The 56,991-nt window shown below is 54.6% G+C and carries 55 protein-coding genes and 1 tRNA gene; 17 read left to right on the forward strand and 39 right to left on the reverse strand.

What is annotated here, in order from left to right; translation table 11 throughout:
* Positions 1-261: hypothetical protein (locus Q1A91_RS00005; RefSeq protein ID WP_299870990.1), on the reverse strand; the 261-nt coding region annotated here is incomplete at its 3' end.
* Between the two features lie 97 nt (positions 262-358).
* Between Q1A91_RS00005 and Q1A91_RS00010 the strand changes: the two genes are divergently transcribed.
* Positions 359-1,057: a hypothetical protein gene (locus tag Q1A91_RS00010; RefSeq protein ID WP_299870994.1), complete on the forward strand. Its 699-nt coding sequence runs from the start codon at positions 359-361 to the stop codon at positions 1,055-1,057.
* Positions 1,058-1,505: 448 nt separating this feature from the next.
* On the opposite strand, the gene Q1A91_RS00015 is transcribed toward Q1A91_RS00010, so the two are convergent.
* Together Q1A91_RS00015 and Q1A91_RS00020 are read right to left on the reverse strand one after the other, a co-directional pair.
* Positions 1,506-5,363: an HD domain-containing protein gene (locus Q1A91_RS00015; RefSeq protein ID WP_299870997.1), complete on the reverse strand. Its 3,858-nt coding sequence runs from the start codon at positions 5,361-5,363 to the stop codon at positions 1,506-1,508.
* Positions 5,356-6,363: a Gfo/Idh/MocA family oxidoreductase gene (locus Q1A91_RS00020; RefSeq protein ID WP_299871000.1), complete on the reverse strand. Its 1,008-nt coding sequence runs from the start codon at positions 6,361-6,363 to the stop codon at positions 5,356-5,358. Before Q1A91_RS00020 ends, Q1A91_RS00015 begins: the two co-directional genes overlap by 8 nt.
* A gap of 391 nt (positions 6,364-6,754) precedes the next feature.
* On the opposite strand from Q1A91_RS00020, the gene Q1A91_RS00025 reads away from it, so the two are divergent.
* On the forward strand, positions 6,755-7,324 hold the full coding sequence (locus Q1A91_RS00025; RefSeq protein ID WP_299871012.1) for a site-specific integrase: 570 nt from the start codon (positions 6,755-6,757) through the stop codon (positions 7,322-7,324).
* 673 nt (positions 7,325-7,997) lie between these two features.
* The gene (locus Q1A91_RS00030) at positions 7,998-9,128 is read left to right on the forward strand and encodes a glycosyltransferase (protein ID WP_299871013.1); all 1,131 of its coding nucleotides are present in this window, start codon (positions 7,998-8,000) and stop codon (positions 9,126-9,128) included.
* Here Q1A91_RS00030 and Q1A91_RS00035 read toward each other — a convergent pair.
* From Q1A91_RS00035 to Q1A91_RS00055, 5 genes are all read right to left on the reverse strand, one after another.
* Positions 9,085-10,842: a hypothetical protein gene (locus Q1A91_RS00035; RefSeq protein WP_299871014.1), complete on the reverse strand. Its 1,758-nt coding sequence runs from the start codon at positions 10,840-10,842 to the stop codon at positions 9,085-9,087. The two genes, Q1A91_RS00030 and Q1A91_RS00035, sit on opposite strands and share 44 nt — an antisense overlap.
* 3 nt (positions 10,843-10,845) lie before the next feature.
* A complete protein-coding gene (locus tag Q1A91_RS00040; RefSeq protein WP_299871016.1) occupies positions 10,846-12,366 on the reverse strand; it encodes a hypothetical protein in 1,521 nt (506 codons plus the stop codon).
* Positions 12,347-13,399: a hypothetical protein gene (locus Q1A91_RS00045; RefSeq protein ID WP_299871018.1), complete on the reverse strand. Its 1,053-nt coding sequence runs from the start codon at positions 13,397-13,399 to the stop codon at positions 12,347-12,349. Before Q1A91_RS00045 ends, Q1A91_RS00040 begins: the two co-directional genes overlap by 20 nt.
* Before the next feature lie 2 nt (positions 13,400-13,401).
* On the reverse strand, positions 13,402-13,893 hold the full coding sequence (locus Q1A91_RS00050) for a hypothetical protein (protein ID WP_299871020.1): 492 nt from the start codon (positions 13,891-13,893) through the stop codon (positions 13,402-13,404).
* Positions 13,894-14,124: 231 nt separating this feature from the next.
* Positions 14,125-15,696 carry an MASE1 domain-containing protein gene (locus Q1A91_RS00055; RefSeq protein ID WP_299871023.1) on the reverse strand — a complete coding sequence of 524 codons (1,572 nt, stop codon included), beginning with the start codon at positions 15,694-15,696 and terminating at the stop codon, positions 14,125-14,127.
* Between Q1A91_RS00055 and Q1A91_RS00060 the strand changes: the two genes are divergently transcribed.
* Positions 15,662-16,357 carry a response regulator transcription factor gene (locus Q1A91_RS00060; RefSeq protein ID WP_299871025.1) on the forward strand — a complete coding sequence of 232 codons (696 nt, stop codon included), beginning with the start codon at positions 15,662-15,664 and terminating at the stop codon, positions 16,355-16,357. The two genes, Q1A91_RS00055 and Q1A91_RS00060, sit on opposite strands and share 35 nt — an antisense overlap.
* Before the next feature lie 21 nt (positions 16,358-16,378).
* On the opposite strand, the gene Q1A91_RS00065 is transcribed toward Q1A91_RS00060, so the two are convergent.
* A complete protein-coding gene (locus tag Q1A91_RS00065; protein ID WP_299871027.1) occupies positions 16,379-16,708 on the reverse strand; it encodes a DUF2322 family protein in 330 nt (109 codons plus the stop codon).
* A 275-nt stretch (positions 16,709-16,983) separates the two neighbouring features.
* On the opposite strand from Q1A91_RS00065, the gene Q1A91_RS00070 reads away from it, so the two are divergent.
* Complete coding sequence (locus Q1A91_RS00070; RefSeq protein WP_299871029.1) at positions 16,984-19,311, forward strand: hypothetical protein; 2,328 nt, start codon at positions 16,984-16,986, stop codon at positions 19,309-19,311.
* Between the two features lie 14 nt (positions 19,312-19,325).
* Here the strand turns inward: Q1A91_RS00070 and Q1A91_RS00075 are convergent, their stop codons facing one another.
* The 3 genes from Q1A91_RS00075 to Q1A91_RS00085 form a co-directional block, all read right to left on the reverse strand.
* The gene (locus Q1A91_RS00075) at positions 19,326-19,997 is read right to left on the reverse strand and encodes a hypothetical protein (RefSeq protein WP_299871031.1); all 672 of its coding nucleotides are present in this window, start codon (positions 19,995-19,997) and stop codon (positions 19,326-19,328) included.
* A 12-nt stretch (positions 19,998-20,009) separates the two neighbouring features.
* Entirely contained in the window at positions 20,010-21,878 is a 1,869-nt protein-coding gene (locus tag Q1A91_RS00080; RefSeq protein WP_299871033.1) for an ATP-binding protein, read from the reverse strand.
* A gap of 217 nt (positions 21,879-22,095) precedes the next feature.
* The gene (locus tag Q1A91_RS00085; RefSeq protein ID WP_299871035.1) at positions 22,096-23,460 is read right to left on the reverse strand and encodes a tyrosine-type recombinase/integrase; all 1,365 of its coding nucleotides are present in this window, start codon (positions 23,458-23,460) and stop codon (positions 22,096-22,098) included.
* A gap of 137 nt (positions 23,461-23,597) precedes the next feature.
* Between Q1A91_RS00085 and Q1A91_RS00090 the strand changes: the two genes are divergently transcribed.
* A complete protein-coding gene (locus Q1A91_RS00090; RefSeq protein ID WP_299871038.1) occupies positions 23,598-23,951 on the forward strand; it encodes a hypothetical protein in 354 nt (117 codons plus the stop codon).
* A gap of 58 nt (positions 23,952-24,009) precedes the next feature.
* On the opposite strand, the gene Q1A91_RS00095 is transcribed toward Q1A91_RS00090, so the two are convergent.
* The 6 genes from Q1A91_RS00095 to Q1A91_RS00120 all read right to left on the reverse strand — a co-directional run bounded on the left by Q1A91_RS00095 (position 24,010) and on the right by Q1A91_RS00120 (position 27,987).
* A complete protein-coding gene (locus tag Q1A91_RS00095) occupies positions 24,010-24,429 on the reverse strand; it encodes a DUF6641 family protein (RefSeq protein WP_299871041.1) in 420 nt (139 codons plus the stop codon).
* A 98-nt stretch (positions 24,430-24,527) separates the two neighbouring features.
* Positions 24,528-24,887: a DUF6626 family protein gene (locus Q1A91_RS23665; RefSeq protein ID WP_367278617.1), complete on the reverse strand. Its 360-nt coding sequence runs from the start codon at positions 24,885-24,887 to the stop codon at positions 24,528-24,530.
* A gap of 897 nt (positions 24,888-25,784) precedes the next feature.
* Entirely contained in the window at positions 25,785-26,333 is a 549-nt protein-coding gene (locus Q1A91_RS00105) for a YaeQ family protein (RefSeq protein ID WP_299871047.1), read from the reverse strand.
* 154 nt (positions 26,334-26,487) lie between these two features.
* On the reverse strand, positions 26,488-27,318 hold the full coding sequence (locus tag Q1A91_RS00110; RefSeq protein WP_299871050.1) for a heparin lyase I family protein: 831 nt from the start codon (positions 27,316-27,318) through the stop codon (positions 26,488-26,490).
* A 63-nt stretch (positions 27,319-27,381) separates the two neighbouring features.
* Positions 27,382-27,834 carry a hypothetical protein gene (locus Q1A91_RS00115; RefSeq protein WP_299871053.1) on the reverse strand — a complete coding sequence of 151 codons (453 nt, stop codon included), beginning with the start codon at positions 27,832-27,834 and terminating at the stop codon, positions 27,382-27,384.
* A complete protein-coding gene (locus Q1A91_RS00120) occupies positions 27,835-27,987 on the reverse strand; it encodes a hypothetical protein (RefSeq protein ID WP_299871056.1) in 153 nt (50 codons plus the stop codon).
* Positions 27,988-28,113: 126 nt separating this feature from the next.
* Between Q1A91_RS00120 and Q1A91_RS00125 the strand changes: the two genes are divergently transcribed.
* Positions 28,114-28,458: a helix-turn-helix domain-containing protein gene (locus Q1A91_RS00125; RefSeq protein ID WP_299871058.1), complete on the forward strand. Its 345-nt coding sequence runs from the start codon at positions 28,114-28,116 to the stop codon at positions 28,456-28,458.
* A gap of 85 nt (positions 28,459-28,543) precedes the next feature.
* On the opposite strand, the gene Q1A91_RS00130 is transcribed toward Q1A91_RS00125, so the two are convergent.
* Together Q1A91_RS00130 and Q1A91_RS00135 are read right to left on the reverse strand one after the other, a co-directional pair.
* Positions 28,544-28,726: a hypothetical protein gene (locus tag Q1A91_RS00130; protein WP_299871061.1), complete on the reverse strand. Its 183-nt coding sequence runs from the start codon at positions 28,724-28,726 to the stop codon at positions 28,544-28,546.
* Positions 28,726-28,998, reverse strand: coding sequence for a DUF3768 domain-containing protein (locus Q1A91_RS00135; RefSeq protein ID WP_299871064.1), 273 nt, complete (start codon positions 28,996-28,998; stop codon positions 28,726-28,728). The genes Q1A91_RS00130 and Q1A91_RS00135 overlap by 1 nt, the downstream gene beginning before the upstream one ends.
* 241 nt (positions 28,999-29,239) lie before the next feature.
* On the opposite strand from Q1A91_RS00135, the gene Q1A91_RS00140 reads away from it, so the two are divergent.
* Positions 29,240-32,923: an RNA-directed DNA polymerase gene (locus Q1A91_RS00140; protein WP_299871067.1), complete on the forward strand. Its 3,684-nt coding sequence runs from the start codon at positions 29,240-29,242 to the stop codon at positions 32,921-32,923.
* 311 nt (positions 32,924-33,234) lie between these two features.
* On the opposite strand, the gene Q1A91_RS00145 is transcribed toward Q1A91_RS00140, so the two are convergent.
* The 6 genes from Q1A91_RS00145 to Q1A91_RS00170 form a co-directional block, all read right to left on the reverse strand.
* Positions 33,235-33,309 (reverse strand) — tRNA-Phe (locus tag Q1A91_RS00145).
* Positions 33,310-33,400: 91 nt separating this feature from the next.
* On the reverse strand, positions 33,401-33,592 hold the full coding sequence (locus Q1A91_RS00150; protein WP_299871069.1) for a DNA gyrase inhibitor YacG: 192 nt from the start codon (positions 33,590-33,592) through the stop codon (positions 33,401-33,403).
* Entirely contained in the window at positions 33,589-34,611 is a 1,023-nt protein-coding gene (locus Q1A91_RS00155) for a ribonuclease E/G (protein WP_299871072.1), read from the reverse strand. The genes Q1A91_RS00150 and Q1A91_RS00155 overlap by 4 nt, the downstream gene beginning before the upstream one ends.
* A complete protein-coding gene (locus Q1A91_RS00160; RefSeq protein WP_299871075.1) occupies positions 34,608-35,201 on the reverse strand; it encodes a nucleoside triphosphate pyrophosphatase in 594 nt (197 codons plus the stop codon). The genes Q1A91_RS00155 and Q1A91_RS00160 overlap by 4 nt, the downstream gene beginning before the upstream one ends.
* An 85-nt stretch (positions 35,202-35,286) precedes the next feature.
* Entirely contained in the window at positions 35,287-35,505 is a 219-nt protein-coding gene (infA, locus tag Q1A91_RS00165; RefSeq protein WP_005978431.1) for a translation initiation factor IF-1, read from the reverse strand.
* Positions 35,506-35,583: 78 nt separating this feature from the next.
* On the reverse strand, positions 35,584-36,459 hold the full coding sequence (locus Q1A91_RS00170; RefSeq protein WP_299871078.1) for a carbon-nitrogen hydrolase family protein: 876 nt from the start codon (positions 36,457-36,459) through the stop codon (positions 35,584-35,586).
* A 157-nt stretch (positions 36,460-36,616) separates the two neighbouring features.
* Between Q1A91_RS00170 and Q1A91_RS00175 the strand changes: the two genes are divergently transcribed.
* Positions 36,617-37,594: a LysR family transcriptional regulator gene (locus Q1A91_RS00175; RefSeq protein WP_299871081.1), complete on the forward strand. Its 978-nt coding sequence runs from the start codon at positions 36,617-36,619 to the stop codon at positions 37,592-37,594.
* Complete coding sequence (locus Q1A91_RS00180) at positions 37,587-38,294, forward strand: NAD-dependent deacylase (protein ID WP_299871084.1); 708 nt, start codon at positions 37,587-37,589, stop codon at positions 38,292-38,294. The genes Q1A91_RS00175 and Q1A91_RS00180 overlap by 8 nt, the downstream gene beginning before the upstream one ends.
* A 20-nt stretch (positions 38,295-38,314) precedes the next feature.
* Here the strand turns inward: Q1A91_RS00180 and Q1A91_RS00185 are convergent, their stop codons facing one another.
* The 3 genes from Q1A91_RS00185 to Q1A91_RS00195 all read right to left on the reverse strand — a co-directional run bounded on the left by Q1A91_RS00185 (position 38,315) and on the right by Q1A91_RS00195 (position 40,644).
* Positions 38,315-39,007, reverse strand: coding sequence for a CDP-alcohol phosphatidyltransferase family protein (locus tag Q1A91_RS00185; RefSeq protein WP_299871087.1), 693 nt, complete (start codon positions 39,005-39,007; stop codon positions 38,315-38,317).
* 71 nt (positions 39,008-39,078) lie between these two features.
* Positions 39,079-40,146, reverse strand: a complete 1,068-nt coding sequence (locus Q1A91_RS00190) for an acyltransferase (RefSeq protein ID WP_299871089.1) — start codon at positions 40,144-40,146, stop codon at positions 39,079-39,081.
* 120 nt (positions 40,147-40,266) lie between these two features.
* Positions 40,267-40,644, reverse strand: a complete 378-nt coding sequence (locus Q1A91_RS00195; protein WP_299871091.1) for a VOC family protein — start codon at positions 40,642-40,644, stop codon at positions 40,267-40,269.
* Between the two features lie 39 nt (positions 40,645-40,683).
* Here Q1A91_RS00195 and Q1A91_RS00200 point away from each other — a divergent pair, with 39 nt between their 5' ends.
* The 4 genes from Q1A91_RS00200 to Q1A91_RS00215 all read left to right on the forward strand — a co-directional run bounded on the left by Q1A91_RS00200 (position 40,684) and on the right by Q1A91_RS00215 (position 42,682).
* The gene (locus Q1A91_RS00200; RefSeq protein WP_299871094.1) at positions 40,684-41,289 is read left to right on the forward strand and encodes a winged helix-turn-helix transcriptional regulator; all 606 of its coding nucleotides are present in this window, start codon (positions 40,684-40,686) and stop codon (positions 41,287-41,289) included.
* A gap of 115 nt (positions 41,290-41,404) precedes the next feature.
* Positions 41,405-41,704: a 50S ribosomal protein L28 gene (gene rpmB, locus Q1A91_RS00205; RefSeq protein WP_299871096.1), complete on the forward strand. Its 300-nt coding sequence runs from the start codon at positions 41,405-41,407 to the stop codon at positions 41,702-41,704.
* 106 nt (positions 41,705-41,810) lie between these two features.
* Positions 41,811-42,152, forward strand: coding sequence for a hypothetical protein (locus Q1A91_RS00210; protein WP_299871099.1), 342 nt, complete (start codon positions 41,811-41,813; stop codon positions 42,150-42,152).
* A gap of 38 nt (positions 42,153-42,190) precedes the next feature.
* Positions 42,191-42,682, forward strand: coding sequence for a copper chaperone PCu(A)C (locus tag Q1A91_RS00215; RefSeq protein ID WP_299871101.1), 492 nt, complete (start codon positions 42,191-42,193; stop codon positions 42,680-42,682).
* A gap of 152 nt (positions 42,683-42,834) precedes the next feature.
* Here the strand turns inward: Q1A91_RS00215 and Q1A91_RS00220 are convergent, their stop codons facing one another.
* The 6 genes from Q1A91_RS00220 to Q1A91_RS00245 form a co-directional block, all read right to left on the reverse strand.
* The gene (locus Q1A91_RS00220; protein ID WP_299871104.1) at positions 42,835-43,290 is read right to left on the reverse strand and encodes a methylated-DNA--[protein]-cysteine S-methyltransferase; all 456 of its coding nucleotides are present in this window, start codon (positions 43,288-43,290) and stop codon (positions 42,835-42,837) included.
* 50 nt (positions 43,291-43,340) lie between these two features.
* Positions 43,341-43,586: a DUF3253 domain-containing protein gene (locus Q1A91_RS00225; protein WP_299871107.1), complete on the reverse strand. Its 246-nt coding sequence runs from the start codon at positions 43,584-43,586 to the stop codon at positions 43,341-43,343.
* Positions 43,567-46,476, reverse strand: coding sequence for an isoleucine--tRNA ligase (gene ileS / locus Q1A91_RS00230; RefSeq protein WP_299871110.1), 2,910 nt, complete (start codon positions 46,474-46,476; stop codon positions 43,567-43,569). Before ileS ends, Q1A91_RS00225 begins: the two co-directional genes overlap by 20 nt.
* Positions 46,477-46,788: 312 nt before the next feature.
* Entirely contained in the window at positions 46,789-47,787 is a 999-nt protein-coding gene (locus Q1A91_RS00235) for a YcjF family protein (RefSeq protein WP_299871113.1), read from the reverse strand.
* The gene (locus Q1A91_RS00240) at positions 47,787-48,224 is read right to left on the reverse strand and encodes a GNAT family N-acetyltransferase (RefSeq protein WP_299871116.1); all 438 of its coding nucleotides are present in this window, start codon (positions 48,222-48,224) and stop codon (positions 47,787-47,789) included. Before Q1A91_RS00240 ends, Q1A91_RS00235 begins: the two co-directional genes overlap by 1 nt.
* Positions 48,221-49,636 (reverse strand): YcjX family protein, encoded by a 1,416-nt coding sequence (locus Q1A91_RS00245; RefSeq protein ID WP_299871119.1) that lies wholly within the window; start codon positions 49,634-49,636, stop codon positions 48,221-48,223. The genes Q1A91_RS00240 and Q1A91_RS00245 overlap by 4 nt, the downstream gene beginning before the upstream one ends.
* A gap of 86 nt (positions 49,637-49,722) precedes the next feature.
* Here Q1A91_RS00245 and truA point away from each other — a divergent pair, with 86 nt between their 5' ends.
* Both truA and Q1A91_RS00255 read left to right on the forward strand, forming a co-directional pair.
* Complete coding sequence (gene truA, locus Q1A91_RS00250; protein WP_299871122.1) at positions 49,723-50,499, forward strand: tRNA pseudouridine(38-40) synthase TruA; 777 nt, start codon at positions 49,723-49,725, stop codon at positions 50,497-50,499.
* A gap of 91 nt (positions 50,500-50,590) precedes the next feature.
* Entirely contained in the window at positions 50,591-51,040 is a 450-nt protein-coding gene (locus Q1A91_RS00255; RefSeq protein ID WP_299871123.1) for an NUDIX hydrolase, read from the forward strand.
* Between the two features lie 9 nt (positions 51,041-51,049).
* Here the strand turns inward: Q1A91_RS00255 and Q1A91_RS00260 are convergent, their stop codons facing one another.
* From Q1A91_RS00260 to Q1A91_RS00270, 3 genes are all read right to left on the reverse strand, one after another.
* On the reverse strand, positions 51,050-52,087 hold the full coding sequence (locus tag Q1A91_RS00260) for a 2-dehydropantoate 2-reductase N-terminal domain-containing protein (protein ID WP_299871127.1): 1,038 nt from the start codon (positions 52,085-52,087) through the stop codon (positions 51,050-51,052).
* A gap of 49 nt (positions 52,088-52,136) precedes the next feature.
* On the reverse strand, positions 52,137-53,042 hold the full coding sequence (gene argF / locus Q1A91_RS00265) for an ornithine carbamoyltransferase (RefSeq protein ID WP_299871130.1): 906 nt from the start codon (positions 53,040-53,042) through the stop codon (positions 52,137-52,139).
* Between the two features lie 81 nt (positions 53,043-53,123).
* Positions 53,124-54,299: an aspartate aminotransferase family protein gene (locus Q1A91_RS00270; RefSeq protein ID WP_299871132.1), complete on the reverse strand. Its 1,176-nt coding sequence runs from the start codon at positions 54,297-54,299 to the stop codon at positions 53,124-53,126.
* A gap of 549 nt (positions 54,300-54,848) precedes the next feature.
* Here Q1A91_RS00270 and Q1A91_RS00275 point away from each other — a divergent pair.
* Positions 54,849-55,415, forward strand: coding sequence for a GcrA family cell cycle regulator (locus Q1A91_RS00275; RefSeq protein ID WP_299871135.1), 567 nt, complete (start codon positions 54,849-54,851; stop codon positions 55,413-55,415).
* Positions 55,416-55,509: 94 nt separating this feature from the next.
* Here Q1A91_RS00275 and Q1A91_RS00280 read toward each other — a convergent pair whose 3' ends face one another.
* Complete coding sequence (locus tag Q1A91_RS00280; RefSeq protein ID WP_299871138.1) at positions 55,510-56,673, reverse strand: CAP domain-containing protein; 1,164 nt, start codon at positions 56,671-56,673, stop codon at positions 55,510-55,512.
* Positions 56,674-56,991 lie beyond the last annotated feature (318 nt).

Consider the following 56,991-nt stretch of genomic DNA (forward strand, 5'->3'; position numbering starts at 1 on the left):
AACATTCTTCTCGTCATTTAGATTCTCCAGTTTCATAAACACCTTATCTCGGTGTCCACGAAACCGGCAGCAGGCCATTTGGAGCCAGCCCATGACAGAGTTGGCACCGATCATCGGTGTATCAACCACCTTGATCGCCGCTGCATGCCAAGAACACCATGTGCCAACTCCACCGCGCGGATACTGGTCAAAGGTCCGTGCCGGAAAACCAAAATCAATAATCCCATTGCCAACTCGCCCACCAGGAATGTCAAATTGCATCCGCAGCGGTAGGCCAAGGAGTGATCAAGATCTATCCCGACCTAAATCCGAGATGTCGAGTGATGACCTGCGCGTTCAGGTCTTTTCGGCTGTTCGGATGAGCCAGCACGTTCCGAAGCACCAGGAAATCCCTACAAGCCGCATCAAGGGCATTTGGCACACTCTGTCCAACGCACTTGCTGATTTTGGCGGTGTAGTCATTCGCAAATTAGATAAACCCACGTCGGCGATCGTCCAAATTTACCACCAGAGCGTGTTCTTGGACTTAGAGGTTTGTGGCGAGTCAGGGGACGAACAAAGAAGCGAAACAACCCCATCATTGCTTATGTTGAACATGAGCAAGCAGGTTGGAACCAAAGAGCCCGCCAAAATCTGGAAAGACGCCCAAGACGCCGCCTTGGAGACAAAGCTACACGAGATCATAACCGAAATTGTTGTCCTGGCAGAGATCAAAGAGCGTGATGCTCAAGCTGCCAGATATGCATGGCAAGTTGCGCAGCTAAAACATGAGCAGACCAACCAGGTTGAATGCGATGCTCAGCGCCAAGAGGCAGTGGAAACACAGTCTGCTGCGCGCATTTCATCTCTTCTGGAGATTGCTAAACGGCATGAACAAGCCAATACACTGCGTTGCCTGTTGGCCCAGGTAGACGCCATACACCCCTCAGGCTCTGACCTAGAAATCCAAAGGTGGCGCAGCATGGTTGCTTCCGAAATCAAACGCTTGGACCCACTCGTCGATAAACGTTTCTTGACCGTCTTCGAAGCAAACGCCTGTGCTTCCAAAGCAGCATAGTCCCTTTTCACGGATTTAAGTGCATCCGGCATCAAATGGCGAGCTGGCGAAAAACTTCGAGAAAATTTCGTGAGGAAAGTTTCTTGAAGATATTTCCCCGGAAAGAACGGCTAGTGCGCCGAGCACGCTGGCAAATTTAGCACAACGGTGGAGCAGTGGACGTTATCCGCGTGTGCGACGATAAGTTGTGCTTGGGTTTACATGACACACTTTTGAGACAAATTCCTCAAATTTTCAATGTACGTCATGGTGGGTTAAGCCGCTGATATTGTTGAGGCGATTTCCAACTTTGCTAAGCCTGCGCTAGGTTTTGACCATGGACACGCGGACCTTTGAAGCAAAAACGTCAATTTCAACTGAATGGAAAGTACCTCTTAAACATAGCAATCAATGGTCTGCCTAATCGCCACATCCAGACACTAGCAAGCCAATTCCTATTAGCAAAAAATCACCGAGCAACACGCGCAAAATGGTCTAAGATATCATGTCCAACCTTAGTCTTCACACTATCAAGAAGACCTTGGGCAAACGCTTCATAGTCTTCAATTTCATTGTCAGATTCAACAGAGTGATAAACTTGTAGCTGGCAGAAACACTCAATCTTATCGAGGTCGTTTGCGATTCGTGCGTTAATTGATTGAGCATCACAAAATTCTGCGTAACTCTCCTGGATAGAAGCTGAATAAGGGGCTAATCGACCGCCTTGGTTTAGACGTGAAAGAAGCGAAATTTTTCTGACGTAGTTAAACTCAGCTAGCCGATCAGCGTCTGTCTTTTTGAAGCTCGGGATATCTCCGGTACCGTACTCGCCAAGGTCATGTACGGCTAACAGGCGGATTATTGATTCTTTCGAGTAGCCTTCATAATCGCTGTGAAGTCTGCCCCTTCGCGCAAGCTCGATAACATCATGTGTTTCAGGGAGATAGGCCACGGCAAGGTATATTAGGCTTCCCACATGGCTGAAAACCGTCTCAGCGCTCTCGACTTTGCGACCGGCTGCCAAGTCGTTCCAACCTGCTCTTGGAACTCTCTTCAGATTTGAAACTTGCGAAAAAGCGAATACATGTGGGCTAGTGTCTGAAGAAAGATAAGTCACGCAGTTCTCTACGAATGTGCGTACATCTTCAAATAGGTCTTCTCTGACAAGTATTTTTTCTGACGCAAATATGCATAGTTCTGCTAGAAACTCTCTGGGCACTGCCTCGGATGCCTCAAGGCGAGAAAAAGCAAGAGAGAATAGCGTATAAATACTGAGGTTCGCCAGGTCAGCGTTTGACCCCTCCATCGACAAATTCGACATTAAGCTTGACATCGTGCGCGGAAATGCTGAGTTGAACCGATCGATAGATAGCATGTCGGTATCGGAAAAATAATCAATATCGCCGTAGTAGGCCAAATGAAATCCACGATTGACTTCATCCCGAATGTCAGAAGACAGAAGAGACTTGATGTATTCAACCGCCGACTCACCCAGATAGATCAGGCTAATATTGATTGAACGATCAAAAATGAGCTCCTCTTGTTCTGGTGTTATGGACAGTGAATATTGGCGCTGTACTCTGTAAAGTAAATCTATTGAACGCTGGATAGTTTCCTCACCCTTCAGACGACCTAAAAGATAGGTTATGAAAGATTTGAGGCGTAAGCTCGCGTTGACGCTTACCATTAAGTCACGCAACGTTTCATAGGCCTGTGCTTGGTCTCGGCGTTGAAGCAGATCTTTCGAATACTTGTTTATTAGATGTGGGAAAACGCGGTCTAGATCATAAGAAACCTCGTCAAAAATGAGCCCGTCCAAATGTACCGCTGCAAGATAGCACAGCATCTCCGTACTTTGCGTAGAAATGCGTTTTATTAGAATGTCTTCCGCGCCTTCCACTGCAAACGGAATCCCCTCAACTACAAACTTGTATCCCCTCTCAGACGCCCTTCGTTTCAGAGGACCAATGTCAGCGACATTCGCATTGTCTTTCAAATAATTCGACAGAAAGCTTGAAAAAAAATCGGATGCTGAGCTGACTCGGGTTTGTGTTTTGACTTCTTCATCGTGAACTAAGTTCATCAGGCGGAGGTTAGCGGAGAACTCAGGCCATGTTTGAATTCTTGACGCCACTTCTTGGAAATCAGAGATGTCATTTCTTGCAACTAAGTGAGCAACTTCTGAAAGCCTTTCTGTGGGTAGAGAAACGCGACCTGATTCTTCAGAAACTGGACCAATCTGGAACCGTGTCATAGGGCCAAGATCCATACCCAAAACACGCTCACGATTTCCAAATTCCTTGATTGAACTTCTGTATATTCTTGTAAAATATATGCAAGTGCAGAGCTTCCGTTCGGGAGATACTCGTTGAGTTTCCATCGCCTTCTTGAAAGAAGCCGCAAACGGCGACATTGGATCAAGACCGTCGAAAATTATGACTTTCGATCCGGTTTTTTGGAGCTCCTCATCAAGTTCGGAAAGAAGCCTCGATACGACCTCATCGACCTTCGACCCTTCGGTAATGACCTCTTTTTCGTAACTCAACAGATCAAGGTAGTAAGGAGGAAACGGCGCGCGATTTAGCTCATAGGCGAAATTAATATAGTTATAGGTGCTTTCGGCAACCACAGATTTACCGACCCCCGGCTCTCCACAGACCAAAACATTTGCACCAGTTGCAAGGCCGTCCAGGGATTCAAGGTAAGATACGTCCCCACCATCGATTTCCATTAGTCGGAGTACTTTTTGAGCAACTTCGAACTCAGCCTCAGTTGTGGATTGTTGCGCGGTGCTCAGACCATATTTCCTGAAAATGCCAAACTTTTCTGGGTCATGTGCGGGGATACTCAGAGGTGATTGATCATGAGATGCCCCATTGATCCCGACGTGCATTGCAATCTTGGACGCCGCAATCCCCCAAAAATCTTGCTTTGCCGACAGATCCAGATGATCACCATCCAGCCCGACTTCATGAGCAGCGGCGTCCAAGTTGAGGCGGGAGACAACCAAATCGGTTATAAAGTGTATGCACGTCAAGCAGACATGGGAATTGTCAGTCTTCTTGTGATAGTCCGCGATCTCTTCTGCGATGTAAGAGATTTCGTTGTCTATGGTGGATGGGTTGTATGCCCCGTATGTCTGGTACTGCTTGAAATCTTCTCCAATCACGGTAGGAACCGAGATGTGATTATTCGATCTATTTTTTGAATACTGCTCTTCGGTAAATAGGTTTGCCAAGGAACTCTGACCTTCAGGCAGACTTATCGTACGCACCTCCCCTTCGGGTTTAGACGCATCTCCTTCCCATATATGATATTGCTTACCAATCAAGCTCAAGTAATGCTTGTTACTTACATCATCCGGGTTATGAGGGCCAGTACGAGTACCAGCTTTGGCTACATAAACAATTTCCTTTGCACCCATTTCAATGCAAGAGCGCGCGATCTTCGCCGCAGTTCTGCCCCAGAAGGAGTGGCGAAATCCCAGGAGAACGATGCGTTTCTTATCGTTACGTGAAAGAAGTACTGTGATTCCATAGAGATTCTTCGGACCGAACGGAATAAAATCATCGTTGCCGGATAAGTCGGAAAACCCGTGCTGGGTCTTGAGTGCTTCTTTGATTTGGTCAACATAGCCTATTACAACTATGTCATTGCTGTGAATTGCATCTGATGAAAGTAATACTTCGTCTAGACCAGACCAGTCTGAGAATTGCGTCATGACTTCAGGATAGTGAAACTGCCACAACCTATTGTTTGCAATATAGTGATCATATATTTGCGCTGCCTCCTCAACCGAAAAGTTGAATGCGGCGGCGACTGTCGTCTCAGTTTCTTGACCGCGATGGAAAGTAATCTCTCTACGACCTTCAATGATCATTTGTAGATTAAGTTTGATAAATGCGTAGAGCAGTTCAGCGTATTGCGAAGTATACTCTTGCGACGGAAAGGTGACTAGTATTGCGATATGGCCACCAGAATCGTTCTGAGTATTTACAAAAAAGGGTCTTTCTACATTAAATTGCTTTCGTTCCTTGTTCTTGTGATGCCTCGATAGCCGATACGGTCCGCTCGGAAACGGAACCTGCTTTAACTCGTGCGTCCGCAGACAAGCACCAACATGGTCCTCAAAGACCCCATGAACTTGAATATCGGTTCGGCTCGATAAGCAAGTTTGAATAAAATCCACCTGCGCCTCATCAAACTTCGTTGCGACATAAGAAACCAACTTCTCCCCCATGGTGTGCCAGTTTTCTTTCTTGACGTCTTCAAGGTGCATGAGGTCGGGACAGGGGCGAATTGGTTCACGCTGATAGACGCTATACATTTGCAGAGTGCCTTTCTTTGGCGAGGTCAATTATGCTGTGTGCTTTGAGCGAGGAAACCAGATCTTCATAGTTTGGCAGGCCTAATCTGACCAATGCGACAAAGTCATGTGTTTGCGCCTCGTATCCCTGTCCATATCGGTCTCTGGAGAGAGAGCGTCGCTGAACTGTTAGGTCAATTGCTTTCTCTTTTGATTTTACGCCGTCTACGATGTTGCTGTTGGGTGCTGGCAAAAACTTGATACGATGCGGTTGGCCTAGGTCCGCAGCAGCCACGTCACCACTTGCATACACCGCACGAAAGCTCACCTCCAGCGCCTGCGAATTATTTCCAGCTGCGACCCTCATAGACCCAAACTCACTTTTGGCGTTCAGATAATACTTGAACCGCTTATTTGCCAAACTCACAAAATCGCACTCGGCTTGATAGTTGGGTCCACATATTTCGGAAATCATCTCAATAGGGTGGATGGCGACAGCTAGAAGAAACGACTCCTCTACACTATCCGCGTTCCATATGAGGTTAGTTGGTTTGTTGGAGTTAAATTCTACGTCGAGATGTCTGATTCTTCCCAGATCGTCTTGAAGAGACATTAAGTTCTCGAATACAGTGGATCGGCGAAAGTTATATCCAATTTGTACAATTGCCCCTTGAGTTTGCGCGGCGTCTAACAAGCTCAATACTTCTTCGGTACTTGAGGCGCATGGTTTCTCAGAGAAAACAGGGACATGAGCTTCTATACAGTGCCTCACGACCTGAAAATTGAGTAAAGGTGGACCAGCTACAAAAACTGCGTCAGGCTCACTTTCAAAAATAGCCTCTTTCCAAGATGCATAGGCAGTTACTCCGTATCGATTTCCCAGCGCCAGTCTTTTTTGGGAATCGCGGCTGGCAATTGCGTGAACACCAATACCTTCGACCTGCATAAGACTGGGAATTAGGTGTTCCATCATGTGTTCGGACACGCCGACGCAGCAAGCCTTCAAGTTTTTCTCATACATGGGAGCTACGCTAGTTAAACTTGGGGTTCAGGCAAGTAGAAAGTTACCGCACAGCCGATGTGGTTTGAGGTCTTTTTTCCAAGCCAACATTCGTTGAAGGAGCCGAATCCATCGTAGACTTGCCTTCCGCTTCAGTCTTTATGGCGGTAAAGCGTCTTAGCGCGGGAAATTTTCGCTGTCCAAATTGGGGACATGTTTGGGAGCGTAACGGTCTTTGAGGCAGAGTCCACCGCTTAGAATATAACTAAATTCAAATTTCCTGCTGTCCTACCCTAACCAGCTGAGATCATTGAACGCCAGAAAACGGTCGTCCTCCCCGTCAGGTGGCAACATAACGTAACAAGCTCGTTGGGCAAAAAACGTTATGTTGCAGCGGATTTGAGGTAGATGGATGAAACAGGCAAAGGTGCTTACAGATGCAGAGCTCAAGCGTGTACTGGCCCTGTGCGTCACCATGCAGAACGGCAAGCGCAACAGGTTGATGCTCATGCTGTCCCACTACGCTGGGATGCGCGTGGGCGAGATCGCCTCGCTCAAATGGGCAGATGTGCTGGATCGTGACCACAAGCCCAAAGCGATGTTCTACCTCAAGGCGGAGAACACCAAGGCCAAGGAAGCGCGGCAGGTGCATCTGAACGCTAAGCTGCAACGGGAGCTCACAACCTATTGGGCACAGCTGGATCGGTTGAAGAAACTGGAGCGTCCAGTGATCGAGTCCCAAAAGGGTGGCCCCTTCACCCCAAACAGCATGGTCCAAGCTTTTACCCGTGTGTTTGATGCAGCTGGGATTGATGATGCGTCCTCGCATAGTGGGCGGCGTTGGTTCATCACGCGCATGGCTCATGCTGGCATTTCGCCCAAAGTGATCATGGAGCTTGCCGGACACAAACAACTGACCACCACGCAACGCTACATTGATGTGTCGGATGAGCAAAAGCGCAGCGCGGTGGAAGTGCTATGACTTCAGCTGGACCGACCGTGTTTGAGGCGTACCGCGACAAAGCCCCGTTTCAAGGCTTCACGGATTTGAGCCTTTGAGTGCCTGTGGAAACAGAACTCGATGTTCTCCAGATTGGGTTGGCCAATCATGTTCCAATCTACATGCAGGTTGCCAATGTACTTTGTGTTTCTAGGTACAGAACCAGCGCATCTGTCATACCAATGCATGTGCCAACGTCTCACCCAGTGCCGGGGACGTCGAATGTCCTTAGGGGGTTCGCCACAACATTCGAAATACAAGTTTCCACCAAACTTGAAACCAGTGTGGTTTGATGACTGCCCGGCCAGCCACGCAAAGACCCAGTCGCCTTCTATTCCCAGCCAATTTTGAAAGCGTCTTAACCGATAGGTTGTGAAGAATTGGCTTTGGCCAAAGCCTGTTAAATCTACTTCTCGCATTGAAATTTCTCCTTGTTCAATTGTCTTGAATCTGACGCCTTTCCAAAATTCAGTCATTATTCATGTGACTGTTTTAATAAAATATTTGCGACGTCGGCCTGCGAGGAAAACTTGATTTAATCAAGTTTTCCTTGAGCTCGAGTCTTACGCCCTCCAAGATCAAGACCCCGGCGAAGATTGGCGTGCCTCCAAGCAAATATTGTTTCGACGAGCATTTGTGTTGCTACGCTTTCTGCATGACACAGCATCACATCTATTTTCTCATCTCGAACCAACACTTCGTTCCAACTGGCGGGATCGGTTCATTTTTTCGAGGCTTCCAGCGGATGGCGAGCCACTTTGGTTGGCGCGTCACTGTGATCATGGATAACCAGCCATATGCCTCAGCAAACGCAATGAAAGAGGCCGCTCAACAACTTGGTGGTTTCATCATGCCAAGTCAGCCGGTCAGCCATACGGGCCATAACCCTGACAAAAGCCAATATGCCAAGGAAGTACCCAATCATTTGCGCGTGCAGAACTTCAAGAGTGCGCTGCGCCTGGCACTGGAAGTCGAGCCTCCCACACATCTTTTGATCAACACTCCTGAAGCCGCATTGGCAGTGTTGGAAATGGGGCTGCATGGTAAAATCCCGGCCACCTTTTACACCCACCACGAAAACCTAGTGCTGAACCCAATCCCGAAGAGTAGCAAATTCGGCCCAAGTTATATGGAAATGCTGTATAGGATCATTGGAACGGCTGGCGTCATTACGGCAACACAAAGCGATTACAACGTTGAGCGGATGCATCATTTGGAATTTTCTGCCGCGCCCGTCGTGCTGCCGATGCCAATCCCTGATACACAACTGCTGCAGCCATACGAAGGCGAACGAAGTGGTGTCCTGTTTATCGGCAGGCATGAACCGCGCAAGCAGCCGGCGGTGTTTGCTCAAAAGGTCGCCCAAGCTGGACTGTCAGCCAAAGTGCTTACACGGGCATCTGGTGAAAAGAAGTTTGAAGCAACCTTCAGAAAGTACGGCGTTACCGATCATAATATCCGATCCGAGATCACTGGTCAGGAAAAGGCCGATTTCATTCGATCCGCTCGGATTGCATTTCATCCCGCAAAGCTGGAATCCTACGGGTTTTCAGCGATGGAAACGCTGGCAGCTGGCCTGCCAACGTTGCTGGTCCACGAGTATGATTGGTGGCAAGCCTTCATCGATGACGGCGTCCACATCACGCCAATTCGTGATGCTCACAATGAGCTGCTGAAACTATATGAACGTCCTTTGCAAGCTGCTCCCAACTATGTCGCGCACCGGGAGCAGCAGACTTTTGCTATTTGGGAACAGTATCTGGATGCTGATCATCGTCCTGGCTAGGCGCTGGCAGCGCCGCTGGAGGCACGAACATGTCCGTGTTTTCGACGAACCCACCAGCGAGGCCCACAACCAAAGGTAAGGTCATTTTGCAAGGGCCGGTTGGTAGCTCGCAGTTCAGCTCGATCCCAAAGGGCGCGCCCGCCATGGAGAGAAGTTTGCCTTCAAAAGTCATACCGTAGTCGAAGCCGAGGCTGATCACGCTTTCTAACTGCCGGGTATGCACAAGCCAGTCCGACCCAAGTGGCATTGTGCTTTGCTGCGTCCAACTGATCTTTCCAAGCTTCTGTTTTTCACTGGGGTTGTCAGGGAAATGAACGTACAGATACTCGTTTTCCTCGGTGACATTGAGCAGTGTCGGGAACCGTCGATTTGAGTTGCGCGGCAATGACTTTTTGAACGTTTCGCGCCAACCTTGCAGCTCGTTCAGGACGCCTTTCGTCAAACTGAATTCATACTCAGGCTCCGCACCAGTTTTAAGCAAGCGAAATCCTTCCCTGCCGGGGGCTACACTGGGAAAGGCATATTTCAGTGTGCCGCCGTCGGAACACGTAAGGTGTGATAACTGTGATGTGTGCTCGTCCTCCCATTCAAGTTGGCGCAAAAAATCAGATGCGAAGTTACGGACGTCATCTGCTGCCATGCGCAAAATCCGCGCTTTCTGCCGGAACGTCTCCCATGGAATTTGTGCTTCCAGCCCAATCATTGAGGGCAGCACGGTCCCGTTTTCCACGATTGTCGCCGCATTTCCATCTTGCTTGGTGAGCCAGAGAACCTGCTTTGCCTTTTCGATGTTTTTGATAGTAACCTTGGAGCCCTTCTTGGCTTTTGCCTGGCCTTGTTGTCGATCCCTTAGAACCTGGACCACTTCGTCTTTGCTTTCGTTGCCTGTTACTTCCAGCGTGGATCGCATGGCACTCATTGCTTCAAGTTGAGCAATCACGTTCTCTCGGTCAGGCTGAATGCGTTTGAAAACATCGCAGATAACAAAAAATGCATAGAGCCGCTTTTTTGTCAAACGCCGTTCTGTGCGATCCGTGATGGAAGGAACCAAGCTGATCAACGCACGTTTAAATGTGGCTTGAGGCCCAGTTGGAAGGAAGCCAACAATTTCAGCCCCATTGGTCGTTTGCCGAACAACAGCATGGGCATAGCCGTGAACTGTGTGCGGTTTCATAGCGTTCCTTTGAAGGCCTGTTACGGAACCCAGGGATTGCGCGTCCAATACTTGTTTGGCCTGCTCAAACTTTTCTGACGCATCAACTTCGGTCCGGGAATCGCCAGAGGTCTTTTCGGATTCTAGTGCGCGAGCATACAGAGTTTTGAGTGTCTCCCCGCTTAAAAAAGCCTGGCGAAACTGCTGAACGCTCCAGTCCTCTTCTTGTGCATACTTTAGAATCTTCCGGTACTGAGATTTGCTGTCGTCGCGAGTAGTGGGGAACGCGATGCCAACCAGCTCATGGAAATCATTGGTCTTTTGCTTCGCACTGATCGACTTGACCTTCCGACCAATGAACAGCGTGAGCATCTCCAACTCTTGCAGCTCAAGGCACAGTTTATAGGTGGCCACCAAAGCTTGATGGACGCGGGTATGGTGACCTTTGAGAGCTTTTTCAGCTTTGGCTGATAGCTTTTGGATTACCTCAAGTTCAGGTTCGAACTCAGCAAGTTTCTTGCTGGAGTTTGATCCAACGACGACAAGTGCGTTTTCTGTCATGACTTATACCTTTGCCAACGCCAGAGCGTTCAGCTCTCGCTCGGCATCTTGAATGAATTGCATTGGGGTTTCGGAGGTGAATACACCGTCCAGAAGTGCCGGAAGGCTCACGAGTTCCTTAGGGCGCTCTAAGCTGTTGTGATCAGCGAGTGTCCGGTAAGCATGCCGGAACCCTTCAAAATATGCCTGGGTATTGTGGTGGATCAGCAGAACCTGTTGGAGCTTGTGTGATTGTTCTTTTGTGAAACCCGCGAAGGTCTTCTTAGAAAAATCATCGATGGTAAGATGTGCGCTCAACGTCGTGAGGGTTTGCTTGAACATCCTCCCACGGCTCTGTTTCTCAACCAGCTGGCTAATGGGCCGCATGTCCCCGACTTGGTTGTCCAAGTGTGTTTTGGCATCCCGAAAGCGCCACGAGTTTGGATCAAGATCAACACCGGTAACAGCATGATACCCGTTTTTCATCGTATCAACGGGGCTGCCTGAGTCAAAGGACAGCTGAATGTCACTTGCTCCCGTATGCTTACGCAGAGCACGTTGCAGCATGCTCAAACCCACACCTACCCGCAGGGTGGACACGCCCAGAAAATGTAGCCACTGGCCTTGCCGCAAATACCCCAGATCGCGCATTTCAATGAGCCGTCGGCACGTCATCGCCAGCTCAGAATGATGCTTTCCTGCAAAGGTCCAGCCATCAAATCGGAACTGTTGCATCCGCTGAAACCAGAATTTGCTTTCCCTTTCGTTGCGACCTTGGATTATGTTCAGGACTTTGGTTTTTCGTGGAACTCGGTTCTTCCAATAGTATCGATTGTTCCGAGTCGTCTGAAACAGACAGGCAAGAAAACCGGTGTCAAATCCCAGTTGTTTGGAGAGTTTCTCCATTTCAATGCCTTCTGAGATCAGTCGTTGAACATGAATGTCCACGCCACCAGAAGCGATTGTGGCTAGAGGAAAATCCATAACCATTGAATGCGTAGCGACATCTTCAAGCCACCGCAGCATACGTTCCACGGTTGGCATGCCGTTGAAATTGATCGTGCCTTGCTGGATTTGAAAGCCGCCACTATCACCGATCAACGTGACACGCGGATCATGATTGCCGCCTGTTAGCCAATTTCGCTGTTTCGCCAACTTTGCTGTCTTCGCGGCTTGACCTGCGCTGTAGAGCACCCAGGGGTAAAAGCAGAGCTTTGAGCTGGGGTTGGTGAACTTCAAATCCTCGGGTGTAAAACGAAAGTGATGAGGAAGCCTTAAGCCGGGCAAGGCATCAACGTATGTGCTGCTGAGTGCGGGCAAATAAACAGCGGCATTGGCAAAAGCTTTGGCTTCTGAATAGTCCCGCCCTTGGTTCAGGTTCAGCTGTTCACTTTGCAATCTTGGAACCAGATTCTCAACGTCTTGATCAAACGCTGGGTCTTCTTGACTTGACCGTTCTTCATTACTCAAAACCCCAAAGTAAGGGGGTTCAGATGCGTCTTTCAAAGCAGCAGCTGGTAACTTCTTATCGTAGGACGCTGGCATACAGCTCACTCCCATTGAAAAATTTGGATGCCCATTGCGCACGTCCCGCAAGTGAATGAGCTGTGTAATCCGAAATCTGCCTGTGGATGAAATCGATCAAATTGGCAGCGTTGGCCCCTGCAGCCGCTAGTGAAGTGGTCCAATCAGACGGGTACCCTAGAGTTGGATAAACCTCAGGGTATGAAAGGCGATGCGGTACAATCGGAACCGCGCCGTTCAGCAAGCCTTCATAGACACCGATGCCCAACGTTTCCTGTTGGTTCGCCGAAAACACCGCAACTGATCGCGCAAGTTCTTCATGATACTGCTGCTTTGTCAGCGATTTCTCCTGCGCGAAACACACCCGATATTCTGGCAACATCGGCTCCAGCAGCTGCATGATCTCTGGCTGCTTTTCTGGTGAAATACGGTGCGGGAACAGGATGGTGTCCTTAGTCGTGCCTTCGCGGCGCCCTTGGAAAAATGAACCCAGATATTCCATTGGCCATCCAACGATTTGTGCCTTTTGGGGCTCTGCCGCACCAACTGCATCTAGGAACATATCGCGGTGAAAAGACGTGGCGAAGTAGTTGCGATCAGCTGCACAATAGACAGCGACCTCAAATGCACGGCTCCAAGTTTGGTCGGTGATCTTGCGAGCCAATATGTCCCAAGGATCATATGATCCAGCGTGCCACATCACATCGATACTCAAGTCAATGTCGAGCAAATCAGCCATGTAACGGCATTGGATAACACCTAGGTGCCATGCGTCAGTGAACAATAAACGATCACCATCAGTGACACCGCCAGCCTGAACAATAGCTGAGAACTTAGCAATCTGCGCGGCCTTATAGGTGGTGCTTTCCGCAAAGTTCAGGAAGGCACCTGGTGTCGTATTTCCAGTGGTTTGGATACCTGAAATGATCTGGAGATCCCATGAGCTAGCGGAAGCCGACATTGCCTTGCGCAGCTGTGGGGGTAGGTGCTTCTGCCACTCTGATGTGTAGCGTTGTTCGTGTGGTTCGATGTCAAAGAGCCAAAGTGTCGGCATGATTACACCGCCATTTCAGCGTTTGGGCGATTTCGCAGAAAGGACCAGAACAACACCGCGCCAAGCATTTTGGCAGCACTGATTAGGACAACAGCAGTCCAGTCGAAGAAGCCAACCATGTGGAGGAAGACAACAGTATCAACGGGCACAGCCACGGCGGACGAAAACAAAATTCGTTGGGACAGTGGCTTACGTGTGAACGTATAGACCGCCCAATCGATAGCTTCGGAAATTAGGAAAGCTGTGACACTAGCCAACGCAACGACAGGTGCCGACATAAAGTAGCTGATGCCACCTGCTGCCAGCATTGCGATGACCACCCAGTGTCCAATCTCCCGTTGCGCGAAGTCCCGGAACACAAAAACAAAGCCAACGACAAGCATCACGGGCGGGAACATCGTGCCCAGTATCGGCACCATCGGCACCACCACAAAAAGCCAATTGATCGCTACCACAGCAGCGATATAGGCGGTTGTCCAAAACCCTTTGGGCATAAGTTCCTCCACAGAAAATTGTTTGTGGGGTGAACCTGTCAGAGTTGATCTGTTTGATGTTGTGCACATCTGACCCAAAGGGTTGCAAAAATTGCCCAAATTGGATGCTATGATGGCGGCGGAAAGCAAAAAACTTGATTTGATCAAGTTTTCCCGCGCATTCAGTCAATGATTTCATAAGCCTAGTTGTGCCCCGAACCGACTTGGCAGCATGGGCAGTAAGTTGGATTTTTAGGCCGATGCAAATTCAATGGCTGCCAAATTCGGCTTCAAAGTGAACTTCGCGTCTAGCATCCGTGCAATCTGGCGCACGATCTCTAGCCCAAAGCCCGCCTGACCATTTGGATCTTCAACACAATTGATTTCATCAACCACATGAACCGCGATGCGGGTTTCATCAACTTCCGCTCGAACCGTTACACTCAATCCATCTTCGCTCATGCGGACGGCATTTTGAACCAAGTTGGAAACGGCTTCCCAAACCAAATTAGCATCAGATGTCATTTGGTGGTTGGTGGGTATCACGTTCAAAATAACGCCACGCTGATTGGCTTCCGGCTCAAAGGTCTGCAGCACTTGGTCGAACACACGCTGAAGCGCGAACTCTTCGCAAATGATGTCAATCCGGCCTGCCTCTCGCTTCGCGTAAGCGAGCACCTTGTCGATAAATCCAGATGCGGTTTGTCCAATAGCACGAGCCTGCTCCAGTGGTGCACCCGCTGGGGTGTCTTTGTGTTCGATCACCAGCCCATCCAACATCATGTTCACAGTATGCATGGGTTGGCGCAGATCATGGCCTATCGAGCGTATCAGATGCTGCTGGAACTCAAAGGCATCGCGCAGGTCTTTGGTTTGGTTGGCGACTTCTTCTTCAAGGTCAGCTTCATGCTGTTTGATGGCATCAAAAGCAACTTCACGATCTGAAACAGCCCCGCCAATCATCAAGGTTGAGATCGCCGTCAGCAGCAAAAGCACTTGCAGGGAGATACGCTCCCCCTCAAATCCAAACCAGTTGGCGGCAGGAGGCGTTAACAGCGCAGTTAACACAATTGCCGTTGCGGCAGATGGGAGACCGCCTCGTACTGCAAAAATCACAGGTGGCAGCAAGATCAGATAGAACAGCGAGTCCAAATAGGTGCCTTTGGATGGAGCCCAAAACGCAATGAACATCGCCAACAGGATCGTCACCAACTGAAACGCTATGACGCGCCACTCGGGTAGAACTGCCTGTACTCCACGGCCAAAGAACCACAGCAGGAACGGAACCAGTATTGGCAGTGGGATCAACGTCCCAATGGCATCGCCTACGGCCCATGGTAGCAGTATTTCCCAGGCAACGGGCCACGGGAAGTTGCCCACAGCAGCATGAAGCGACACCCCGCTAAGAGCCCCCAATAGTGCTGCAGCCAAAGCAATCGCAATTAAATGAAGTTGGTTCTTCAAGTCACGGATCGGTAAGCTCACCCCAATCAAGTGACGTGCGACCAAACCCGCTCCAGTGTAAATCACGTAGAGGCGAAACCCGTGCAAGATCGGATCCCTATAGTTGGTGAACTCAACGCCAAGCACTCCGCAAATAGCTGGGATCGCCAGCAGCAGGTTTGCCACCAACGGGGCCAAGAGGAACTTTCGAGGAGCCGTCAATGCGACAGCCAACGTGACGCCTGCAGGCAAGAACCAAAGACTCGCGTAGGTTTCAAAGAAGTCAAAAACACCAGCAGAAACATATGCCGCGAGCCACAACAGAACGATTGCTGCAAATCGCAGCATGTCTCTGATCACCAAATCAAACTTCTTTTCCATATCCGATTTCTGCGTGAAACTGCTCCTCACAATCAATAAGAGAAATTTACTGATGAAACGCCTGCTCATTGCCGATGATCATCTTATGATTGGATCAGCGATGGTCTACCTGTTGAAGCAGCTGGACCCGTCGATCCACACGGTGTCAGTGGGTTCTGCAAAGGCTGCTCTCGAGACAGTGGCTGAAGGCAAGCCATTCGATCTGGTGCTGCTGGATTACGACATGCCAGGAACCAATGGGATCAAAGGCATGGGCCTGATCCACAAAGATCACCCAGAACAGACTGTGGGTATCATTTCGGGCAGAACAGATCCCCAATTGGTAAAGGCCGCCATTGCTGCGGGTGCTGTCGGTTGGCTCCCAAAATCAATGTCTGATGAACCGCTGCTCCACGCGTTGCGCATGATGGCGGCAGGTGGACAATTTGTACCATCCGACGTGCTGGCTGAGCTCAAATCCAGCGATGACCGTTGGGACCTGTTCAGTGAGGCAGAGCAGCGCGTGGCAAAACAGTTGGCACAGGGGTTGTCGGACAAGGAGATTGCACTCGGCTTGGGGTTAGAACCCAAAACAGTGCGCAATCATGTACGAAACATCCTTCGTAAAGCTGGTGCCGAGAGCAGAACCAAGTTTGCTCTGGCCTTTCACGAAAACCGCTAACCCCAACCTAACGTCACAGGTTTAGGCTCGTACAACCTCAACATCCAACGACTTGCCCGTATCAATGACATCCAACAGACGATCAATATTGGGGTGCGCTCCAGGTCGGTTCTTTGCATCAACCGTATGCTCCGCAAAAACTTCCAACCCATGTGCTGCAGCCTTTGCGTCAATGCTGCCGAAGATTTCTGCAAGATATTGATAAACGACCAGTGAACCCTGTTTCCCAGGCTTGTTCTCAATGGTGTCTACAGTCGCTCCAGCAGCATCCTTGAGGTCGATATGGCTAATTCCATCAACAGACGCCAGCAGTTGCAAGTTGTCTTTGAATGAAGCTGTTGGCGTGATCATCTTTGTTTCCTATTCAGGTATCTGCGAACGCTCTTAACAGGATCGGCGTCACGCACCAAGGTGCGAAGAATAGGGTACGGCTCTGTCCGGCCATTGGCCATAATTTGCGAGTGCTGCAGTCGCAGCCGGCATTGCCGCCATTCGCGGCAACCGCGAAATTTGGTCTGGCTCAAACCTACTGATCGCGGAAGAATCCACTGTTGCCAGTTTGTGATACTGCATCTGCTTTGGTAACGATAAGCAATTAGTAAGCCCATGTACTTGGAGAGCGGCATTTGGGAAATTATGATTTTGAAGGGCTTTCTCCGCTCGATTTTGAAGAGCTAAGCAACGATCTCGTCGGGGCAGAACTTTCGGTGCGTGTTGAGAGCTTCACCCCTGGACCAGATGGCGGCATGGATGGGCGCTTTGATTGGCTAAGTGGCAAAGGGATTGTGCAGTCGAAACATACGAAAAGGAGCAGCTTTTCAAAGCTAAAGCGCAGCATACTGGAGGCAAAAACGCAAATCGATCAGCTAAAGCCGACACGGTACTTTCTGAGTACATCTCTGGGACTAACACCTGACCACAAGACAGCACTAAAGTCAGTCCTCGAACCACACATTCAATCAACTGAAGACATTTTGGATAAGGGAGCTATCAACACTCTTTTGCGGAAATTTCCACATGTGGAGAAGAGCCACCATAAGCTTTGGCTGCACAGTTCCGGTGTTCTTAGCCGAATGCTTAACAATGCGACGGCAAACCGAACATCGCTAGTTGTGGAAGAGATCGAGCGTGCCAACGAAGTTTTTGTCTCTCATCAAGGATACCTAGATGCCCAAAAGGTAATAGATGCCCAGAAGGTTCTGATTGTGGCAGGTCCGCCAGGGGTCGGCAAAACTACTTTGTCTCTCGTTATCGCGTCCAGATTTCTCGAGGATGATTGGGGTATCGTAGCGGTGTCAAGCATCACTGAAGCATTGAAAAACTTTGAAAAGACGACGAAACAAGTTTTTTTCTTTGACGATTTTCTGGGTGCTATTCGCTTAGATCAGTACTCGCTTTCGCACTCAGAGAATGACTTCAAGCGCTTCATCGCGATGATCCGAAAAAACCCGGCAACAAAACGCTTCATCTTGACCACTCGAAAGTACATCCTCGCTGAAGCGCGGATCGCCTCTGAAGCTTTGGCGGACGATGTTGTGCGTCTATCTGATGTTGTAATAGACCTTAAGACATACAGTGACCAGATCAAGGCTAAGGTCCTCTACAATCACCTGTATTTTTCAAACCTTGATCAAGAACACATCAACGCATTGGTGAAGTCGGAAAGACTCTTGGACATAATCCAACACAAAAACTACATGCCGAGACTGATCGAGTGGCTAACGGATACAGATCGTTTGATCGGTTGTGCACCAAACCAATATGTTGATCACTTTTTGCGAACATTGGCGCAACCGGATAAAATTTGGGAGCATGCTGTGACTCGCCATCTAGACAGCCGGTCTCAGTTACTTCTCTTTTGTCTATTTTTGGAACCATATTCCAATTTTGCGGCGGTACACAAACGTTGGTTCGACAGCGCAAACTTCGCTTTGTCGCAGGCGCAGAATTATCAAGTATCGACAACCGACTACTCTGACGCCCTAAAGGTTCTAGAGGGGTCGTTTGTATTGCTTGGAGGGTGGCGTGTTGAATTCATCAACCCTTCTTTGCAGGATTTTCTGAGTAGACAATTGCGGGCTTCTCCAATGCTGACGGCCTTAGCAAGTAGTATTGCAACCCAAGATCAAGCCCTAAAGATATGGCGTTTCTTTCGCTTCGAAAAGCAGTTGAGCAAAAGCAGACAAGCCGAAGTGTATCAAGCGTTGCGTGACGCCTGCTTGCGGCCTTCAAGCAGCGTCGAGAGGAACGTTAGCGTTTGTCAATTTGTAGAGTTCGCCCACTACGTTCTTGATTTCTTAGACGATGGCGACGGCGTAGCCGAATTTCTGACAGAAGAACGGTTAGCTGAGCAGGACAATGATCTATCCGAGTTTCCGCGTTTTTTGGAAGAAGTCGAAGATGGCTATTATGAACATTTGGACCAAGACTGGCTACGTAGCTACATGTCCCGACGCTTTATTGCGGCACTGCAAGACATAACCACAGACTTCGATGATTACTTTGGCTTTTTAGGTGAGATAGAGAGCGTTGCGCCAGATTTCACGGACGACGAAGTTTCCGCGATCGATGAGGCAACAACATATGTTGCAGAAAACACTGAACTGCCAGAAAAAAACGCCGAAGAAGGCGAACGTCTGAAAGACATGCTTGACGAAATTGACCTGTTCGAACGCTGGACAACATCGCGCGCCCCTGACGAACTACGACAGAGCATTATACAACGATGCAACGACATCGACGCGGAAAGAGCATACTTAGAGGAACAAGCGATGGATGAGTATTATCTGCAAGCCCCAGCAAATCAGACACGTTTTGACCCAACGGTTGCGACGCCATCGCAGTTTACGACACCCCCGTCACGCTCACTTCAATACCGCCCATCAACCACCTTCAGTGCGACCGATGCCGAAAGAATGTTCTCAAATTTGATTGAGCATGCCGACGATTCGTAGCTGAATAGGGTCGGCTAAGAGAACAGATCTCCTTGTGGCCGATAAGCGTCCAGCTCTTTGTAGTAAGTTGCCATGTGTTTGAGGAAATCGGCGTCAACATTGCGGTATTCGAATGGGTAAATTTCTAAATTACCAGATCGTTTATCACCGACCATCGGGTACTCAACCAAACAAAATCTATACTCTTCAATGGCCGATGGAATTGGTTGTGCAAGCGCTGCGATGATTGCCTCCTTTTGGGACCTCTTCAATGCAGGTTCTCGGTTCGGGTAAACAAGAACGTGGTAGATTTTTCCGGCACGTCGAAATCCGAAGTCCGGCCTGATTTTCAACTCAACATCTTCGCCAATCAACTGCGTACTTGGACCGACGTCTACGTACTCTGCTTCGTCGAGCCCGAGTTCTTCGATCAGAAACTCAAACAAGTAGGTTTTTGCCCTAGACTCTCCTGGTCCATCCAAGGATGCAAGAAAGTCGTGCGCGTGCTGCTTATCCAAACCTTTGAGTACTTTGTTCACGACATCGAAGAGATTTTGGTAGTTCCACATACCCCCATCCCTCGAGTGATAGTCCGCTATTTTCGACGAGATGCGACTGACCTCTTGAGGAGTTCCCGGGGCTCCAAAGACTGGTGGGTTAAACAGCAAAACGCCTCGGATGAACTCTGATTTTGATTTCCGGATCATTGTACCGCCACGCTAAGTATCGAATAGGTCTTCAATGCTCTGAAGCCAAGTTTGGATTTCGTCAAAACCGCCGCATTCCTTTAAGCGCACTACACTCATACGCCTCGCGGCTTCACCATTGATCACCTTCTTCGCTTTCGAGATCTTTTTCTTTTGCTTCTCTTCCGAGAGGTCGCCCCATGGGGAAGGAGAGCTGGCGGCATGAAGGGCTTGCGCGACAATCTGGGGAACATCATCAAAGTCGCCAAACGCAGCGAGTAACGTCACCTCAATACCATTGGCCCGATAGGCTTCAGCTATGGCATCTGGGTGGATGTAATTTTCCATTTCTCGCTTAGCTGTGGTGTGGGCAGTGCAGCCATCACGCGCGTTCACAGCCGCTACGTGGGCTGCATACTTAGGCTCTTGGTCAGGTGGGTTATCCCTGTCACATATGTGGATTTCCGGCCTGTTTAATGCTTGTAGCCGGTCAGCCCAAAGCGCCAAGCAACTCCCACCGAGTGGAACGAATATTATCTCGCCATTGGCTTCCGAGGCTTCCAAGTCTGAGACGTTTTCACCGGCTTGGGCCAGCAACTTTGAAATCTCTGAGAGGAACACAATGTCGTTCGGACCTTCGACCGCAATGAACGCTTTAACAGAGTGATCAGCCAGCACTCCCAAGGATTTGGATATGCGGGCGTTTAGTTCTCCGCCGCCCGTCGCTAGCGCCCGGTGTGGACCTTCATCGTGAATAAACCGGAGTTGATGTTCAGGAACTGCACGCGCCAACATGGGCGTGTGAGTAGTAACTATGACTTGTCGAGTTGGATCTGTAGTAAGACGTTGGAGTACCGAAAGAAGCAGCCGCTGGTTGCGCGGGTGCTGGCTCGTTTCAGGCTCTTCGATAGCATATATTACGGATGCGTTGTCTGTTTCGGCTGCACGCGCCTCGACTTGGGCTCTGAAGAAATTGAGCAGGATAAGCCGGCGAACACCGCTTCCTCTTTTATTTAAGGGAATCCCGTTTTCACCGGTGACGCTGGTTTGAAACAAGGATTCCCACTTCTTAGTTTTGACCACAGGGTCCAGGGTTGCGGATAGATCAGCATCCATTTCTGCAACCTTTTCAAGGGTCTGTTGCGCCACCTTGCTTACTTCATCCTTTACGCGCTCGGTTATCGCTGCCAAGTCACCTTCTACAGCCTTGACAGCTTGCGCGATTGCCGCGTTCAGCGGATCTTGTGCCTCGGCATCTTGGTCAGTGCTGGCGCGATCAGACTTGAACAACCAGAAAGCCGGTAGGTATTTGCTAAGTGCTACCCACGCCTGCTTACCTGCTTCCTTTTGTAAGTCCACTTCACTAAGAGCCGGTTGCAGGTCATCGTTCGACCCCCATATTGCTGCCCTCAGCTCAGCGTTCACAGATTTGTTTACTCCATCTAGGTCAACTCCGAGGTCATTAGCGCGCTTGACCAACTCAGCTCGTTTGAGCGTCAATAGATCAGATCGGTTCTCAGCGGTCGGGTGAAGTGCATTTGCGCATATACTAGATACTTTTGGAGACGCCGACGCCGCATTGTATGTCTTTGTGATTTCGAGATTTCCAACTTCATTTAGCAAGTACTCACCTGCCAGAGTCGTCGGATGTTCAGCATCAACAATCAGTGTTTCCGGCAAATCCGAAAACTCGCAGGTGATCTTTACATTTTGAGCGTCTCCATCAACTGAAGCATCATTTTGATCCATTTTGCTTTGCTCAAAGAAAATTGACATAGCTTCGAGCAATGCAGACTTACCAACATCATTTTTTCCGACAATGGCCGTGAAGGATTCGATCTTGATTTTGAAAGGAGCCTGATAGCATCTGAAGTTTTGAACAGTGACTGAAACAAGTCTCAAAAAAAAATACCTGTCGATATTAATAAAATGGAACGTTAAGCTTGGGGTATCTGAGGCGCTGACACTTGAAACAATGAGCAACCGCGCCTTAATTGTACAGAGCAATACAGCAGGACCTGCTTCCGGCGTGCTCCTAAATGTCAGCTTTTTTTGCTTACCGAGTTAATCTTCTGGAGCACGCAGTGGATGCCCGGAATCCGCCCTCCCTTCCAGGGCATCACTTCCGGCGATACTCCAACAGCCTCTTCTTTGACCAGTCAGGTATCAGCTGCGCTATCTCATCCGTTGGCCTGATTTTGCTGTAGTAGGCGTCGATCATCTTGCTGGATGTACCCACGTTGCGACCCAGCAGGTGATGCCCAACACCTTCGCGGATTTGCTGGGTGATGTAGAAGTGGCGGAAGCTGAAGCTGTCTCTGAGTTTGCCGTTGCGGGCCTCGCGTAGATCAGCGGCGATCAACAGCTTTGCCAGACCAATTTTGAAACTGCGGATACGCTTGCCCTCGTGGTTGAAGAACACTGGGTCACTGTCCTCGGGCATCCTGCCCGTGGCTACATAAAACAGCGACTTGAGAAGGTTTATGAATGTCAGCGTTTCCGGCATGGCAGCCATCTCACGTTCTTTGCCTTTGCCACGCACCTGCATCACCGTGACGTCGCAGAGTTCACCGTTTTCCGCGTGGATTTTCCTCGCTTCGATGTCGCCCCAACTGAGATTGAACAGTTCGGTGGGCCGCATGCCAGTGAACGCCGCGATCATGCAGAAGCAATGTAAACGCAGCCGGTCCTGGTACGTTTTCTGGTTCTTGCCTGTTGGATCGTTTTGGGAAAACTCATACTCACGCACGCGATCTTCGGAGACGGATTTCAGATGCATGAACTCTTCCCACGTGAACCCAGGCCTGCTGTTGTCTTTTCGGCGCTTGTCTTTGGGCGCGTGGATCTCAGGGATTTCAATGACGTAGCCACGGCGTTGGCCAAACTCGAACAGCTGGCGCAACAGTAGGCTTTCCTTGTGCAGGGTCGATTTCGATGGATAGCCTTCCTTCACAGGGCGGAATATCTTTGTCTTCTGCCCCTTGATTATGCGGGTGTATTCGATCAGTGGGTTTTTTGATCCTGGTCCCGTGATCCAGTATTCCTTTCGAAAATCCCAGTATTCGTCGATGTCATCGGCTTTCAGCGCACTCATCAGCTTGCCCTTGAAGTGCGCCACAAAGTAACGGCGGACAATCATCGGATACTGTTTGGCGTGATATTCCGCTTTCTCCCCGCGCTGCACGGCCAGTTCGATACCCGCTATGAACTCCTCTGCGATCTTCTCGAAGTGCTTTTTGTTTACGGACAACCCTACCTCTGCCAGCGCACATGCTTTGATCCATTTGGATTGAGCGCGGCGTTCCGCCTCAATGGGGTCTGAGGTGCCCAAAGACAGCCGCTGCTGCCCCTGGCCCTTGATTGAGTACTGCACGTAGTAGCGCCCGTTAGGTGGGCGTTGATAGAGCGTGTAACCTTCTGAAACTGGGTCCATTTTGATCTGCCTGTGGTTGATGTCGCCTTTGGCATAAAGCCACCGCATCATCTGGACGAGTTCAAGAAATGGTTCTTACGGGCTCAGCCTGTGGATCACAGTCGCCCCAAAGTTCATGCACAAAAACAATATCTTCGCCAAGTTTGAGGAATGGTTCAGACCCAACGTGTCAACAAAGGAGACACGCAATGGAACAATCCAAAATCAACCGCTGGGTCGAAGTCAGCTTTCAACGCGACCTGGTTCACGGTGACAAAAATGTTGAGGTGCCTATTGGCCAGCGGCATCGTCATCGCGTTACGTTTTCCGTACGGGTGAACGTGCATCATGCGGATCGTGAAATCGAGTATTTTGCTCTTCGCAAGTTCTGCATGCAGCTTTGGCCCGGTGATACGCACCAAGTTGGTGATGCCAGCCTGGAGGCGATTGCTGAGCGCATGTTGAGCCAGCTGGTAGCTGAGTATCCAAACCGTAACTGGGAACTTCGGGTTCTGGAAGATGCCGAGAATGGCGCGGTGATCCAATACGCGGACGCCGCCTAAGACCCAATAGGAAAGCCGCTGGCGCGAACCAGCGGCTTTCACAGCACGTACTGCGGGATTACCCTTTTGGCTTGCCAGCGGGCTTCTTTGGCTTTGTTTTCACCATCTGCCCAAGCGCATCATCCAACTCTCCAGCCAGAACTGCTGAACGCACGGTTTGCAGCACCTCAACCAAGTTGGTGATCTCTCCGACCTCAATGCTGTTCTTGTCTTCCAGCAGTGGCAGTTCCTTCGCTCCATCCCGCAGGGTCAGCATCCAAGCGCCAGTGTGATGTTGCCACCACCATTTGCGGACTGCGCGCTGTTCAGTGATCTGTTTGCGTTCGCCGTCCTCCCCGCGCACCCATTTGCGGATGTCTTCAAGAAATTCTTCATCCCGCAGCTCAGCTTCAGCAGCTTCGATTTGGGTTTCCAGCTTGCGCAGGAGGTTCAAACGCTTCTTTGCCACCGGCGAAACGGGTGTTTTCTGAGAGCTCACAGTGAGCGAAAGTTGGGAAAGATGTTGCATGGCATGGGCCTTCTTGTTTGGAACATGCCAGGATCAGTTAATGCCACCTGATGCGAAGAGCGAATGGTTTATGCGTCTTCCAACACCTGCAAGTCATCCATCACCTCCACAAAGGTCATCTCCACATTGATCCGCGCCACCAATTGTTCCAGCTCATCATACGCTTGGTTTAAGTTCTCCGCATATGGTTGGCGGAAATGCGGGTTGCCAACGAATGTGGCCATGATGGTTTTTGTGACGCTCATCAGTGTTTCCAACACACGCCGACTTGGTTGGCGGTTCCGCGTGACCAAGCAGGAATAGTATGATGGCCCCATTCCCAGAATTCTGCGAGAAAACGCCTGCTGGGACCGGGTTAGGTTATTTCGTCGGTATAAATGGAACGCATCTCTTAGGATGTTGTCACCTGCGTATTCGTTGTATCTCATGGATTATTTCCTTTGCTGCTCAGCTATTTATCCGCGCAGCAAAGCCGCCTTAAATAATGATTTCAGAACAGCGAAGTTGTATAAATAGAAGCAGTTGCAGGAGACTGCACTGCACATAGAGGGAACTGAACTTGAAACGGGGGCGGGACGAAGACCGTCACTATGAGGCACCCTTAGCCGACTGGAACGTAGCTGCGTTGGGCCCTGAAAACCGAATGGGACATCCCAACAATTGGACTGCCAGGCATCACCAGATGCGAAATGGTCACCTCCGTGGAGAACTGTGGTTTCTTGATGGGGTAGAAATTTGACTGTGGTAGGCGTTGGAAATTGCGCTGAAGCAGTGCTTGCTGGTGTCGGTTTCATAGCACCGGTGAGCAGCTGGATATCATATCCTAACCGTGCATTGAGGTCGGGAATGAGGACGGAGAACGGGGCACCGCCGTCCAAGCAACATGCACATTCCTTATGAAAAAAGCGATCAACTCGTCTGAAGTCTGGAACTTCGAAGACCCTCTCCCCTCCACAACCACTTCTTCCAAGTTGGTTCGCTGGGGGGGGGGGAGAAAAAGCTCTAATCTGTCTGAGTATGGAAGTTCAGCTTTCAGCTTCACTCAAGTCGCCAGTGATAGTCATCCAAAATCAGTGTTCTTGGTTCTTTCAAAAAGCAATGAAACGAAACACAAAATCGATGTTCACGCCAGTTGAGCGTCAGCGAATACTGGATGTGCACAGAAGATTTGTGCGGCATGTGCGCAAGCAGATGCCAAAGCGACCAAGCTTATGATTGCTTATGGATTTGTTTGCGTTCTGTGTCTCATCGGACTGCATTGGCTTCCCGGATATCTTTGCAAAACACAACCAGCACAGGAAAAGGTCTGTGTTCATCAAAGACGCTCAGTGCTTGGCGGCTTTCAATTCCATCGGATTCACATAGACGATGCTGTCACCAACAGACACCATCACTTCGCCTTCTTGGATGTTCACCTGCATCTGCATGCTGCGGCTGGCCAATTCGGCCAGTTGTTTACTTTCTGATTGAGCGAGGTTCACCACGGTCAGGTTATCAAACCGCGTGGTGCTGTTTTTTATCTTTGACCACCACATATCCGCTGGATTGCCCCCATACGAATAGATGATTACGGACTTGGCTTTGCCGCAGGATTGACGGACGATCCTTTCACTGGGCAAACCCAATGTGATCCATCTGTTGAGTTCACCGCTAAAACTCTTTTCCCAAATGTCTGGCTCATCGTCCGTGGATAGCCCTTTGGTCATTTCCAGCTGTTCATCCGCATTCAACGCGAACGCCAAAATGCGCAGCATCATGCGTTCATCGGTTTCCGAGGGATGCTTGGCCACAGTCAGTTTGTGCGTCTCATAATAGTGGCGATCCATATCTGAGACAGAGAGCTCGACTTTGTAGATGGTGGCTTTCTGCGCCATGTTGGCTCCCGGTTGCTTGGTTAGGGATGCCTAGTTGGTCTGATGGGCCAGTGAAAGCTCAAAACCAACCAAAGGGGCAGGCAACCAAGTTGGGAAAACCAACCAAAACTTTCCTGAAAGAACTCTTTCCAAGAACTTCCCGAGAAAAACCCCATCACATAGGCGGTTGCTGGCGTGTCCGACGAATGTCCCGATAATACAATTCTGCTGGTTGAACCCGACGTAAACTATCCGCGTTGGCCAAGTACATGCCAAAATCAAAGTGGTTCCGCCCCACATGCTCGGGGATCAAGGTGCGCCCGTTGAACTGAACCCTTTGCTGGCCATCTACGAACACACGAACTTCCCCATCATTGCCGGTGCTCCAACGCACGTAGACAACGAAATGCGCCCAACGCCCTTCAATCTCGCGTAGGTCAATCACAGGGATCAGCTCATCTGGTTGGCAATCACCGTGACGATGCCCGGGGATGATCTGGCTGGTACGCAAATGCAGCATATGAGAGTTCCGCCCGCCCCAAATGCCAAAGTTCATGTGCGGGCAAACCCCGTTGTGCCATTGCCCAAACAGATAGTAGCCACGGGTTTGGCGCGGCCCAAAAGGAAAACCGTCGGGGAAACCAATATCCCATTCATACCAAGCTTCACGGGGCTGAATGCGCCCAAAGCGGGTGCCACGGTGGTTGTTTTCCGCAAGCTCACTGCGCACAGCGTTGTAGGAACAATCGCCTTGATCCAATGGGCTACCGCATTCGCCAGTTCTGATTTCAAAGCGATGAACCGGGCTGTTGCCACTTCCGCCAAATGGGTCTGTGCGGATCACGCTGTAGCTGTTGGGTAGGTTCCGGTGCTTTTCAAAGAAGGCCCGTCGCGGCCCTGTTTCCATGCGGTTGTAAGTGAATGTGCCGTGGTTTTCCTGTGCATGGATTGTCGATGGTTGGATTGAACCAATCAACAGCACCAAAATTGTGGCGAAGACTTTCATAAGATGTCCCTTTGGGCAAAATGCGTGAGACTGAAAACTCGATCAAATCAAGTTTTTGGCCAGTCAATCGGCCAAGTTGATCGACCGGATGGTTGCTTCCCAACGCAGAAATGGATGCAAAGCAGGCTCCACATCATCCAACTGCAACACCGGCCAGCAATCGCTCCAAACTTGGTTCACCCCGATGATGCGATCCGTGTTGTCGTATCTGGTGGCCACAGCGCGGGAATGGTTGGGCTGATACCCCCGCAGTTTGAAACGCAGCGCAGTGATGGCGGCCTCGCCACCGTTTCGCACTGTGATCCGCACATGATCTCTGGGGCAGTTCTGCGCAAAAGCAGCCGAAATGATCACATTCTCAGTGTCTTCGGCCAGCTGATCTGCCCCATATTTGTACAGCGCAGCAATGCAGCAGAGCCCAACAATGAGCCAACGCGGATTGCGGAAACCCCACCCCAAAAGGTGGAACGCGAGCAGCAGAAACAGCGCAACAACAAGACCCGCCAGCAGCGCCATTCAGCGAAGTTCGCCCGCATAATTGTTGAGCACAGAACCACGCCCGTATTGGGCTTCCAGCTTGCGAACCGCATCTGTTTGGTTCGACGCACTCACTTGCACTTTGGTGGTCTGCCCATTGCTAAGTCGAACTGTGGCTTCAAAAGTCTTCATCTGCTGCTCCTTGGTGTTCAAAGACGGGTTTGATCTCGGATATCGGCTCAAAGAGCCGACTATCGCAGCAATAAGCGAAACCACATTACATGGGCAAGTGCTTTACACGGCTTTATAGATCATCATATGAGTAAGCAGTTGAAACAAAACATCGGGTTGCGCGTGAAAGCTGCACGTACCCAACAGGGGCTCACACAGGCTCAACTGGCGGAAGCCATAGACAAGGCGTTCGAGACCATATCCAATATCGAGCGTGGGAAAACTGCGCCCAACTTTTCCACACTGTATGACATTGCCAATGTGCTGGGTCTGCCCATGCGGGAGTTCTTCGATGTGGATGAGGAAGACCTTACCGATGCGCGTCAACGGCTGCTTATGCAGGTGAACTCAATGATCGCGCAGATGGATGATCGACAGCTGAATCTACTGTTGAAGCTGGGCAAGGTGCTGCAGGAGGAAGGCGAAAGCTGAATTTTCCGGGGAAGTTTTGTTCAAAACTTTCCTCACGAAAGTTCTCCTGCGTTTTTTCCAACCGCGAAAGCCCGCAAGAACTTGATCAAATCAAGAAATCCACGCGTTTGGATTGCACATCACAGTTCTCGCAGCGGAAATCATCATAACAGCTGTGAAGCGTCCATTCCTGCTGGTTTTCGTCCCAACACGCATATGCATCCCGCAGGATATCGGCGGAACCACATTTGGTGCAGCGTGGCTTTGGCATCTGATCCGGCTCAACCATCACCATTCCTCAGCCAGCATGACGGTGAGCACACGACGGGTTTTGCTCAGGTCTGTTGGATCATCCGAGCCCATGAAATAGTCGTTGTCATACGCGTCAATTTTCCAAAAGCAGGTTTCGCCCAAGTATTCAAAGGTGCCAAAGTCATGCTCCCCGTGTGGGTCATTGTCCTCGGTGAACACACTGAACTCACTGACAATCTGGACGATCTCATCGCCATCCACCTTGTTCCGCTTGAGCAGTTCGATGATACCAGCGGTGAGGAACCGCATCCCTGGCACGCTGGGATCACATCGTCGGAACTGATCGTTCAGTTGAGCTATCTCGGTGGTTCTGGATGACGCCATTGGGGACCTTTGAGCTGTGGGGCCCCGTGGAGTTATGGCGATGTGAAGAGCAGAGCGACCGTTTATTAATGGTCAACTGATGCAAAATGAGCTGACGCACGGTTGCCGACATGGTCAGGGTCGAAGAACGACGTTAAGGTCTTTCCAAACATATTGGATGAAACACTTGCAACAGCTGACCCCGAGCATCGATGACTTGTCTCAAGAATACGTTTTGGTTCAAGCATGGAAAAAAGCGTCGGCGCATATTCGATACCATAATTGGTTCTCCGACACACTTCAGCTGGACCTAGCCGCCGCAGACTTGCCGCGTTTTATTGACAAGCTTTCAAAGAAAATTCGATCAGGAAGTTATGAAACCGACCCGTTGAAGTTGGTACCTGCCCCCAAAAGCCAGCATTGGCGGGTAAACGCAGACGGCGTCTGGGAGCCTCGCAAAAATGGCAATACAAAAATACGCCCCCTTGCCCATGTATCACTCGAAGATCAAGTTGTAGCAACAGCTGTCCTTCTTTGTTTGAGTGAGCGAGCAGAAACCGCTCAAGGAGATCCGCGCGGCAACTTCAAACGCGCAGAAATCCGCAAGTCGTTGATGTCATACGGCAATAGGCTTTTCTGCGATCTGGATGCGAATAACGAAACATTGAAACACCGCTGGGGGTCTTCAAAACTATATCGCGCATTCTTTGAGGACTATCGCGCTTTCTTGCAAAGACCGGAAGCAGTTGCCGCTTCTATCTCAAATCACGAAAACATACTTATTTTGCAGACCGACCTCAGTCAGTTTTATGATCGGGTGCAACCTACTCAACTATACGATTGTATTCGGACGCTTAGAGCCAAAGGCGACGATGAAGGCTTCTATGCGCTAGTAGAAAATCTTTTGAATTGGTCTTGGGATGCGTCCAGTCAAAAGCGCTTTGAAAATTACAGAATGAAAGCAGATATTCCTTCGTTTGACGGAGTAGCTTTACCTCAAGGCCTAGTGCCAGCGGGGTTCTTCGCAAACTTAGTTATGCTGGATTTCGACACAGCTGTTCTTTCAAAGATTGGTAGCAATATTGCGCCTGGGGTTACGTTGCATGATGCTTGCCGATACGTGGACGACGTTCGACTGACAATTTCGGTTCCTTCAGACCTCAACCCAGAAACCGTCCAGGAAGCTACAATGTCTTGGCTCAGCAATGTGCTAACCGAACACTGTCCAGGCCAAAAATTCTCTGTTGAAAAGACGACAACGACATCGTTGGACAGCTCAAGTGTGCCGCTTGTTCAACAGTCGCGGAAAATGGAGCGAATCCAAAAGGCAATCTCAAGCGGCTTTGACGCTACCGGTGGAGAAGAGGTCATTCAGGCGCTTGAATCTTTGGTGCGGACGCAAAGCAATCTCACAAACTCGGATACAACATATCAGCTCAATGCCGTTCGAGCGGTACCGGATGTAAAAGATGAAACCATAGGCCGTTTTGCAGCTGGACGGTTCAGGAAGACATTTCGTTCTTTAAGGCCTCTCCTCGATGAACGAGTTTTTCGGAACGACGAGGAATACGATGAAACCTTCAAGAGGCGACAGCTTACCAGACAGGACTTGGACAACGAAGCGCACACTTTTGCGATAACGCTCGTCCGAAAATGGATAGAAGATCCATCGAACGTAAGGTTACTTAGAATTGCTTTGGACCTTTGGCCTTCGCGACTTCTGTTGGAACCAGTTCTCAAGCTTATCGACCCATATCTTAGGGGTGACATTCGAAACTATGACCAACGAAGGATAGCACTGTATTGCCTTGCTGAGATACTCAAAGCAGGAGCCGTTGAAACTGGCTTTGTCGAAGATGCAGAGTGTTTACCAGAGTCGATCGACATAACTGAGTATCGAAACTTGTTGCTTTCGACTGCCAGGTTGGTGTTAAGCCAAAAGAGCTTTGCATCGCCATGGTACTTGAAACAGCAAGCATTGTTGTTCGTCGCCGTGAATGATCCAAAAGCTATCGTCAGACCCAGGCGCAGTGCAAAAGAAGCGCAGTACTGGCAGCTGATCGAATTTCTCAATGGCACTTTTGAAGGGCTTTCTGATCGGGATTTCGCATTGCTCGCAATTGTCGCCCGCCGTTCCTTCTTGTCTAAAAAGGATATTCAGGAGTTGGTGCGCGGAGCGGTGACGACAAAACGTCATTTGGAGATTGCGAAGCGTGACCTTGAATTTGCGAGCGAGCTAATCACTGACGACACTCAGGTGTTTAGTGTGCATCCTGCGGTCCAAAGCGACATCGGGACCGCCAGTAGTGACACGTCGTTGGCAGCCGACTCACTGCACTCTTTGGTCATGCACGGAGGGCAACTCAATAGATTGCGAAACGACATTGGCGTCCTGTCTTTTGCCAAACGATTTCTAGAATTTGAGGGAAAAAACGCGCTACCAGACGTCATCCCACCCTCAAAAGTAACAATAAAAACCGAGGCCACCGGAAACTACGACGCGGTCACTTCAATCTCCATGGAACCTGCGGCCTTTAGCTCCAAATACAAGTCAATTTACTCTGTGCCGTCTTGGGCAAAACCAGAGCAACGCTGGCGGTTCCAGCTTGGTTATCTACTTCGGTTCATTTTGACCGCGCACGTAGACTTTGGTTTGCCGGTGCAGCGAACATCTTGGAGGGAAACCCAGCCTATATACAGGCCGACTAGGGCGCATTGGCTTCAGCGGCAGTACGGGTTCTACAATGGCCACGAGGCCTTTGGGGACGATTGGCTGCCAATTTCTCAAAGCACCCAAGACCTGTTGTTCAGTTTGTTAATTTGGCCGGGTTGCCGTGCTACAAGTTTCCAGTCTCATGAGATGTCACTACATGAGATGAAACTTACAATTGATAAAGCTCTAGAAACCGCAAAAGAAGCAATCGGCCCGTCGACCCAAACATTGATGCTCAGAGAGCACGCACCAATTCCTGGCACTGCAAAGAATGGCAGACCTCTCAGGGCCTGTGTTGTTCAGTCGATGATGCCTCAGAGCAACGACTTTGAACCCAGCGATTTAGAAATGCTATCTTCTGCAACTCGGAGAAAGCACCGGCAACACCTTTCGACCGCTTTGGCTGCAGTTGAAAAGATGTTGGACCTACGCGAGACACACAAACCCGAAAACAAAAGACTGGATTGGCTAATCTTCCCAGAGCTAGCAGTGCATCCAATAGACGTTCAGTCACACCTTGTCCCCTTCGCACGAGCCTTCAAAACCATCATTCTGACAGGGTTGACCTATGAACAGTTAGTCGAAGGCCAGCCATTGGTGAATTCCGCGCTTTGGGTGATCCCGCGCGAAATTCCAGGAAGAGGGTTGCAAGTTATGACCCGGCGGCAAGGCAAAATGAACCTGTCTCCAATGGAACAGCCGTTCAATTCTCCTAACCACAAGATTTCAGGCTTTCGACCGGCTCAATGGTTGGTCGGATACGAATGGTCTGACGACGATGCGGATGATCCGCTTTGGTTAACTGCCTCCATTTGTTACGATGCAACGGATCTTAAGCTCGCCAGTGACCTTCGAAACCGTTCGGATGTTTTTGCTATCCCGGCATTGAACCAAGATGTTGGAACTTTCGACCAAATGGCTCAAGCTCTTCACTACCACATGTACCAACTAGTGTTGATCGCCAACAACGGTGCTTTTGGCGGCAGTAACGCTCATTTACCCAAGGGTGAAGCTTTTCATCGAAAGGTCTTCCATTCACACGGGCAGCCACAGGCAACGATATCATTTTTTGAAATCGATGACATCAGCGATATGAAAGATCGATGGAACCAAGGTGAGCAAAAAGCAAATGGATGGAAGTTCCCTCCCGCTAGGTAGAGACGAAGGTATGGCCCCCATTTTTATCATCGGTACAATTCAGTGAGCGATGAAAGGCTGCATATTTTAACAAATGAAATCAGCATCTTAAACCAATATCATCACTCCCAAAGCACCATAAGCACGGCAAGGAGCGTTGCTAGGCTGCTGTGCTAGAACTGTGCTAGGTGCACGGCGCGGCGCTCACAACGCACTGTGCTAACAGGGGTTTTTCAACCTGTGCTAACACTGTGATAGGGTATTTTGCGCTTTTCAGCGATTTACGCTGCGGCGCAGAAATCAGACAAGCTATTGTTTTTGCTTGATTCAAATGGTGCCCGGGGGCGGAATCGAACCACCGACACGAGGATTTTCAATCCACTGCTCTACCCCTGAGCTACCCGGGCACGGGAGACCTTCATCAGGTCGGGTGAGCGGGTTCTAGGGCGTTGTGCGCAGGGTGTCCAGCCTCTTTTTCAACGGCATAGGACGGGCGGGTCAATGTGGCTTTGGGGGCGCTTTCTCGGCCGCTTCAACGGCATCGAGGGCAGCTTCGACATCTTCGGGATCGCGGGACGGGACGGCGTAGCTGCCGTTGAACCAGCGCGCCAGATCGCGGTCGGCGCAGCGGCGAGAGCAGAATGGGCGGTAGGCCTCGACCGTCTCGGCGTCACACATCGGGCAGCTCATCTCTCCTCCAGAACCAAGGGCGCGCGGGCGCGTTTGCGTTGCAATTCATAATGCCCCAGCGGGGTCCAACCGACCAGCGCGGTTTCGATGTCATCGGCGCGCAGGGCCGCCCGCAACGCAGATTCAAAACCCCGGCGGTCCTTTTTGGGCATCGGGGCCAGATCGAGTGTGATCTGCCCGCCCAAGCCCCGCAGTCGCATGGCCCGCGGCAGGGCGCGGGCGCAGGCAAGGTTGGCTTTCACCCCGGCAGCAAGCGAGGTGTCGCGCCCGGTGTTGACATCCACCGCCACCAAGGCGCGGGTGGGTTCGACATACATCATCGCCCCGCCCCCCAAAGGCACTTCGATGCCACGCACAGTCTCCAGCGCATCCAGCACACCGTGGGTGTCAAACGACCCTTCAGCCGTCACGACTTCGGCGGCGGCAACCCAATCACGCCAGGCCAGAACATGGGGGCCATCGCCTTCGGCCAGCACTTCAACCTCGGTGCCGTCGTCCTCCAGCACTCTGTCGGCAAGTCCCAGCATGACAGCGATGTCTTCGGCAATCTCTTCGGCATCCGCTTCCGCGCAAGACGAGCGCAGGATCAGCCCATGGGGCGCCTCTGCGGCCACCTCATGGGCCACTTCCAGCAAACGGTCGCGCGTGTCTTCGTCGCGGATGCTGCGCGAGATGTTCAGCCCCGGCGCCTCCGGCGTGACGATCGCATAACGGCTTTTGAACAACAGCTTGGCGGTGACCGGGATCGCCTTGCCGGGTTCCGCATAGCCGCTGACCTGCACAAGGATCATCTGGCCAGGCGCCAAGCCCTTGATCTGCCGCAGAAAGGCGGAGCCATCGGGGGTTTTCAGGAACATCCCCCCCTGCCCCTTCACCGGCCTGTCGGCCTGCGCGCGGTAAATCGTGCCGGGACGCGGGGCGGGTGTATCCACCAACAAATCTTCCAACTGACCATCCACCATCAGGGCAGCGGCTTCGACCTCTCCCAGATGATCCAGCAATATGGTGCGGCCTTTCATATTGTCTCTCCCTGAAACTGCGGATGACCGGCTGCGCGCAGCAGATTGGCCGTCTCCGCCAAAGGCAGCCCGACTATCCCGGTGAAAGAGCCAGAAATCCACGGGATCAAGGCCCCGGCCGGGCCCTGAATGGCATATCCGCCAGCTTTGCCTTGCCAGTCGTTCGTGTCCAGATAGGCCCGGATCTCCTGATCAGACACCACCTTCATCTTCACCACACTCTGCACATCGCGTTCCCAGACCCGCTCGCCCCGTTTGACGGCCACTGCCGTGATCACCTTGTGCCTGCGCCCCGACAGCATCCGCAAAAACGCCTCGGCCTCAGCCCGGTTCGCGGGTTTGCCAAGGATCCGACGCCCCAGCGCCACGGTGGTATCCGCACAAAGCACGATATCGTCCGCGCCCGCATCCACTGCCGCCACCTTTTCACGCGAAATGCGCGCGCAGTAAGGGCGCGGCAGCTCGTTTTTCAATGGGTCTTCATCGATATCAGGCGGGCGTACGGCATTGGGCACAATACCGATCTGCGCCAACATCTCCAGCCGCCGGGGCGAGCCTGATCCGAGGATGAATTGAGGTGTATCCGTCACCGGAATGCTCCGTAGGGTGCGCATTTACTGCGCACCGCGGCCGCCGCAATCGCAACAGGTGCGCGGCCCGCGCGCACCTTACCCATCACTTGAACCGGTAGTTAATCCGACCTTTGGTCAGATCATAAGGTGTCATTTCCACCTGTACCTTGTCGCCTGCCAGAACACGGATTCGGTTCTTGCGCATTTTGCCTGCCGTATGTGCGATGATCTCATGGCCGTTCTCAAGCTCGACCCGAAATGTCGCGTTAGGCAGGAGTTCCTTGACGACACCGGGGAATTCGAGCGTATCTTCCTTGGCCATGGTCTCTCCTGATTATAACAAGGCCGATTTGGCCTCGAGGCGTTAAATGAGCGCATTTTGCCCTTTTTTCAAGGGGTATTAGCGCAAGCGCACCTGCAAAGCCGTCGCGTCACGCCCCAACTGCCCTTCCCAATGGCTGCGATTGAGCACAACACCGTCCCGGCGTACCGCCGCCACCTGGGCAAGATCGGCCTCTGCATAGGTCCATCCAGGGCAGTTCATCTGGCCCAGACCCAGCACGCCCGTTTCCGGAAACCCCATGTCGGGAGGACAGAATACGCCACCCACCCCATGGCTGGTGCCCAAGGCCTCCGACCAATCGGCATCGCCAACCACGCTGGACATCGCTGTGATGCACTGCTGTTCCAGCGCGCGGGCCTGCGCCCCGATGCGCACGCGCCAGTACCCTGCCTGCGCCTCTGTCACGCTGGGCACGCAGATCACGTCACATGTGCTGAGCGCCCGACCCAGCAGCGGAAACTCCGCATCATAGCAGATCAGAATGCCGATCTTGCCCAGCGCTGTATCAAAGACCTGAAGGCGGTTGCCCGGCACGACGTCCCATTCTTCGGCTTCAAACCGCGTCATGACCTGCTTGTCCTGCACACCGATCTGGCCGTTTGGTGTGATCAGCCGGGCGCGGTTGACCGGCCGCATATCGGCGGCAGCAGGACCGGAGCCCGCAACGATGTGCACACCGTATTCCGCCGCCAGCCGCTGGTGCACTGCGTCCGCTTGTGCCAACCGGTCAGAGACCGCCCAGAGCGACCGCTCCAGATCGCCTGCCACTGCCAATCCGTCCAGCGTGGCCAATTCCATAGCGGCATATTCGGGGAACACCAAGAGCGCGGCCCCTGCGCCAGCGGCTTCGGCCACCCAAGCCTCTATCTTGTCCTCATACTGCGCATCAGACGTCAGAACATCGAGCGGATAAGCTGCCGTTGCGATTTTCATGGAATACCCCCTCACCTGTTCTTGCGTCCAACAACGGTCCGTGGCAAGGCCTCCCCGACAATTCAACACCGTGAAAATACACCTTCTCGACCGGTGCTCAACTTGACCTGCGCTCAGGATAATTTCACACTCAGCCCATCTGAAGAAAGGCACGGCCATGTTGAAAAAAGGCGTGACCCTCAGAGGGATTGAAGTGTTTGAGGCGTTGGCCCAAACCGGCTCCGTGGCGCGGACCGCGCAGGCCACCGGCCTCAGCCAACCCGCCGTCAGCCAACAGATGCGCAACCTTGAGGCCGCGATCGGTGCTGAACTGATCGACCATTCCCGCCGCCCGATGCGCCTGACCCCGGCGGGACAATTGTTCCTGCGCCGGGCAGGTGCGGCCCTGTCGGAACTCCGGCAAGCGCAAAGCGAGGTGACCGTGATGGACCTTGCGCACCTTGAAGAACTCAGCCTCGGCATCATCGACGATTTTGACGATGACCTGACCCCCCGCCTGGCCACCATCCTTGCCGACAGCATGACCGGTTGCCGGTTTCGCATGATCACTGCGGGCAGCAATGAACTGGCCCATGGGATTGCAACGCAAGACCTGCATATGGCCATCTCAGCCCGCCCGACGGAGGCCCTCGCGGGCGTTGTCGAATACCCGCTGGCCCGTGATCCGCTGATCATTGTTGCCCCCGCTGGACCGGCTGACAATGCCTCCGCGCTCCTTGCCGGGATCAGTCCCCTGCCGTTCCTGCATTATGCAGCCGATCAACTGATCGCGCGCCAGATTGCAGGCCATCTGGCCACCGCCGACATTAAACTCTCCTCCCGTTTCGAGATTGGCAGCCATTTGGCGCTGATGGCCATGGTGGCGCGCGGCATCGGCTGGACGATCACCACGCCCCTTGGCTTCATGCGCGCAGCCCGGTTCCACGATGGCATGCAGGCCATGCCGCTGCCCCTGCCGGATGCTGCACGGCACATATCGCTCTTTGCCGGGGCCGATTGGTCCGGCCCTGTCCCCCGCGACATCGCCACCACCATGCGCAACCTGATGCAGGATCACATGATCGCGCCCGCCATCAGCGCCCTGCCCTGGCTCGCAGATAGCTTTCACCTGATGGAGACTTCCGACAATGACTGACCCCCATGCCAAGATCGTCATCCTCACCGGGGCAGGCATATCCGCCGAAAGCGGGATCGAGACCTTCCGCGCCGAAGACGGTCTGTGGGCGCAGCACCGCGTCGAAGACGTGGCCACACCGGAAGGTTTCATGCGCGATCCTGAACTGGTGGTGAATTTCTACAATGCCCGCCGCGCGCAATTGCCGGAAGTGGCGCCCAACGCAGCCCATCGCGCACTGGCCCACCTCGAAACCCACCACAGGGGTGAGGTGATCGTGATCACCCAGAATGTCGACGACCTGCACGAACGTGGTGGCTCGCAATCGGTGTACCACATGCATGGTGAGCTGAATTCGGCCCTCTGTGCGGCTTGCGAGAACCGCTGGCCCGCGCCCATGGTCATGGCCCCCGGCGATCCCTGCCCCAGATGCGCCGCCCCCGCCGCGCGCCCCGATATCGTCTGGTTCGGCGAAATGCCCTATGAAATGGATACCCTCTTTGCCCATCTGGGACAGGCCGATGTCTTTGCCGCCATCGGCACCTCCGGCAATGTCTACCCTGCCGCTGGTTTCGTGGCCGAAGCCCGCCGCGCAGGCGCCCATACAATTGAGTTCAACCTTGAGCCTTCTGCCGTGGGCAACCAGTTTCAAGAACACCGCACTGGTCCGGCCTCAAGAACCGTCAGCGATTGGGTTCTAAGCATCATCGGTCGGCAGTGACCCCGCAAAGATCGTGCAGATCAGGCGCGCGCTGGCATCACCTGTTGCACCGCACCCGCGCCCACCAGATAGAGCGAGCTGATCACCAGCCCCCAATGCGCCCAGCTTTCAGGATGGAAATCCACCCAGGCCGCCCATCCCGCAAAGAACGTCCAGGCCAGCGCCATCGGCAGGGTCACCAGCCGCCAACGTTCTGTCCGGACCGGATGGACAAACTTGATCGGCACGAACATCGCCGCTGAAAGCACTGTCACGATCACCAGACAAACCCACCATTCTGGCGACAGGGCAAACAGGACCAGAACCAGCATGTTGAAACAGCCCGGAAAGCCTGAAAAGGAGTTATCCTTCGTCTTCATGCGCGTATCACAGAAGTACATGGCAGAGGCGAAGGTAACGACAATGATCATCACCCATCCGCTCCACCCATCCATAAGCCCGGATTTGAACAGCGCGAAGGCCGGGATGAAGACATAGGTCAGGTAATCAATGATCAGATCCAGCAGCACGCCGTCAAACTCCGGCGCATTGACCTTCACGTTGTATCGCCGTGCCAGCGGCCCATCGATCCCATCGACAAAAAAGGCCACCACAAGCCACAAGAACATCAGATCCCATTCGCCATCCACAGCAGCGAGCATCGCCAACATGGCAAATACGGCACCCGTAGCGGTGAAAAGATGAACAGCGAGCGCACGCAAACGAATAGACATGCGCGCAGGTGTCGCAAATTGGTTGAGGGGATGCAAAGGAAAAGGCATGCCTTTGGGTCTGGCATTCAAGGTCAGGCTTGAGCCATCTCACGCTTGCGGACGATACGCCGTCCAAGTTCATTCGTCGGACGCTCAACCATAACATAGGTCAGCGTGGACAACGCCAACGATATGGCAAGAACCACGGCAAAAGTGACCAGCCCGGCTTGCGGCACAAGTTGCAGGTCCGTCAGGACATGCGTGACCAACAAGTGGGTGAGGTAGAGGCTATAGCTCACAGATCCCACAAACAGCATCGGTCGGGCGGTCAGCGCTTTGGTAAGCCACCCTGCGCGGGCTGGCGTAACAAAAACGATCAAAATGGCCGTTGCGACCGCAATCAGAGCATCACGTCCGCCAAAGTCCAAGGCCATTGCAACGCCGTAGCCGACCAATGCGCCTGCAATCCAGAATGTCACCTGCCGTCCTTCGACCCCCTCAAGCTTTTGGCGCAGGTAAAAAGCCAGAACGCCGATAAAGAAAAGATGCCCGCTCGCGACTGGCGACCATGAAATCGGCCGGGATGTTCCAAATATCTCTTTCGAGATATAGGATAAGATCGCCGTCAGCAGCAAAAACCCAATGACCGCCAGTAGCGTTCTGGGGATGGTTCGTCCCAAGAACAATACCGTCGGCATGACCACGTACCAGAAGACTTCAATCGGGATCGACCATTCCACACCAAGCAGTGAGTTGGCGATGCGGTAATCGAGATAGCTCAGCATCGTCATGTGCACGATCAGATTATAGAAATCCGGCCCCACATCATAGAATTGCATCCAATACGGCAAAGTGAACTGCCCGGATCGCCAGAGCAGTGTCGCCACGACAAGCATCATCCAATAAAGCGGGACGATGCGCATCAGCCGTCGAAAGAGGTAGTGCCTGTAACTGGTCGCCTCTCCGAACGTCTTGGCAATTGTGAAACCCGAAATTACGAAGAAAATATCGACGCCGTACTTTCCCGCCAACGTGATCGACTGGCCCAATAGGCCCAGTTCACTGAACGCGCCAGTGTGAATGATCACAACCATGGTAGCTGCGATTGCGCGCAGGCCGGTTATGAAGTCCGTGTCGCCGTAAACGCGGGTGATCTGCAAGGTAAGGTACCGGGTATGAGAAAAGACCGCTCTCTATAAGCCGATTTTCTACACTCTGCCAATCTCTATTCCTGCCGCGAAAACCCGCCCACAGATCATCTGACACTGACAGACCATGCCTCAGTGTGTCTTGCTCAGATCCTGCGCCACCATCAGGGCATTACCGTCAGGGTCGTAAAACGTGGCCATCCGCACCATACCTTCCACTTCTACCGTTTCGCCGTCAAAACGAACGCCACCGGCTTCCATCGCGGCGCGGGTTGCATCAATGTCAGGCGTGCCAAAAACCGGAACCGCGTTACCCGGTGTAGGCTCCCCCTGTTCACCAAGCCCCAGTATCACGCCCGGCGTGAAGGTGGACATCTCGCTCCACCCGGCTTCATCAATGTGATAGCGCAGGGCAAATCCGAGGGTCTTTTGATACCATTCCGCGCTGGCATGGCGGTCGCGCACAGACAGCGCAAAGGTGATTTCTGAATCAAGTTTGGCAAGGGCCATGGGGTTTCCTTTGCTGGTAAATGATAGTAACTATACTTTATGGACATCTCCGATCTTGTCAAGCTCACATCCAAAGCCTGGGCAATCCCCATTCTGGCACAATTCGGCGCAGGTGTGCCGGGGCGACAGGCACCGCTCCTGCGCGCCACCGGTGCAAGCCGTACCGCCTTTGGGCAAAGCCTTACCCACCTTCAGGCCATCGGTGTGTTGGAAAGGAACCCGTCACACGGCCATCCGCTGCGGCCGGAGTTTCGGCTGACCGAGCACGGCAAGGCACTGGCCGCCCCGGCACTGGCCATCCACGACTTGACGAAGGAAACACCGCATGAAGCGCTGATCCGCCGCATGTGGGTAATGCCACTGCTCGCATTGACCCGTGATCCCCGGAGCTTCTCCACGCTGGCATCAACCCTGCGCCCGATCACCGACCGTGCCTTGTCACAGGCCCTGCTACGGTTGCAAACCGCAGGATGGATTCACCGCGATGTGGACATCACCGCCCGCCCACCACGCGCCACCTATCAGGCGCAGCAGACCGGTGCGCAGATTGGCAAGGAGGTTCTGACGATGCTAAAGGCAGGCACCTCGGCTGACCTGCGCGAAACAGAACCAAAACTGCCTCCCCCGCGCCCCACTTTGGGTTGACGTCCAGCCCGATTCACCCTAAAGCCACCGAACCAGTTTCAGGGTCGCCCCGCGCGGCCCATTTTTAGTGTTGCGCCGCACGCCCGGCCAGCCCCGCCAAAAAGAGGATGAGCCCATGTCGCGCGTTTGCGAATTGACCGGAAAAGGCCCGATGACGGGCAACAACGTTAGCCACGCCAACAACAAGACCCGGCGTCGGTTCCTGCCCAACCTGAATGAGACCACGCTTCAGTCCGAAGCGCTTGGACGCTCGTTCAAGCTGCGCATCTCCGCCCATGCCCTGCGCAGTGTCGATCACCGCGGTGGCCTGGACAAGTTCCTTGCCAAGGCGAAAGACAGCGATCTGTCCGCCAACGCGCTGAAGATCAAGAAGGCGATCAAGAAAGCAGGCGCCGGTGCCGAAGCACTGAGCTAAGCCTCATTTCCAATCTGCGGATGTCGCAACCCCGGTGCCCTTGGCCCGGGGTTGCGTCGTTTTGGCGCTCGAATTCCGCGCCTTCCCGTCGTATGCTCAGACCAGAATGACGCGGATTTTGCTCTCCCTTTTGCTGACACTGTCACTGGCCTTCACCAGCCTGACAATGGCGCAGGCAAGTGGCGCGGCGGCCGCAACTGGGCAGATGGTCATCTGTTCCGGCTTGGGCACCACGATTGTCTATGTGGATGCTGAAGGGCAGCCGACACGCCCCCCCCACCTCTGCCCCGATTGCCTGATCGTACTGGCGCCGGACGGCGCGGATGCGCCGCTGACGCTGCCACACCGTACCCAGCCAGCCCGCTTTGTTGAACAGCTCTCTGACCGCGCTCCATCGCCGGTCAAGGGCCTTACGCCGCCCTCCCGTGCGCCCCCTTGTGATGTCTGACCCCCTACTCCGATCAGACATTCCAAAGGACACAAGACATGAAACTGAAAACACTGCTTGGCGCAACCCTGATGACAGGCCTGCTCACTTCCACTGCCGCCTGGGCCGAGATCATGGTCAAAGACGCTTATGCGCGCAGCTCCACGCCAAATTCAAAAACCGGGGCCGCCTTCATGATGGTGATGAACCATGGCGACGCAGACGACCGCCTGATCGCGGCCTCCTCTGACATTGCCAAACGTGTGGAACTGCACACCCACATGGAAGACGAAAACGGCGTGATGAAAATGACCGAGCTTGAGGACGGCATGGCCATCCCCGCAGGTGGCGCGCATCACCTGAAACGCGGGGGCGATCATGTGATGTTCATGGGACTCACCCAATCACTGGTGCAAGGGGAAGAGATCACCATCACCCTGACCTTTGAGAAAGCCGGTGAGGTGGACGTCACAATCCCCGTGGATAACGACCGCAAGCCCACCCACGGCGGCATGGATCATTCCCACACCGACCACGGCTCAGACAGCTGAAAACCCTACCCGGCGCGCCCGCCGCGCGCCGGCCTTCCCCGCAAGGATGACCTCCATCGCGGAGACCCTCCCCCTTCCAAATGGTTCAAAAAACCTGGAGAGTTTGAGAGGCAAAGCCTCTCATCTGCGCAGGTGTCGCACCACCTGCAACGTCAGATCAACAGCCCCGCCGCGCCCTCATGGCGCAGCAAGGCTACCTTCGTCTCCACGCCGCCCGCCCCGGAAAACCCCGTTAATCCCTTGGCCCCCATCACCCTGTGACACGGAATGATCACCGGAATCGGATTGCCGCCACAGGCCTGCCCGACCGCCTGCGCCGGAATGCCCAAAGCCTTGCCAATCTCGCCATAGGTCTTTGTATATCCAAACGGAATCGCCAGCATCGCGTCGCAGACACGTCGTTGCAGATGGCTGCCTTGCACGCGCAGCGGCAGATCAAACGCTTCCAGCGCACCCGCATCATAGGCTTCAAGCTGCGCAACAGCGCGGTCCAGCAGCGCGGAGGCATCTTGCCGTGGATGCCACTCCCAGGTCAGTGCCGTAATCGCACCGTCGTTTTCATGGCAGGTCAAAGGCCCGAAGGAGGTTTCAACAGAGCGTGTTTTCATTACACCACTCTGCCCGCGCATAGGGGACCGCTCAACCCGAAACCTGCGCGTTAGGGAAGCCCCAACCGGATCGGCCCCCGCGCCGCCACGGCATCAACGACCCGGCCCTTTTGCGTTACAGCAATCTCTCCCCGTGCCGCCATCTCCCCGGCAACGGAGCGCACCTCCGGCGTCAAGCCCCGCCAATCCGCAACCAAGGCCCGCGCCACTTCCGAGGGGCAGATCGTCTTGCCCACCCCCCGTTCATTCACCTGTCGCGCAATCTCTGCCGCGATCTCAGCCGCTGACGGCGTCATGGCAGCGCCCGCAAACCCCCGGCGTGGCGTGGCTGCCCACATCCGGCAGCACCTTCCAGCACCGCGCGCATTTTTCGCCTTCGGCCTTGGCAAAGACCACCGCTACGCCGTCAGTCTCCGGCATCGTAAACGCCCCTTCGGGCGCGGCATCGCTGCTCAATGTGATATCCGAGGTGATGCTCACATCCTCAAACGACACGCTTTCCAGCGCCGCCAATTGATCCGCGTCCGCCACGTAGACTGTCGGAGCCGCCTCCAGGGAGGCCCCAATCACTTTCTCCGTCCGCTGCACTTCCAACGCTGCCGTCACAACCCGGCGCGCAGCACGGACCTTCGCCCATTTCGCCGCCAGCGCCGCATCCAGCCATGCCTCCGGCGTCTCCGGCATGTCGACCAGATGCACCGACGACCCCTCGCCCGGGAACCGCTCCAGCCAGACTTCTTCCATGGTGAACACCAGCACAGGTGCCAGCCATGTGGTCAGGCGGTGGAACAGGATATCCAGCACCGTCCGCGTCGCCCGCCGACGTGCCGTATCACCGTCGCAGTACAAAGCATCCTTCCGGATATCGAAGTAGAACGCGCTCAAATCGACAGTGGCAAAGGTGAACACCGCCTGAAACACACCCTGAAAATCGAACCGGGCATAGCCGTCGCGTACAACCTTATCCAGCTCCGCGACCCTGTGCAGCACCCAGCGTTCAAGCTCCGGCATATCCGCAGGGTCCACCCGATCCGCTTCCGTAAACGCAGACAGAGCACCCAGCATATACCGCATGGTGTTGCGCAAGCGGCGATAGCTATCCGCCACGCCTTTCAGGATTTCATCCCCGATACGCTGATCGGCGGTGTAATCTGTCTGCGCCACCCAAAGCCGCAGGATGTCCGCGCCATACTGCTGCACGATCTTTTCCGGCACGATGGTGTTGCCGATGCTCTTGGACATCTTCAAACCCTTGGCATCCAGCGTAAATCCATGGGTTACCACATTGCGATAGGGCGCATGGCCCTGCGTACCGACGGACTGCAACAGCGAGGAATGGAACCAGCCGCGGTGCTGGTCCGTGCCTTCCATGTAAACGTCAGCAATTCCGTCCTCCGTCCCGTCCTCACGGTCGCGCAAGGTAAACGCATGGGTCGATCCGGAATCGAACCACACATCCAGAATATCCATCACCTGATCGTAGTCCTCAGGGTTCACAACATTGCCAAGGAAGCGCTCCTTGGCCCCGTCCTCGTACCAGCAATCAGCCCCTTCGGCCTCGAACGCCGCCACGATGCGCGCATTCACTTCATCGTTGCGCAGCAGGAAATCAGGATCGGTCGGCAGCAGCCCCTTGCGGGTGAAACAGGTCAGCGGCACGCCCCAGGCACGCTGGCGCGAGAGCACCCAATCGGGCCGGGCCTCCATCATGGAATGCAGGCGGTTGCGGCCGGATTTGGGCGTCCACTTCACCCGATCAATTTCCGAGAGCGCCCGTTCGCGGATGGTGAAGGTATCGTTCCCAATCGTCAGAGGCTTATCAATCGCGGCAAACCACTGCGGCGTGTTGCGATAGATCACCGGCGCCTTGGAGCGCCACGAATGCGGATAGGAGTGTTTGATCTTGCCGCGCGCCAGCAAACCGCCGACCTCAACCAGTTTGTCGATCACTGCCTTGTTCGCATCGCCCTCCCCGCCTTTGCGGCTGAGGATAAACTTGCCGCCAAAGAACGGCAGATCATCGCGGAAACGGCCATCGTCCATGACGTTGTAGGTGATCACCTGTTGCAGCATGTTCAGGTCGCGGTAGAGCTCATATTCCTCCATCCCGTGCGACGGCGCGCAATGCACGAACCCCGTGCCTTCAGTGTCGGTCACAAACTCTGCTGCGCGGAAATCGCGGATGTCGTCCCATTCGCCGTCCGACCCTTCGGCGCCTGCCAGCGGGTGTTTCAGGCCCAGACCTGAAAGCTCATCCGCGCTCACGTCACGCCGCCGCGTCCATTGCCCCTCTTCCAGCCGCGCCCGGCCCAGCACATCCGCTGCGAGGTTGTCCGCCAGCAGATAGCGGTCCCCGACAGAGGCCCAGCATTCGTCAGGCGTTCCGGTGATTTCATACAGGCCGTAGGAGATGTTCTCCCCGTAGACCACCGCCTTGTTCGACGGCAGTGTCCAAGGCGTCGTGGTCCAGATCACCACTTTCGCGCCGTCCAGATCTTTGGTTCCGCCATCCACCTCAAACTTCACCCAGACGGTAAAACTATCCTTGTCGTGATACTCCACCTCTGCCTCGGCCAGCGCCGTCTGCTCCATCGGCGACCACATCACCGGCTTCGACCCCTGATACAGTGTCCCGTTCATCAGGAACTTCATGAATTCCTCGGCAATCACCCGCTCCGCATGGAAATCCATCGTGAGGTATGGTTTCGCCCAATTGCCCGTGATCCCCAGCCGCTTGAACTCATCGCGCTGGATATCCACCCAACCCTCGGCAAAACTCCGGCATTCGCCCCGGAATTCGTTGATCGGCACGTCGTCCTTGTTGCGGCCTTTCTTGCGGTACTGCTCCTCGATCTTCCATTCGATGGGCAGCCCGTGACAATCCCAACCCGGGATATAGCGCGCGTCATACCCCATCATCTGATGCGAGCGCACGATCATATCCTTGATCGTCTTGTTCAGCGCATGCCCGATGTGCAGATGCCCGTTGGCGTATGGAGGGCCGTCATGCAGCGTAAACGGCCTGCGCCCCTGCTTCTCCCGCAGCCGGTCGTATACGCCAATCTCTTCCCAGCGTTTGAGCCATTCCGGCTCGCGCTTGGGCAACCCTGCCCGCATCGGAAAGTCGGTCTGCGGCAGCGTCAGGGTGGATTTGTAATCAAGCGTATCGGTTGTCTCGGCGCACATGTCAGGCGTCCTTTTCACGGTCGTATTTCAATTGGAAAGATGAGCGGTGCGATGGTCTCAAACACCTCTGCCCGGCGTCTCACGTCTCAGAGCGCCGGGGATATAATTCGAATGATGCGAGCAGCAAGGCCTGTCATGCCGCGCTTATACGCAGCGCATAAGGCGCAAACAAGTCCCAACCCTTCCCTCTTTTTGGCCTTAAATATCCCAGCGCGCCCTTCACAACCCGACACCACAGCAGCGATGACGCAGACCCCGCCCCCCGGGCACCAAATCAATAATCTCGTGCGGGCGCAGGCCCGCTCCTTTGGATCACGCCTCCCGGCGCCCAAAGAGCCCGCCAATGCTGCGCCCAATGATCCCGCGCACTGACGGCCGCTTGCCTGCGGAAAACGGCAAAGGACGACAGACCTCCATCGCGGCCACGCCCACCCGCGCGGTCAACGCGCCGTTTACCATGCCTTCGCCAAACCGCCTGCTCAGCTTGCCGATGATCGACCCGCCCAGCACAGGCTCCAGCAGATCATCCCCCACCGCCACAGCGCCCGTGGCCACCATATGTGACAGCACCGCGCGGGTCAGACGCCACCCGCCCAGAAACCCCGACCGCCCGCCATATATCTCTGCCACCCGTCGGATCATCCGCAAATTCGCCGTCAAGGCCGCCGCCACATCCGCCAATGCCAAGGGAACCAACGCCGTCACCGTCGCGACCTGCCGCGCCGCCGCTTCCACCTCGCGTGACGCCGCCGCATCCAGCGGCACCAACAGCTCCTGCTCCACCAGCCCCAGCATCCCTTCCGCATCCAACTGATCGCCGCGCAGCTCTGCCAACCGGTCCCGGCCCCAACGGGTATCCTCCCGCCCGCGATAAAGCGCGACCAATCGGTCCGTCACCCCCCGTGCCGCCGCCAGATCCGCAGCACGCAACGCCGTCGCCGCATCGTGACGCAGGCCATCCAGTCGCGACAGCCGCCCAAACGCCGCCATTTCCCGCAGGGAGATGGCCACAAGAACCAGCAGGAAAACCGCCAGGAGCACCGAAAAGGCCCAACCCAACACAGGCACACGCACCATCAGGTCGGCCACGAAATTCCACGCCGCAACGGAGATCACTGCACCGATCAGCGCCACCAGCAACCCCCAGAACAGCCGCACCAGCCGCGACGGTTTGCGTGCCGCAAACTGCGCTGCCGCCTGCATCGCCGCCCCCTGCGGGGTTTCCACCGCGACAAGATCCGGCACCGGAGGGGCTTCCGCGACCGAAGGAGCCGCGTCTTCCAGATCAAACAGAACAGGACCCTTGGCCATCACAAGCCCTCCTTTTTCCAGACATAGCGGATGTCGGGCAGCCGCTCATCGTTGCGCGCACCCTCCGTGCGGGCCACTTCAACAAACCCGTGCCGCATATAGAATTTCTGCGCCTGTGTATTTCTCTGAAACGTCCACAATTCCAGCGTTCTACGGCTCTCTTTTAAAGTGGATAACAACGCGCTTCCAATCCCACGCCCCCGCGCGTGTCCTGCCACATAAAGCGCATTCAGGTCCGGCCCGTCACAGGCCGCAAACCCCACAACGCCCTTATCCTCCACCACACTCACCCATCCGCGCGCGATCATCATGCCGGCAAAGGACAGATCCTCCGCCCGCGTATGAATGCGCGGCATCCAGTCGGTGGTGTCGATGAACTCGGACAGGATACCACCGACAGCCCCTGCATCCGTCGACCGTGCCGGGCGGACAATCACAACCGATCCCCAAACAGGAACTCCGCCGCCCGGTCCAGCCGGATGTGCGGCGGCCCATCGCCGGGGCGCATCGTCAAAGGTGCCGGCGCAAAACGCATCACCCGATAGTCCTGATCCAGCCAGCTTTGCGCCCCGGCCATGGCGGGGTTCAGCAAATGTGAGGGGTCCGAAGGCAGATCACCGGGGTAAAACGCCGCTTCCTTGCCCGTCTCCAACAACGTCCCCCGCACCACTGGCAAATCCACGCCTTCATGGGGCATCATCGCCTCCGTTGTGGCGCGCAAAGATGCAATCGCCATCGCCGCTGTTCCCGCACCCGCATATTGTGCCCGATCCCGCGCCTCTCGGGTCAGGGCCTCCATGATGGCTGCCAGTTTGGCATGTTGCTGGTGATGCAGATGGTCGGCCTTGGTGGCAGCAAACAGGATCTTTTCCACCCGTTTGCCCGACAGCAGATTGGTCAGAAACCCGTTCTGGCCGGGCCGGAACGCCGCCAGCGTCTCTCCCATGGCCTGCCGTAAATCCTCCACCGCGCGGGGCCCTTGATGGATCGCACCGAGCGCGTCCACCAAGACCATCTGACGGTCGATACGCGCAAAATGATCGCGAAAGAACGGCTTGGCCACCTGCCGCTTGTATGCCTCGTAGCGCCGCCCCATCTCCCGGTGCAGCGAACCGCGCGCCGATGTGCTCTCCACCGGCAAGGGCGCGAAGGTCAGCACCGGAGAGCCTGCCAGATCGCCGGGCAACAGGAACCGCCCCGGCGTGCAATCGGAATATCCCGCGCCCCGCGCCGCATGAAGATAAGCGGCAAATTCCTCAGCAAGCTTTTGCGCCACGACCTCATCATGTTTCCCAGCAGGATCAACATCTTCCATCGCGGCGTTAAACGCCTGTGCGACCTGCCGATCCGCGATCCGGGCCAGCGTTTCGGCCGACCATTCTTCGTAACTGCGCTCCATCAGCGCCAGATCAAGCAGCCATTCACCGGGGTAATCTACAATATCCAGATGCAGTGTCCGTGGCCCCTGCAAACCCGACAACAACCCGTTGGGCCGCACCTTGAGCGACAACCGCAGTTCCGAAATCGCCCGCGTGCTGTCCGGCCAATGGGGGGTCGTTCCGGTCAATGCCGCCAGATGCCGCTCGTATTCGAAACGCGGCAAGGTATCATCCGGCTGAGGTTGCAGAAACGCGGCTTCGATCCGCCCCTCGGCAGCGGCCAGCAGCCCCGGCATCCGCCCCCGGTCCAGCAGATTGGCCACCAGCGAGGTGATGAAAACCGTCTTGCCCGACCGCGCCAGCCCGGTGACCCCGAGCCGGATCACCGGTTCAAAGAATGTCTCCGACACCGTATCCTGCACCTGCTCAACCTGCCGCCAGATGCCATCGGCAATGCGTGAAAGTACCAAATTCGCCCCGCCCTTCGTGCCATGAGACTAAATAGGATGCAGCGGCGGGGATTGCCAGCGGCGGCGCGCATCGCTAATCCGACGCCATGCCCCGCTATGCCCTGAAAATCGAATACCACGGCGCGCCCTTTGTCGGCTGGCAACGCCAGACCGATCAGTGTTCCGTGCAAGGTGAGATCGAAAAAGCACTGGGCAAACTCGAGCCCGGCGCGCACAGGATCGCCGCTGCGGGGCGCACGGACGCAGGCGTGCATGCGCTGGCACAGGTGGCCCATTGCGACCTGAAGGACGCGTGGGACCCCTTCCGGCTGTCGGAGGCGTTGAACTACCACCTCAAACCACAGCCCATCGCGATCACCGCCTGCGAAGCGGCGCCCGAAGATTTCCACGCACGTTTCTCCGCCCGTGAGCGGCGGTATCTGTTTCGCATTCTCAGCCGCCGCGCGCCTGCCACCCATCAGGCGGGGCTGGTGTGGCAGGTCAAACATACGCTGGATGTTGGCGCGATGCAGGAGGCCGCCAACATACTGATTGGAAAGCATGATTTCACCACGTTCCGGTCCACCGTCTGTCAGGCGGAAAGCCCGGTGAAGACGCTCGATCATCTGACGGTGGCGGCGGTGGAAACACCCGGCGGACGGGAATACCATTTCGACGTGCGCGCGCGGTCTTTCCTGCACAATCAGGTGCGCAGCTTTGTCGGATCGCTGGAGCGGGTCGGGACTGGATCATGGCAACCCGGCGACATGGCCGCAGCGCTGGCCGCCCGTGACCGCGCCGCCTGCGGGCCGGTCTGCCCGCCGCAGGGATTGTATCTGGCCCATGTCACATACGTTAACAATCCTTTCACAAAAGGCCCTTAAATTGGTCCAAAAGTTGTACCAGCCTTGAAATAATGGTATGCGTCCACAATTAAACGATTGAATTTAGACCTGAAAGATATCCACAGCCCTTATGAGACGCCCTGTCCGCCGCCCCATGTCGACCAGCCGCCCCGCCCGCAAATCGCGCCAGCAGGTGGCCGCGCTGTGCTACCGCAACGGTGATGCCGGCAAGGAAGTGTTGCTGATCACCAGCCGCGACACCGGGCGCTGGATCGTGCCGAAAGGCTGGCCGATTGAGGGCAAGGATGGCGCGCAGTCGGCCCTTCAGGAAGCATGGGAAGAAGCAGGCGTGCGCAAGGCACAGATCGACAGCGATCCCATCGGCACCTATTTCTATGAAAAAGGCCTCAATGACGGCGACAGCATCCCGGTTGAGGCGGAGGTCTACCTTGCCCATGTGACCAAACTGCGCGACAGCTATCCCGAAGTGGATGAGCGGGAGCGTGCGTGGTTTGCCCCGAAGGAAGCCGCAAATCTGGTCGATGAGCCTGAGCTTCGGGAGATCCTCAGAACGCTCTGACCGGCGCGTCTATCCCCGTTTTTGGGATGCCAGTTCCCGGCGCAAGGCTCTGACCGGTAGGTCGGGCAAGCCTTGACGCGCCATCTCAGCCGTCTGCAACACATCCCACAGCATGGACGCAACCGGTGTCGGCACCTCCCGCGCCGCTCCCATCAGCATAAGCGCCCCTTGCAACGCGCCACCTTCCGTCGGCACCCGCTGCATCAGATCCTGCGCCACAGGGCTGCGCAAGGCAGAGGCATGGGGCAGCAGATCATCCGCCACCCGCCGGAAGACTGCTGTCGGCATGCGCAACAGACGCGGGATGGTGCCGGCCGGCCGTGCGGTTGTGGTCAGAATGGGCCGCAGGCCATGGGCGCCCAGCACCGCCAGTGCTTCGGCCCATTGATCGGCCATCAGCCGACGCCACCCACGGTTCAGCATCTGCATCCGCAGGCGCATGCCACTGAGCGCATTGACAGCCCCCATCAGGTCCACCAGGAACCGCCCCCATTGCAGCGCTTCGACCTCGCGGCTGTGGCGCACATCAAGCCCCGGCAGACACAAGCGTGCAGCCAGATCGCCACGCCCGCCGCCAATAATCATTGGCCCGGCGGACGTCCGGTAGAAACACCCCTGCCCCAAGGCCAGCACGTCAAAGGCCAGAATACCCCCGCGCAGGTCGCATCCGGGCAAATCGGACGTCAGCAGATCCTGCTGCGGGACACCGACCTGCAAGGTGATGACGACGGTGCGGGGGCGCAGTTCCGCCTCGATCCGCGCGGCAAGGACGCGGTTTTCCGCGGCAGGTGCGGTGATCAGAACAACATCGGCATGGCGGAAGCACCCCGTCTGATCCGTCCAGGTCAGCCCATCCACATCGACACGCTGCGCCATGCCGGCATGATCGGTCAAAGTCAGGCCATGGGCGCGCAGTTCCACCAAAGGCGCGCCTTCGGTCCAGAACGTGACGCGGAAGCCGTCCAGGGCCAACAAACCGGCCAGATAAGCGCCGCGGGCCCCGGCACTGCCGCCGCCCCCCGCAATCACGATATGCGGGCGCGCCATGGCTAGACGGTCAGCCGCGCTGTGGCGGCCACCTCTTCGCCTGCACGGCTCATCGACCCAGGCACCACCGCATGATCGCCTTTTGCGCATGCAGGCGGTTCTCGGCTTCATCAAAGATCACCGAATGTGGTCCGTCCATCACGCTGGAGGTCGCTTCGTCATCCCGGTGCGCCGGCAGGCAGTGCATGAAAAGCGCATCCGGTTTGGCCCGCGCCATCAGCGCATCGTTCACCTGATAACCGCGCAGCTGGTTGTGACGCCGCTCTCGTGCGGATTGCGGATCGTGCATGGACACCCAGGTGTCCGTAACCACCAGATCGGCCCCCTGCACCGCCTCATCGGGATCGCGCACAGTGGTGTAGAGACCATCCAGGCTACGCTCGGGGTCCAGCGGTTCAGGGCCGGTGAAGACCAGATCGAACTCGAACTGTTTGGCCGCATGGGCAAAGCTGGCGAAGACGTTGTTGCCATCCCCGGACCAGACGACCTTTTTGCCCTTGATCGGGCCGTTGTGTTCTTCGAAGGTCATGACATCCGCCATGATCTGACACGGATGGGTGCGGTTGGTGAGCCCGTTGATCACCGGCACGGTGGCGTATTCGGCCATCTCCAGCAGGGTGGCCTCTTCGAATGTGCGGATCATGATCAGATCCACATAGCGGCTGAGCACGCGGGCGGTATCAGCAATGGTTTCGCCATGCCCCAGCTGCATGTCAGAGCCTGACAGCACCATTGTCTGCCCGCCCATCTGGCGCACGCCCACGTCAAAGCTGACCCGCGTGCGGGTGGAGGGTTTTTCAAAGATCAGCGCCACCATGTGATCCTTGAGCGGCTGATCCGCGTCCGGTGCCGCCTTGGGGCGGCCTTGGCGGGCAGCCTTGGCCTCAATCGCGCTGTCGATGATGTGACGCAGGTCGGCGGTGTCTGTTGTGTGGATGTCGAGAAAATCAGTCATGTTCGTCTGCTTTGTGTCGGTGGGGATTTTCGGGGGCTGTCTGCCCCCGGACCCCCGAGGTTTTTTGAACCATTTGGAAGATCAGGCTGGCGTCAGACTGCCTGCAGCGGTGTCGAGACGGGTGATCGCTTCGGCAATCTCCGCGTCGGTGATGGTGAGGGGCGGCAGCAGGCGCACGACGTTGTCGGCGGCGGGCACGGTGATGACTTCGGCAGCATATCCCGCCGCAACAAGATCGCCGGGGGCCACTTTGCATTTCAGACCGAGCATCATGCCAGCGCCACGCACGCTTTCGAAAACATCCGGGTGTGAGGCCACCAGCCCTTCAAGTTTCTGACGCAGGAGCGCGGATTTGCGCTGCACCTCTGCCAGAAATTCAGGATCAGCGATGATGTCCATGACACGGGCGCCGATCGCGCAGCCCAGCGGGTTGCCCCCGTATGTTGAGCCATGGGTGCCAGCGGTCATGCCCGAAGCGGCGTCTTCTGTGGCCAACACGGCACCAAGGGGAAAGCCGCCACCGATGCCCTTGGCAACCATCATGATGTCTGGTGTGACCCCCGCCCATTCATGTGCGAACAGGCGGCCGGTGCGCCCCACGCCGCATTGCACCTCATCCAGGATCATCAGGACACCATGTTCATCACACAGGTCTCTCAACCCCTTGAGGCAGGCGTCAGGCAGCGGGCGGATGCCGCCCTCGCCCTGAATGGGTTCAACCAGCACCGCACAGGTCTTGTCATTGATCGCGGCGGTCAGCGCGTCGTGATCGCCAAACGGCAGATGAACAAAGCCCGGCAAGAGCGGGCCGAAGCCTTTTGTCATCTTCTCTGAACCCGCCGCTGCGATCCCGGCAGAGGACCGGCCATGGAAGGCGCCGTCAAAGGTGATGACTTCCACCCGTTCGGGCTGGCCTTTGTCATGGAAATACTTGCGCGCCATCTTGACGGCCAGTTCACAGCTTTCAGTGCCGGAGTTGGTGAAAAAGACCGTATCGGCGAAGGTATGTTCCACCAGTTTGTCTGCCAGTTCCTGCTGTTGGGGGATCTGGTAGAGGTTGGAGGTGTGCCAGAGCGCCGCCGCCTGATCGGTCAGCGCCTTGACCAGCGCCGGATGCGCATGGCCCAGCGCATTCACCGCGATACCGGCCCCCAGATCGAGAAATCGGCGTCCATCCGCTTCGATCAGCCAAGCGCCCTCACCTTTTACAAAGCTCAGCGGCGCACGCGAATAGGTTGGCAAAACGGATGAAATCATCGGGGTCGTCCTTTGAAATAAGGGCCACAGGAAAACGCCAAATGGGCATGGCCTGCGGCTGTGGTCAAGTCTGTTTGGGAAAGGCTGCGGTCACGCAGCAGGATCGGCCTGTCTTAAACAGGCACGCCGGGCATCAACGCTGGCGTCGTCGCAAAAGGGATGTTGCACATACGATCATGCGCGTGACTTAGGACAGAAACGGCACGAAGAAAAGCATTAAACATCCGCTGCACCGTTCCGCTTTGCAGCTCATGGGGAGCCATGTTCCAGCCGCGTCTACAGAACAACGGCATTGCTGCGCTCCTTATTGCTGCGGCTCATGACGCGCTCCATTTAAACGTTGTGCCCGATGGTGGCGCGGTGCTGGGGACCGCGATCCTTGTCACCGGCACGATGACATTGACGCTCGGAGAAGTGCCCCTTGGACAGGTTCGGCAAGCCCTGCGGCGCTTCCTCCCTTGCACCCACCATCTGAGGCATTAGTATAGGGGACTGAATTTGACAAAGCGGCCCGGTTGAGTGGGGCCGCTTTTTAGCAAGGAAGCTACGATGTCCTGGACCGATGACCGTGTTGAGACCCTCAAACGCATGTGGGGCGAAGGCCAGTCTGCCAGCCAGATCGCCAAGGAGTTGGGCGGGGTGACACGCAATGCCGTGATCGGCAAGGTGCACCGTCTGGGTCTGTCCAACCGCGCCACCGCAGGCACCGCCGCGAAGGCTGAGCCAAAGGCCAAACCTGCACCGAAGGCGGAACCGAAGGCCAAGCCAGCGCCCAAGCCCGCGCCGGAGATGAAGACGGAAGCCGCCGCACCGCCAAAATCGAACCTGCCCGCGCGCAAGCAGATCATTCCTGCAGGCCAGCCCCTGCCGCCGCAACCCTCTGCGAATGAGATCAGCCCGGAAGCGTTGGCCAAGGTCAACGAGGTGGAGAAGAAGGCCAAGAAGATCAGCCTCATGGAATTGACCGAGCGGACCTGCAAATGGCCCGTAGGTGATCCCGCGACGGAGGATTTCTGGTTCTGCGGCTTGCCGGTGAAACAGGGCAAGCCCTATTGCGAAGCGCATGTGGGCGTGGCGTTTCAGCCCATGTCGTCACGGCGCGATCGCCGTCGCTGACCCCGCTGGAAAACGGTCCGGCCACGACAATACCAAAGGCGCGACATCCATCGATGCCGCGCCTTATTCTATTCAGTGCTGCCCATGTTTCAGATCAGCACATGAAGGAGAAGACATCGATGTCAGCCACATCGGTAACGCCTTCGAGGGTCAGCGAATTGCCATCCCCAAAGTCAACGACGGTGTTGCCATCGACGGTTTCTGCCGTTTCCATGAACATGGCGGCGGCATCCATGCCATCCCCTGCTAGTGAGACATCAAGGAACAGAATGTCCTCACCTGCGGTGAAATCGGTGATCCTGTCATTGCCAGCGATGAAGTCGAAGCAATCCGCATCGGCCCCACCTGTCATGACATCATCACCCGCGTCGCCAACGAGGTAGTCCATCCCGGCACCGCCATCCATGGTGTCGTTGCCTTCACCACCGATCAGGGCGTCGTGGCCTTCTGCGCCGGACATCATATCATCACCGGCTTCGCCATCGAGGTAATCATGCCCGTCCGAGCCTGTGACCGTGTCATTGCCCCCGTCGGCAAAGACCATGGCCCAATCCCCTTCCGCCGTGATGTCATCATCGCCAGCGGTGCCGATTTGAATGCCCTCGTCATCGCACCCTACCATTTCAGGTTCGGGTTCAGGCTCTGGTTCGGGCCTTGGCTCGGGTTCCGGCTCCGGGGTCGGTTCCGGCGTAGGCTCGGGCTCCGGCGTTGGTTCAGGCGCAGGTTCTGGCGCAGGTTCTGGCGCTGGCTCCGGTGTCGGCTCCGGGGTTGGCTCGGGTGCCGGTGCGCTATCGGTCTCAACCGTGTCGGAGGTATCACCCTCAGTCCGGGCGAAGTTCTGCGTCACGACGACACCGTCAAAGCCGCGCATATCGCCCTGTTCGATCCCGATCCCGATTTCAGTGAAGTTGGGATTGAGGATGTTGGCCCTGTGTCCGGGGCTGTCCATCAACCCCTGATGCAGTTGTACAACGTCATCCGATATCCCATCCGGTCCGCGTTCTGATTGCCAGGCGATATTCTCGCCCGAGGTCCAGGCCCCCTCAAAGGGATAGTTCGCAGCCTGCATCCGTTCCGTTGCTGTCGATCCCCCTTCTCCCGTGTGGGAAAAAGTATCCGTGTCGATCATCCATTGGCTGTGATCTTCGCTGGATGCGTTCAACAGCGTGTTGAGCACGAGCGGGTTCAACCCCGCATCCGCCCTCTCTTTGTTGATCAGATAGAGCATCTGTCTTTCGGTGGTACTCGCCAGTGACATTGGTTGTCCTTTCTTTGCCAGTTTACTGGGAGTGCCGACTAAGCGCGCCCTGCCGCACCTCTTCAATCACCGGCAAAGCAGCGCCTAAAAATCAGCCAAAGCCCGCTTGAAGGAAGCGCGTCCCATTGCGGATTTTTGCTAGGAAATCTGATGCTTATATTATGTTCACTGTCGTAATATCGATCATCTGGAGTTGCTGGAGCGTGCACCAAAAACAGGCATGCCAAGCTGTCGGGACAGAGGCGAGGCGCGCAGATTGTCATTGTGCTGAGGGGCGTTGCACGTCCCCACACATCGGCTTTGCCCCATCAATGCAGG

The sequence above is a fragment of the uncultured Sulfitobacter sp. genome (genome assembly GCF_947500075.1).
In the GTDB taxonomy this organism is placed as follows: domain Bacteria; phylum Pseudomonadota; class Alphaproteobacteria; order Rhodobacterales; family Rhodobacteraceae; genus Sulfitobacter.

Bases quoted from the DNA above. Each gene is read 5' to 3' on its own strand.
- Q1A91_RS00010 (WP_299870994.1), top strand. From the start codon at position 359: ATGAGCCAGCACGTTCCGAAGCACCAGGAAATCCCTACAAGCCGCATC.
- Q1A91_RS00015 (WP_299870997.1), bottom strand. From the start codon at position 5,363: ATGTATAGCGTCTATCAGCGTGAACCAATTCGCCCCTGTCCCGACCTC.
- Q1A91_RS00020 (WP_299871000.1), bottom strand. From the start codon at position 6,363: ATGTATGAGAAAAACTTGAAGGCTTGCTGCGTCGGCGTGTCCGAACAC.
- Q1A91_RS00025 (WP_299871012.1), top strand. From the start codon at position 6,755: ATGAAACAGGCAAAGGTGCTTACAGATGCAGAGCTCAAGCGTGTACTG.
- Q1A91_RS00030 (WP_299871013.1), top strand. From the start codon at position 7,998: ATGACACAGCATCACATCTATTTTCTCATCTCGAACCAACACTTCGTT.
- Q1A91_RS00035 (WP_299871014.1), bottom strand. From the start codon at position 10,842: ATGACAGAAAACGCACTTGTCGTCGTTGGATCAAACTCCAGCAAGAAA.
- Q1A91_RS00040 (WP_299871016.1), bottom strand. From the start codon at position 12,366: ATGCCAGCGTCCTACGATAAGAAGTTACCAGCTGCTGCTTTGAAAGAC.
- Q1A91_RS00045 (WP_299871018.1), bottom strand. From the start codon at position 13,399: ATGCCGACACTTTGGCTCTTTGACATCGAACCACACGAACAACGCTAC.
- Q1A91_RS00050 (WP_299871020.1), bottom strand. From the start codon at position 13,893: ATGCCCAAAGGGTTTTGGACAACCGCCTATATCGCTGCTGTGGTAGCG.
- Q1A91_RS00060 (WP_299871025.1), top strand. From the start codon at position 15,662: ATGTCTCTGATCACCAAATCAAACTTCTTTTCCATATCCGATTTCTGC.
- Q1A91_RS00055 (WP_299871023.1), bottom strand. From the start codon at position 15,696: ATGGAAAAGAAGTTTGATTTGGTGATCAGAGACATGCTGCGATTTGCA.
- Q1A91_RS00065 (WP_299871027.1), bottom strand. From the start codon at position 16,708: ATGATCACGCCAACAGCTTCATTCAAAGACAACTTGCAACTGCTGGCG.
- Q1A91_RS00075 (WP_299871031.1), bottom strand. From the start codon at position 19,997: ATGATCCGGAAATCAAAATCAGAGTTCATCCGAGGCGTTTTGCTGTTT.
- Q1A91_RS00085 (WP_299871035.1), bottom strand. From the start codon at position 23,460: ATGATGCGGTGGCTTTATGCCAAAGGCGACATCAACCACAGGCAGATC.
- Q1A91_RS00090 (WP_299871038.1), top strand. From the start codon at position 23,598: ATGGAACAATCCAAAATCAACCGCTGGGTCGAAGTCAGCTTTCAACGC.
- Q1A91_RS23665 (WP_367278617.1), bottom strand. From the start codon at position 24,887: ATGAGATACAACGAATACGCAGGTGACAACATCCTAAGAGATGCGTTC.
- Q1A91_RS00105 (WP_299871047.1), bottom strand. From the start codon at position 26,333: ATGGCGCAGAAAGCCACCATCTACAAAGTCGAGCTCTCTGTCTCAGAT.
- Q1A91_RS00110 (WP_299871050.1), bottom strand. From the start codon at position 27,318: ATGAAAGTCTTCGCCACAATTTTGGTGCTGTTGATTGGTTCAATCCAA.
- Q1A91_RS00115 (WP_299871053.1), bottom strand. From the start codon at position 27,834: ATGGCGCTGCTGGCGGGTCTTGTTGTTGCGCTGTTTCTGCTGCTCGCG.
- Q1A91_RS00120 (WP_299871056.1), bottom strand. From the start codon at position 27,987: ATGAAGACTTTTGAAGCCACAGTTCGACTTAGCAATGGGCAGACCACC.
- Q1A91_RS00125 (WP_299871058.1), top strand. From the start codon at position 28,114: ATGAGTAAGCAGTTGAAACAAAACATCGGGTTGCGCGTGAAAGCTGCA.
- Q1A91_RS00130 (WP_299871061.1), bottom strand. From the start codon at position 28,726: ATGGTTGAGCCGGATCAGATGCCAAAGCCACGCTGCACCAAATGTGGT.
- Q1A91_RS00135 (WP_299871064.1), bottom strand. From the start codon at position 28,998: ATGCGGTTCCTCACCGCTGGTATCATCGAACTGCTCAAGCGGAACAAG.
- Q1A91_RS00150 (WP_299871069.1), bottom strand. From the start codon at position 33,592: ATGAGCTGCCCGATGTGTGACGCCGAGACGGTCGAGGCCTACCGCCCA.
- Q1A91_RS00155 (WP_299871072.1), bottom strand. From the start codon at position 34,611: ATGAAAGGCCGCACCATATTGCTGGATCATCTGGGAGAGGTCGAAGCC.
- infA (WP_005978431.1), bottom strand. From the start codon at position 35,505: ATGGCCAAGGAAGATACGCTCGAATTCCCCGGTGTCGTCAAGGAACTC.
- Q1A91_RS00170 (WP_299871078.1), bottom strand. From the start codon at position 36,459: ATGAAAATCGCAACGGCAGCTTATCCGCTCGATGTTCTGACGTCTGAT.
- Q1A91_RS00175 (WP_299871081.1), top strand. From the start codon at position 36,617: ATGTTGAAAAAAGGCGTGACCCTCAGAGGGATTGAAGTGTTTGAGGCG.
- Q1A91_RS00180 (WP_299871084.1), top strand. From the start codon at position 37,587: ATGACTGACCCCCATGCCAAGATCGTCATCCTCACCGGGGCAGGCATA.
- Q1A91_RS00185 (WP_299871087.1), bottom strand. From the start codon at position 39,007: ATGTCTATTCGTTTGCGTGCGCTCGCTGTTCATCTTTTCACCGCTACG.
- Q1A91_RS00195 (WP_299871091.1), bottom strand. From the start codon at position 40,644: ATGGCCCTTGCCAAACTTGATTCAGAAATCACCTTTGCGCTGTCTGTG.
- Q1A91_RS00200 (WP_299871094.1), top strand. From the start codon at position 40,684: ATGGACATCTCCGATCTTGTCAAGCTCACATCCAAAGCCTGGGCAATC.
- rpmB (WP_299871096.1), top strand. From the start codon at position 41,405: ATGTCGCGCGTTTGCGAATTGACCGGAAAAGGCCCGATGACGGGCAAC.
- Q1A91_RS00210 (WP_299871099.1), top strand. From the start codon at position 41,811: ATGACGCGGATTTTGCTCTCCCTTTTGCTGACACTGTCACTGGCCTTC.
- Q1A91_RS00215 (WP_299871101.1), top strand. From the start codon at position 42,191: ATGAAACTGAAAACACTGCTTGGCGCAACCCTGATGACAGGCCTGCTC.
- Q1A91_RS00220 (WP_299871104.1), bottom strand. From the start codon at position 43,290: ATGAAAACACGCTCTGTTGAAACCTCCTTCGGGCCTTTGACCTGCCAT.
- Q1A91_RS00225 (WP_299871107.1), bottom strand. From the start codon at position 43,586: ATGACGCCGTCAGCGGCTGAGATCGCGGCAGAGATTGCGCGACAGGTG.
- ileS (WP_299871110.1), bottom strand. From the start codon at position 46,476: ATGTGCGCCGAGACAACCGATACGCTTGATTACAAATCCACCCTGACG.
- Q1A91_RS00235 (WP_299871113.1), bottom strand. From the start codon at position 47,787: ATGGCCAAGGGTCCTGTTCTGTTTGATCTGGAAGACGCGGCTCCTTCG.
- truA (WP_299871122.1), top strand. From the start codon at position 49,723: ATGCCCCGCTATGCCCTGAAAATCGAATACCACGGCGCGCCCTTTGTC.
- Q1A91_RS00255 (WP_299871123.1), top strand. From the start codon at position 50,591: ATGAGACGCCCTGTCCGCCGCCCCATGTCGACCAGCCGCCCCGCCCGC.
- Q1A91_RS00260 (WP_299871127.1), bottom strand. From the start codon at position 52,087: ATGGCGCGCCCGCATATCGTGATTGCGGGGGGCGGCGGCAGTGCCGGG.
- argF (WP_299871130.1), bottom strand. From the start codon at position 53,042: ATGACTGATTTTCTCGACATCCACACAACAGACACCGCCGACCTGCGT.
- Q1A91_RS00270 (WP_299871132.1), bottom strand. From the start codon at position 54,299: ATGATTTCATCCGTTTTGCCAACCTATTCGCGTGCGCCGCTGAGCTTT.
- Q1A91_RS00275 (WP_299871135.1), top strand. From the start codon at position 54,849: ATGTCCTGGACCGATGACCGTGTTGAGACCCTCAAACGCATGTGGGGC.
- Q1A91_RS00280 (WP_299871138.1), bottom strand. From the start codon at position 56,673: ATGTCACTGGCGAGTACCACCGAAAGACAGATGCTCTATCTGATCAAC.